Annotated in this window: 40 protein-coding genes and 1 pseudogene; 27 read left to right on the forward strand and 14 right to left on the reverse strand. The window is 68.4% G+C overall.

The window, feature by feature from the left end:
• Positions 1-182: 182 nt before the first annotated feature.
• From Q8O14_02645 to Q8O14_02660, 4 genes are all read left to right on the forward strand, one after another.
• A complete protein-coding gene (locus Q8O14_02645; protein ID MDP2359640.1) occupies positions 183-1,850 on the forward strand; it encodes a sigma-54-dependent Fis family transcriptional regulator in 1,668 nt (555 codons plus the stop codon).
• A 183-nt stretch (positions 1,851-2,033) separates the two neighbouring features.
• Positions 2,034-2,243 carry a hypothetical protein gene (locus Q8O14_02650; GenBank protein MDP2359641.1) on the forward strand — a complete coding sequence of 70 codons (210 nt, stop codon included), beginning with the start codon at positions 2,034-2,036 and terminating at the stop codon, positions 2,241-2,243.
• Entirely contained in the window at positions 2,230-2,886 is a 657-nt protein-coding gene (locus Q8O14_02655; protein ID MDP2359642.1) for a nucleotidyl transferase AbiEii/AbiGii toxin family protein, read from the forward strand. Before Q8O14_02650 ends, Q8O14_02655 begins: the two co-directional genes overlap by 14 nt.
• A gap of 91 nt (positions 2,887-2,977) precedes the next feature.
• Complete coding sequence (locus Q8O14_02660; protein MDP2359643.1) at positions 2,978-5,203, forward strand: NADP-dependent isocitrate dehydrogenase; 2,226 nt, start codon at positions 2,978-2,980, stop codon at positions 5,201-5,203.
• A 171-nt stretch (positions 5,204-5,374) separates the two neighbouring features.
• On the opposite strand, the gene Q8O14_02665 is transcribed toward Q8O14_02660, so the two are convergent.
• Complete coding sequence (locus tag Q8O14_02665; GenBank protein ID MDP2359644.1) at positions 5,375-5,827, reverse strand: hypothetical protein; 453 nt, start codon at positions 5,825-5,827, stop codon at positions 5,375-5,377.
• Positions 5,828-6,053: 226 nt separating this feature from the next.
• Here Q8O14_02665 and Q8O14_02670 point away from each other — a divergent pair, with 226 nt between their 5' ends.
• Together Q8O14_02670 and Q8O14_02675 are read left to right on the forward strand one after the other, a co-directional pair.
• A complete protein-coding gene (locus tag Q8O14_02670; protein ID MDP2359645.1) occupies positions 6,054-6,578 on the forward strand; it encodes a ferritin family protein in 525 nt (174 codons plus the stop codon).
• A gap of 309 nt (positions 6,579-6,887) precedes the next feature.
• On the forward strand, positions 6,888-8,306 hold the full coding sequence (locus Q8O14_02675) for a multiheme c-type cytochrome (protein ID MDP2359646.1): 1,419 nt from the start codon (positions 6,888-6,890) through the stop codon (positions 8,304-8,306).
• 204 nt (positions 8,307-8,510) lie between these two features.
• Here Q8O14_02675 and Q8O14_02680 read toward each other — a convergent pair whose 3' ends face one another.
• The gene (locus Q8O14_02680) at positions 8,511-9,959 is read right to left on the reverse strand and encodes a DEAD/DEAH box helicase (GenBank protein MDP2359647.1); all 1,449 of its coding nucleotides are present in this window, start codon (positions 9,957-9,959) and stop codon (positions 8,511-8,513) included.
• 118 nt (positions 9,960-10,077) lie between these two features.
• Positions 10,078-10,467, reverse strand: coding sequence for a nitrous oxide-stimulated promoter family protein (locus tag Q8O14_02685; protein ID MDP2359648.1), 390 nt, complete (start codon positions 10,465-10,467; stop codon positions 10,078-10,080).
• Between the two features lie 158 nt (positions 10,468-10,625).
• Between Q8O14_02685 and Q8O14_02690 the strand changes: the two genes are divergently transcribed.
• The 5 genes from Q8O14_02690 (at position 10,626) to Q8O14_02710 (ending at position 16,037) form a co-directional block, all read left to right on the forward strand.
• Positions 10,626-11,348, forward strand: coding sequence for a Crp/Fnr family transcriptional regulator (locus Q8O14_02690; protein ID MDP2359649.1), 723 nt, complete (start codon positions 10,626-10,628; stop codon positions 11,346-11,348).
• A 117-nt stretch (positions 11,349-11,465) separates the two neighbouring features.
• Positions 11,466-13,652: a hypothetical protein gene (locus Q8O14_02695; protein ID MDP2359650.1), complete on the forward strand. Its 2,187-nt coding sequence runs from the start codon at positions 11,466-11,468 to the stop codon at positions 13,650-13,652.
• A gap of 64 nt (positions 13,653-13,716) precedes the next feature.
• Complete coding sequence (gene ltrA / locus Q8O14_02700) at positions 13,717-14,904, forward strand: group II intron reverse transcriptase/maturase (GenBank protein ID MDP2359651.1); 1,188 nt, start codon at positions 13,717-13,719, stop codon at positions 14,902-14,904.
• Positions 14,905-15,014: 110 nt separating this feature from the next.
• Positions 15,015-15,569, forward strand: a complete 555-nt coding sequence (locus tag Q8O14_02705; GenBank protein MDP2359652.1) for a poly-gamma-glutamate hydrolase family protein — start codon at positions 15,015-15,017, stop codon at positions 15,567-15,569.
• Between the two features lie 132 nt (positions 15,570-15,701).
• Positions 15,702-16,037 carry a lipocalin family protein gene (locus Q8O14_02710; GenBank protein MDP2359653.1) on the forward strand — a complete coding sequence of 112 codons (336 nt, stop codon included), beginning with the start codon at positions 15,702-15,704 and terminating at the stop codon, positions 16,035-16,037.
• Between the two features lie 463 nt (positions 16,038-16,500).
• On the opposite strand, the gene Q8O14_02715 is transcribed toward Q8O14_02710, so the two are convergent.
• Both Q8O14_02715 and acs read right to left on the reverse strand, forming a co-directional pair.
• A complete protein-coding gene (locus Q8O14_02715; GenBank protein MDP2359654.1) occupies positions 16,501-19,587 on the reverse strand; it encodes a hypothetical protein in 3,087 nt (1,028 codons plus the stop codon).
• A gap of 161 nt (positions 19,588-19,748) precedes the next feature.
• A complete protein-coding gene (gene acs / locus Q8O14_02720; GenBank protein MDP2359655.1) occupies positions 19,749-21,713 on the reverse strand; it encodes an acetate--CoA ligase in 1,965 nt (654 codons plus the stop codon).
• Positions 21,714-21,852: 139 nt separating this feature from the next.
• Between acs and Q8O14_02725 the strand changes: the two genes are divergently transcribed.
• The 13 genes from Q8O14_02725 to Q8O14_02785 all read left to right on the forward strand — a co-directional run bounded on the left by Q8O14_02725 (position 21,853) and on the right by Q8O14_02785 (position 35,842).
• Positions 21,853-22,320, forward strand: coding sequence for a DinB family protein (locus tag Q8O14_02725; protein MDP2359656.1), 468 nt, complete (start codon positions 21,853-21,855; stop codon positions 22,318-22,320).
• A gap of 389 nt (positions 22,321-22,709) precedes the next feature.
• Complete coding sequence (locus Q8O14_02730; protein ID MDP2359657.1) at positions 22,710-24,152, forward strand: alpha-L-fucosidase; 1,443 nt, start codon at positions 22,710-22,712, stop codon at positions 24,150-24,152.
• Between the two features lie 12 nt (positions 24,153-24,164).
• Complete coding sequence (locus tag Q8O14_02735; protein MDP2359658.1) at positions 24,165-26,387, forward strand: DUF4838 domain-containing protein; 2,223 nt, start codon at positions 24,165-24,167, stop codon at positions 26,385-26,387.
• Entirely contained in the window at positions 26,368-29,013 is a 2,646-nt protein-coding gene (locus Q8O14_02740; protein ID MDP2359659.1) for a glycoside hydrolase family 3 N-terminal domain-containing protein, read from the forward strand. The genes Q8O14_02735 and Q8O14_02740 overlap by 20 nt, the downstream gene beginning before the upstream one ends.
• 151 nt (positions 29,014-29,164) lie before the next feature.
• On the forward strand, positions 29,165-29,851 hold the full coding sequence (locus Q8O14_02745) for a Crp/Fnr family transcriptional regulator (protein MDP2359660.1): 687 nt from the start codon (positions 29,165-29,167) through the stop codon (positions 29,849-29,851).
• Between the two features lie 236 nt (positions 29,852-30,087).
• A complete protein-coding gene (locus Q8O14_02750) occupies positions 30,088-30,534 on the forward strand; it encodes a hypothetical protein (GenBank protein MDP2359661.1) in 447 nt (148 codons plus the stop codon).
• A gap of 88 nt (positions 30,535-30,622) precedes the next feature.
• The gene (locus tag Q8O14_02755; GenBank protein MDP2359662.1) at positions 30,623-31,240 is read left to right on the forward strand and encodes a YceI family protein; all 618 of its coding nucleotides are present in this window, start codon (positions 30,623-30,625) and stop codon (positions 31,238-31,240) included.
• Positions 31,241-31,328: 88 nt separating this feature from the next.
• Positions 31,329-32,300 carry a cytochrome P460 family protein gene (locus Q8O14_02760; GenBank protein ID MDP2359663.1) on the forward strand — a complete coding sequence of 324 codons (972 nt, stop codon included), beginning with the start codon at positions 31,329-31,331 and terminating at the stop codon, positions 32,298-32,300.
• 96 nt (positions 32,301-32,396) lie between these two features.
• Positions 32,397-32,768 carry a hypothetical protein gene (locus Q8O14_02765; protein ID MDP2359664.1) on the forward strand — a complete coding sequence of 124 codons (372 nt, stop codon included), beginning with the start codon at positions 32,397-32,399 and terminating at the stop codon, positions 32,766-32,768.
• A 116-nt stretch (positions 32,769-32,884) separates the two neighbouring features.
• Positions 32,885-33,571, forward strand: a complete 687-nt coding sequence (locus tag Q8O14_02770; GenBank protein ID MDP2359665.1) for a peroxiredoxin-like family protein — start codon at positions 32,885-32,887, stop codon at positions 33,569-33,571.
• 87 nt (positions 33,572-33,658) lie between these two features.
• Positions 33,659-33,835, forward strand: coding sequence for a hypothetical protein (locus Q8O14_02775; GenBank protein MDP2359666.1), 177 nt, complete (start codon positions 33,659-33,661; stop codon positions 33,833-33,835).
• A gap of 274 nt (positions 33,836-34,109) precedes the next feature.
• Positions 34,110-34,874 carry a PRC-barrel domain-containing protein gene (locus Q8O14_02780; GenBank protein MDP2359667.1) on the forward strand — a complete coding sequence of 255 codons (765 nt, stop codon included), beginning with the start codon at positions 34,110-34,112 and terminating at the stop codon, positions 34,872-34,874.
• 104 nt (positions 34,875-34,978) lie between these two features.
• Positions 34,979-35,842 (forward strand): polyphosphate kinase 2 family protein, encoded by an 864-nt coding sequence (locus tag Q8O14_02785; protein ID MDP2359668.1) that lies wholly within the window; start codon positions 34,979-34,981, stop codon positions 35,840-35,842.
• 100 nt (positions 35,843-35,942) lie between these two features.
• On the opposite strand, the gene Q8O14_02790 is transcribed toward Q8O14_02785, so the two are convergent.
• The 3 genes and pseudogenes from Q8O14_02790 to Q8O14_02800 all read right to left on the reverse strand — a co-directional run bounded on the left by Q8O14_02790 (position 35,943) and on the right by Q8O14_02800 (position 38,458).
• On the reverse strand, positions 35,943-36,335 hold the full coding sequence (locus Q8O14_02790; protein MDP2359669.1) for a cupin domain-containing protein: 393 nt from the start codon (positions 36,333-36,335) through the stop codon (positions 35,943-35,945).
• A 2-nt stretch (positions 36,336-36,337) separates the two neighbouring features.
• Positions 36,338-37,216: an alpha/beta hydrolase gene (locus Q8O14_02795; protein MDP2359670.1), complete on the reverse strand. Its 879-nt coding sequence runs from the start codon at positions 37,214-37,216 to the stop codon at positions 36,338-36,340.
• Positions 37,217-37,232: 16 nt separating this feature from the next.
• Positions 37,233-38,458: pseudogene (locus tag Q8O14_02800) on the reverse strand (lyase family protein).
• A 694-nt stretch (positions 38,459-39,152) separates the two neighbouring features.
• Between Q8O14_02800 and Q8O14_02805 the strand changes: the two are divergent.
• The 3 genes from Q8O14_02805 (at position 39,153) to Q8O14_02815 (ending at position 49,827) form a co-directional block, all read left to right on the forward strand.
• Positions 39,153-47,753, forward strand: coding sequence for a glucoamylase family protein (locus tag Q8O14_02805; GenBank protein ID MDP2359671.1), 8,601 nt, complete (start codon positions 39,153-39,155; stop codon positions 47,751-47,753).
• A 112-nt stretch (positions 47,754-47,865) separates the two neighbouring features.
• A complete protein-coding gene (locus Q8O14_02810; GenBank protein ID MDP2359672.1) occupies positions 47,866-48,303 on the forward strand; it encodes a hypothetical protein in 438 nt (145 codons plus the stop codon).
• 165 nt (positions 48,304-48,468) lie between these two features.
• Positions 48,469-49,827, forward strand: a complete 1,359-nt coding sequence (locus Q8O14_02815) for a sodium:alanine symporter family protein (protein MDP2359673.1) — start codon at positions 48,469-48,471, stop codon at positions 49,825-49,827.
• Positions 49,828-49,946: 119 nt separating this feature from the next.
• Here Q8O14_02815 and Q8O14_02820 read toward each other — a convergent pair whose 3' ends face one another.
• The 6 genes from Q8O14_02820 to Q8O14_02845 form a co-directional block, all read right to left on the reverse strand.
• Positions 49,947-50,678 carry a pirin family protein gene (locus Q8O14_02820; GenBank protein MDP2359674.1) on the reverse strand — a complete coding sequence of 244 codons (732 nt, stop codon included), beginning with the start codon at positions 50,676-50,678 and terminating at the stop codon, positions 49,947-49,949.
• A gap of 85 nt (positions 50,679-50,763) precedes the next feature.
• The gene (locus tag Q8O14_02825) at positions 50,764-51,243 is read right to left on the reverse strand and encodes a hypothetical protein (GenBank protein ID MDP2359675.1); all 480 of its coding nucleotides are present in this window, start codon (positions 51,241-51,243) and stop codon (positions 50,764-50,766) included.
• Between the two features lie 50 nt (positions 51,244-51,293).
• Positions 51,294-51,443 (reverse strand): lmo0937 family membrane protein, encoded by a 150-nt coding sequence (locus tag Q8O14_02830; protein ID MDP2359676.1) that lies wholly within the window; start codon positions 51,441-51,443, stop codon positions 51,294-51,296.
• Positions 51,444-51,528: 85 nt separating this feature from the next.
• On the reverse strand, positions 51,529-51,723 hold the full coding sequence (locus tag Q8O14_02835; GenBank protein MDP2359677.1) for a CsbD family protein: 195 nt from the start codon (positions 51,721-51,723) through the stop codon (positions 51,529-51,531).
• A 58-nt stretch (positions 51,724-51,781) separates the two neighbouring features.
• Entirely contained in the window at positions 51,782-52,663 is an 882-nt protein-coding gene (locus Q8O14_02840; protein MDP2359678.1) for an OmpA family protein, read from the reverse strand.
• A 52-nt stretch (positions 52,664-52,715) separates the two neighbouring features.
• Complete coding sequence (locus tag Q8O14_02845; GenBank protein MDP2359679.1) at positions 52,716-53,081, reverse strand: DUF4398 domain-containing protein; 366 nt, start codon at positions 53,079-53,081, stop codon at positions 52,716-52,718.
• Positions 53,082-53,458: the final 377 nt, after the last annotated feature.

The raw sequence follows: 53,458 nt of genomic DNA on the forward strand, positions 1-53,458 counted from the left end.
TCTTTGCCTTGTTCCAATACCGGTTCAACCGCCGCATGAATCTGGTCTGCCTCATCACCGGCACTCTGCGCCTGGCAGCAAGATCGGCACAGCGACCCCTGAGGACCCTACGACTGGCTGATTCTCCTGCGTAATCGGGAAATGATTTAGCTTCTCCCTCGATTTGGAGAAAGGAAAACGCCATGAGAGTGGAGGACCTGGATCACAAGGAGCTGTTGGAACTGGATCCGGAAGGCGGCATCGTCCGCTTCGCCGGCCAGCGCGCCCTCCTGCTCGACGCCATTGCCATGGGATTGCTGCGCAAGTACTTGGTCGAGAACTTCGGCCTGACCGCGGCGCGCGCCGTGCTCACCCAGTTTGGCTTCGCCCACGGCTGGCGCATGGCGGAGGCGATGAAGACCGTTTTCACGTGGACCAGCGACGAGGATTGGCGGCGGGCCGGTCCGCGCATCCACACGCTGGAAGGTCTCTTCCTGATCGAGGCGGGGAGTGAGGATCCACTCAGCCAGAAGGGCGCCACCCTGCTGGCCTCCTACGAAGCCGAACAGCACCTCCTGCACTTCGGCCGCGCCGACACCGCCGTCTGCTGGACGATCTGCGGCCTGATGAGCGGGTATCTGAGCCGCATCGCCGGGGAGGACGTCTGCGTGCTCGAGGACCGCTGCCTGGGCGCGGGAAAGGCCGCCTGCCACCTGGTGGGCCGGACAAGAAAGGAATGGGGCGAGGAGCACTCCGCCGAGTTGGCCTTCTTTGATTCGGGACGCCTGCGCGAAAGCCTGGACATCTCCCTCCACCGGGTCACCGAGTCCTTGAAGGAAGCCGAGCAGAAGCTGAGTGCCCACCGCCGCGCCTTGAAGCGGGTGGCGCGTGAAGTGTTGGATCCGCCCGGCTTGATCGCCCGCAGCCGGCGCATGCAGGCGGTGGTGGACCTGGCGCGCCGCGTGGCCAAGGTGGACGCCACCGTGCTCATCACCGGCGAAAGCGGAACGGGCAAGGAGCGGATCGCCCGGCTCGTCCACGAGGAATCGGCGCGCGCCTCGGGACCCTTCATCGCCGTCAACTGCGGCGCCATCACAGAAACCCTGCTTGAAAGTGAGCTGTTCGGGCATGCGCGCGGCGCCTTCACGGGAGCCAACACGGAACGTCCCGGCCTCTTCGAGGCGGCCAACAACGGCACCCTGCTTCTGGACGAGGTGGGCGAAGTCTCGCCTGGCATGCAGGTCAAGCTGCTCCGCGTCCTCCAGGAACGGGAGATCCGCCGCGTGGGGGAGAACATCAGCCGCCGCATCGACGTGCGCATCCTGGCCGCCACCAACCGCGACCTCCTGCGCGGCGTGGCCGGCGGCGACTTCCGGCCGGATCTCTATTACCGGCTCAATGTCGTCGAGCTGCAGGTGCCGCCCCTGCGCGACCGCCGGGAGGACATCCTGCCGCTGGCCCGCGTCCTGCTGCTCAGCGCCGCCCGGCGCATGGGACGACACATCACCACCATGGCCCCCCGCGCCGCCGACCAGCTCCTGCGCCATGACTGGCCGGGCAACGTGCGGGAGCTGGAGAACGCCATGGAGCGGGCCGTCGCGCTGGCGCGCGGCCAGCGCATCGAGATGGACGACCTGCCCGAGGAGATCCGCCAGGGCCTGATCCTGCCGGCCGGGGCGGGTGGCGCCGTGCGCACCCTGGACGAGGTGGAGAAGGAGTACATCCTGGCGGCGCTGGAATTGAACGATGGCAACCAGACACGCACCGCCACCCAGCTGCGCATCGGTCCGGCCACGCTCCACCGCAAGCTCAAAAGCTACGGCGCCGTCAAGGGGCGTGGCGGGAAGCGGGAAGGGGCCGGCCCGGCCTGAGGGTGGATCCCGGGCGGCAGTCGCCTTCCCCATGGAGCCCGGCGACCGATCCCGCCAAAGACCGCCCGCCGGCCTGACCCGGCCGTCCATTCACGGCGGACCGGGCACATTCCATACCTTGGGTATCGTCAAGCGGGCGGGCCTGTGACCACCATCTCCCGACTTCCCAGGGATCTGTGGCCGTTGTTCTGGGATTGTGATCCGGAGCAACTGGAGCTGGTGCGGCATGCCACCTTCATCATCGAGCGTCTCATGGTCTACACCACCCCCGCGGCCTACCAGTGGCTGCTTGACACCTACCCGCGCCAGCGGCTGCAAGAGGTGGTCGCGGGCAGCCGGCGCCTGGGCGGACGGGACCGGAATTTCTGGAGGCTGATCCTTGCTGCATCCTGAGGCGCTGACGGTGGAGACGGCCCAGGTGGCCGCTCCCCTGTGTCAGGTCCTGGCCGGGTCCCTTTTCGTCCTGGCGGGGGGCACCGCCCTGGCGCTGCAGCTGGGTCATCGCCTGTCCGTGGACCTGGATTGGTTCTGTCCGCCGTCAGCCTGGCCGCCGGATCTGATGAAGCGCCTTTCCGCCCTGGACCTTCCCCTGGTTCCCATTGCGGAGACAGAGGGCACGGTCCATCTCCTGGTGCAGGGGGTGCGTTGCAGTTTTCTGGCCGTGCCCGTGGAATTCGGTGCGCCCCTGGCACGGCTGCACGGCATGCCATTGGCGACACCGTCCGACATCGGCGCCATGAAGCTTGTGGCGGTCAGCCAACGGGGCGCTCGCAAAGACTTCGTGGACCTGCATGCCTTGCTGGAAAGGGAGGATTTCCCCGCCCTGGCCACCCGACTTTATACTCTTTACACAAGCCCCCCGCCCAATCCCGTGCATGTGGCCAAGTCCCTCGTCTGGTTCGAGGACGCGGAGCGCGATCCCATGCCCAGGTTGCTGGGGGAGCGGCCCTGGCCCGTGATCAAGGCCTGGTTCGAAAAGCGGGCCAAGCTTCACACCGCCTGGTTGCAGCAGGCGGCGTCACAGGCGGAAAGCTGAGGAGCACACCAGACACGACGACGACTGAAGGAAAGGCAGGACGCGCCCGTGCGCCGACGGCAAGGATGGTCCAAGGAGGAAAGACGAAGCAATGGCCCAGGACAAGATCATCTATACCTACACCGACGAAGCCCCCATGCTGGCCACCCACTCGCTGCTGCCCGTCATCCGGGCCTTCACCCGGGCGGCCGGCGTCGAGGTGGAGCTACGCGACATCTCGCTGGCGGGGCGCATTCTCGCCGCCTTCCCCGATCGCTTGACGGAGGCGCAACGCCAAGCCGACCACCTGGCCGAGCTGGGGGAGCTGGCCCAGCGGCCAGAGGCCAACATCATCAAGCTGCCCAACGTGAGCGCCAGCGTGCCGCAGCTCAAGGAGGCCATCCGCGAGCTGTGTTCCCAGGGATACGATCTGCCCGACTACCCCGAGGAGCCGCGCACGGAGGAGGAGCGGGAGCTGAAGGCCCGCTACGCCAAGGTGCTGGGCAGCGCCGTCAACCCCGTCCTGCGCGAGGGCAACAGCGACCGCCGCGTGGCCCGGGTGGTCAAGGATTTCGCTCGCAAGCATCCCCACAAGCTGGGCGCCTGGAGTGCGGACTCCAGGACCCATGTGGCCCACATGACGGGCGGCGATTTCTACGGCAACGAGCAGAGCGTGGTGCTGGAGAAGGCCTGCGTCGTGCGCATCGAGCACGTGGCGGCAGACGGCGCCGTGACGGCGCTGAAGGAAAGGCTGCCCCTGCAGGCCGGGGAGGTGCTGGACGCCACCGTCATGAGCCGCCGCGCCCTGGCCGCCTTCTTCGCCGAGCAGATCGAGGACGCCAGGCGCCAGGGCGTGCTGCTCTCGCTGCACCTCAAAGCCACCATGATGAAGGTGAGCGACCCCATCATGTTCGGCATCTGCGTCGAGGAGTTCTACAAGCCGGTCTTCGCCCGGCACGGCGAAGTGCTCGCCCGTCTGGGCGTGGACCCCGGCAACGGGCTGGGCGACCTCCTTGCCAAACTCAGGCAGTTGCCCGACGAGCAGCGCGCCGCCGTGGAGGCGGACATCCAGGCCGTCTACCCCCAGCGCCCGCCCCTGGCCATGGTCGACAGCGATCGGGGCATCACCAACCTGCATGTGCCCAGCGACATCATCATCGACGCCTCGATGCCGCCCATGATCCGCGACTCGGGCCGGATGTGGGGGCCGGACGGCCAGCTGCACGACACCAAGGCGATGATCCCCGACCGCTGCTACGCCGGCATCTACCAGGCCATGATCGAGGATTGCAAGGCGCACGGGGCCTTCGATGTGGCGACCATGGGCAACGTCGCCAACGTGGGTCTCATGGCGCAGAAGGCGGAGGAGTACGGCTCCCATGACAAGACCTTCCGCCTGGGGGCGGCCGGCGTGGTGCGCGTGGTGGACGAGACCAGCCGGGTGCTGCTGGAGCATGCCGTCGAGGAGGGGGACATCTGGCGGGCCTGCCAGACCAAGGACGCGGCCATCCGCGACTGGGTGCGCCTCGCCGTGGCCCGCGCCCGCGCCACCGGCGCGCCGGCCGTCTTCTGGCTGGACGAGGGGCGCGCCCACGACGCCAACCTGATCCGCCTGGTGCGCGCCTATCTGCCCGGGCACGACACGGCGGGTCTCGAGCTGCCCATCCTCCCCCCCGTCGAGGCGATCAGGTTCTCCATGGCGCGGGCGCGGGCCGGCCAGGACACCATCAGCGTGACGGGCAACGTGCTGCGCGACTACCTGACGGACCTCTTTCCCATCATCGAACTGGGCACCAGCGCCAAGATGCTCTCCATCGTGCCCCTGCTGGCGGGCGGCGGGCTCTATGAGACGGGTGCGGGCGGAAGCGCGCCCAAGCACGTGCAGCAGTTCGTCAAGGAGGGCCATCTGCGCTGGGACAGCCTGGGCGAGTACTTGGCCCTGGCGGTCTCCCTTGAGGATCTGGCCGGCAAGAGCGGCAAGGGGCGGGCCAGGGTGCTGGCGGATGGATTGAACCAGGCGATCGGCCACGTGCTGGAGAACCGCAAGTCGCCCTCCCGCCGTGTCCACGAGCTGGACAACCGCGGCGGCCACTTCTACCTCTCCCATTACTGGGCCCAGGCCCTGGCGGCCCAGGAGCTGGACAAGGACTTGAAGGAACGCTTTGCGCCGGTGGCCGCCACGCTGGCGGAGCGGGAGCCCAGAATCCTGGCCGAGCTGGCCGCGGCGCAGGGCAAGCCCGTGGAGTTGGGCGGCTACTACCACCCGGATCCCGAGCGGACGGCGGCGGCCATGCGTCCCAGCCATCTTTGGAACGAGGTGATCGACGCCCTCGCCTGATCCCTACCCTGACTCATGTGAAGCCGGGTGCCCCTGTGGGTTCCCGGCTTCTTCATGGGTCAAGGAGCGGGTGGACCTGCGCGCCCCTGGCACGTGAAGCGCGGCCGGGCAAGAAGAAGGGGTGTCGGGCAGGACCCGACACCCCTGGCTGCGATCGATGGGAGACAGGGACTAGAGGCCGGCCTGCTTGATCTGCTCGCGGCTGTCGGCCTTGACCGTGTCCTTGGCCTTCTGGGTGGCGGTCGGCGCGGCACAGGCGCCCGGCTTCGTGGCGCAGCCGGAAGCGGCGGCGCCCTGGATGGTGCAGGAACCGTCGGCCTTCACATGGCAGGTGACGGTCTTGCCGTCCACCACGCAGGTCTTGGTTCCGGCGGCCGCGTTCACGGTGCCAGCGGGCATGCTGCAGGAGCCGTCGGCATTGACCGTGCAGGTGACGGTCTTGCCGTCCACGACGCAGGTCTTGGTGCCGGCCACGGCGTTCTCAGCCTGGACGCCGCTCAGGGAGGCCTTTTCGGCCTTGGCTCCCTTGGACGGGCAACAGCCGGCCCCGGCCATGGCAGGCGTGCTTTGCAGGACGGCGAAGACGACCAGACAGCCACCGAGGAGGGCGAAGAGCTTCTTCATGGCGGATTCCTTTCTATGCATGTGGGTTGATGACCGGGTTGAAATTAGGTAAACCGAAGAAACTTTCTCAAGCATTTCTTCGCCGACAACGGGCCGTATACTCGCAAATCCCAGGCATAGTTCCGCATTTGACCATGAAATGCTCGATCCAGCCTCGGCCGGCCGGCATTTATTGTTCTGGCCCGATTGCCTATCATAAGTGGCCATCTAGAAGGAGGAACGGATCATGAGCGGACGGGAGCTGGAATTCAAGACGGTGGAGGATGTCTTCAAATACGCCATCATGGTGGAGAGTCGCGGCCACGAGTTCTACCGGGCCACGGCAGAGAAGACAGCCAACGAGACGGCGCGCCGCTTCTTCGAGGAGTTTGCCAAGGAGGAGTTGGACCACAAGCGCATCTTGGCGGACCTGTACAAGACATGGCGGGACAAGGCCACCTGGGATGAGGAGATCCTGCACAGCGGACGTCCCCACGGCTTCGACATCCATGATCCCATCCTGAGCGAGGCTTTCAAGAAGAGCCTGAGCACCACCCATTTCGACACCACCGCCCTGGACATCGCCATCGTGCTGGAGCGGGAGGCGCGCGATTTCTACACCAAGGCGGCGCAGAAGGTGGAAGACCCCGAGCTGCGCAAGATCCTCACCTGGTTGGCCCAGTTCGAGGACGAGCACTACGACACCATGGTCAAGCTGCACGAGTCGCTGCGGGCCGAATACTGGCACGACAACAACTTTTGGCCGTTCTAGATCCGTCAGAAGCAGGATCATCAGCAGGATCGTCCAGGCCGCCCGTCAGGCGGCCTTCTACATGGAAGCCCGACACACCGGAACGCGGACCATTACCGTCTATTTGTAGAATTTTAACAGCTGAGTCATGGTTCAGATAGATAGTCAGGCCTAGTTCATTGACAATCAGAAGGATAGCCTTGTTAATAAACGAAAATCAAAAGCGATTGGTGTGATAAATTGTTGACATGACAGTTGACTTCCTTGTGACAATGGCGCGACATTTTAGCGTTCGCAGAAAGGCTACCCGATTCCATCAGGAGGTGTGTGATGAAGAAATGGTTGAAGCCGCTACCCGGCATCGTGCTGACCGCCGCATTGATGGTGGGCTGTGCCGGCGATGACGGCGCCGCAGGACCGCAAGGACCGCAGGGGCCCCAGGGTCCGCAAGGACCCCAGGGAGACGCGGGTCAGGATGGCCAGAACTACCAGGCCTGGGCCTGGGTGGGCTCCAACGGCAGCTCGTGTTATGGCTGCCATTCGGGCAAGGTGCAGGATTGGATGGGCACGGGTCATCCCAATGCATTCACCACCCTGGTGACGGCGGGCCAGAGCAACAATCCCTATTGCTTGCAGTGCCACACGGTGGGCTGGGACGCGCCGGTGGCCTTCGGCGACACCACGGTGACGGACCACGGCCTGGACCACAGCGGCTATGACGACTTCTGGCCCGCCCAGAACACTGACGACACCGCCCGTCTGCACGCCCTGGAGGGTGTCCAGTGCGAAAACTGCCACGGCTCCATGGGCCCGGGCATCTATCAGCACAACCCGCAGGTTTCGCTGGCCACTCGGTTTGAGAATGGCCAGTCGTTGTCCCCCTGCGCCTCCTGCCACGGCGAGCAAATGGCGCAGTGGCATGAAGGCGCCCACGGTTCGTATTACGAGCGGACAGGCCACACAGTGGAGGAGTACGCGGCCGAGTGGAACAGGACCGCGTGCTGGGAATGCCACGGCGCCGAGGGCTTCATCTCCAAGTTCGACCCTGACTATGCCGGCATGCTGCCGGGTGCGACCCTGGACTTGGTGGGCTGCGTGGCTTGCCATGACCCGCACAACGCCACCAACACGGCCCAGTTGCGCACTATGGCGGACTTCTCCGTGGTCTATGACGTGGTGCCCGCCACCTTCACCGGCCGCGGCGCCAGCCAGCTCTGCGCCCAGTGCCACCACGCCCGCCGCACGGTGGCCAACGTCAACTCGCAGATCTTCAACAACGGCACCCTCCGCGGTCCGCACGAGAGTCCGCAGATGGACATGATGCTGGGCGCCGGCAGCTATGAGATCCCGGGCTACACCTACACGCGGACGGCCACCCACAACGTGATCCAGAACCCCTGCGTGACCTGCCACATGGAAGTGACCAGCCCGCATGGCTACCCGCTGCATGACCACACCTTCCATGCCACCACCACGGCCTGCACGGGCTGCCATCCTGGCCTGACCAACTTCGATTTCAATGGCGGGCAGACGGCCATCAGCAACCTCATGGGGCAGATCGAGGCCCACTTCGGCGCCACCGGCGACCAGCTCTCCGACACGGTCTGGAATGCCCAGTTGACGGCCCGGGAGCGCGAAGCGGTCTATGCCTACCTCTACGTCAAGAACGACGGCAGCCGGGGCGTCCACAACCCCAACTACGCGCGCACCTTGCTTCAGAACGCCCTGCACTACCTGCAGAATCCCTGAGTCGGGAACTATGACTCCGAACGTCAATGGGGCCGGCTTTGCCGGCCCCATTCTTTGAATGTGTTGCCCTGGTGTTGCCCTGGTGTTGCCCTGGTGTTGCCCTGGTGTTGCCCTGGTGTTGCCCTGGTGACGCCCTGGTGTTGCCCTGGTGTTGCCCTGGTGTTGCCCTGGTGTTGCCCTGGTGTTGCCCTGGTGTTGCCCCGGTCAGCCTTGCGCCGGCCGCCTTCTCCGCCGCTTGGGCCGGGCGCGGGGCGCGTCGCTGGCGCTGGAACCCTGGCGCACGGCGGATTGGCCGGTGACAGGCCGGGACTGGGTGAGGACCGTGACCTTCATCCCCGGCTTGCGCGGGGCGGAGGCGTTGCGGGCGGCCTGGGCGGCCGCCTTCTGGCGCGCCCGTTCCTCCAGGGCGGCCTGGGCTTCCAGGCGCCGCGCCTCTTTCTCCCGTGAGCGCTCCCGCGCCGCCGCCTTCTCGGCCCGGATCTGGGCGATGCGTTCCGCCAGCGGCACTTCCAGCTTCTCGCCGGTCTTGGCCTGGTAGTCGAAGTCCGGCAGGAGGACGCGGGGCAGGCGCTTGCCCACCGCCCCCTCGATGCGGCGCAGGTCGCCCTCCTCCTCGGGGGCGACAAAGGTGAAGGCGTCCCCCGTCGCCTCGGCCCGCGCCGTGCGGCCCACCCGGTGGATGTAGTCCTCCGGCACGACGGGCACGTCGAAATTGACCACGTGGCCCAGTTCGCTGATGTCGATGCCCCGCGCCACGATGTCCGTTGCCACCAGCACCCGCGTCTCCCCTTTCTTGAAGGAGGCCAGGGTGGCCGTGCGCTGGGCCTGGGAGCGGTTGCCGTGGATGCGGTCGGCCACGATGCCGTTGCGGTCGAGGAACTTGGCCAGGCGGTCGGCCCGATGCTTGGTCCGCGTGAAGACAAGGGCTTCCCGCATCACGCCCCGCTTCAGCAGTTCCAGGAAGAGGGCGCCTTTCAACTCCTGGGGTACGGGATAGACGGCCTGGGTGATCCCCACGGCGGGAGCGGCCTGCCGCTGCAGGTTGATCATGGCGGGTCGCTGCAGCATCTCCTGCGCCAGCTTGGCGATGGGAGGCGGCATGGTGGCGGAGAAGAAAAGGGTCTGCCGCCGCGGCGGCAGGTGTTTGAGCACGCGCCGGATGTCGGGCAGGAAACCCATGTCGAGCATGCGGTCGGCCTCGTCCAGGACGAGGAACTCGATGCCGGGCAGGCGGGCGTAGGGTGACTTGAAGTGGTCGAGCAGACGACCCGGCGTGGCCACGATCAGATCGGTGCCACAGCGGAAGGCGTGCTCCTGCGGCCCCATCCCCACCCCGCCGAAGACGGCCGCGCCAGTCACTGGCGTGTGCACTGCCAGGGCGTTGAAATCCTCCAGGATCTGCGCCGCCAGCTCACGGGTCGGCGTGAGGATCAGCGCGCGGGTCGTGCGCCGCGGGCGGTCGATGAGCTGGTGGATGATGGGCAGCAGGAAGGCCGCCGTCTTGCCGCTGCCCGTCATGGCGCAAGCCAGCAGATCGCGTCCGGCCAGGCCGGGGGGAATCGCCTCCGCCTGGATGGGCGTGGGTCGCGTGAAGCCCAGCTCGCGCACGCTTTTGAGCAGGGACGGGTGCAGGGAAAGGGATGTGAAGGTCATGGTCATCCTGATTGATAAAGGCGGAGCCGTCCCTGGTGGCACGGCGCGGTCATCCGTCGAACCGACGGAAAGGTGATGAATGCCAGCCTCCCGCGCCCACGCAGGCGGGCACACGGCCTCAGGCCTCGTCGGCCTCCGCCAGCAGGCGTTGTTGGAAGGTGCCTTCCGGCACCGGACGGCGGGATTCCAGCAGGTGGATGAGGGCCAACATGGGATGTCGCCAGATCATGCGCGGCCCGGCGAAGCGCATCACCCGGCGGATCCGCTCCCGCATGGCCGGCTTGTAACAATGCACGGGACACTTGTTGCAGGCGGGCTTGGCCGCGCCGTAGCGGCAGACCGCCAGCCGCTGGTGGGCGTAGGCCCGCAGCGGATCGCACTCGGCGCAAGGCCCGCTCCGCCCGTCGTGGTGGGCACGGCAGTAGAGCTCGATCATGAGGGCCACCGTCCTCATCTCGCGCCGGATGCGGGGCGGCGGAAGCGGGCTGTCGTGCGTCGGATCATCCATACCACTAAGTGCCACTGTTGCCTGGCCGGGTTGTCATGACATCTTCAAGCATCCCTTGTCGCGTCCTTCCTTCCACATGTACCTTGAGGCCCGTTCTGTCCACAGGTCGCCTTTGCCGCGGAGAGATCGATGGGGAATCGTCCTTGGATCCTGCATACATGAGCGCCGGAACAAGGGAGGGGCAGGTGCTCGACCGGAACGCCGCCGACGGGTGCGCGGCCTGCGCCGGCCCCGGCTCCTTCTTCTCGCCGCTGTCCGACGAGGAACACACCCTAGTCCTGGCCCGCTCGTCCCAGCGGCGCTGCAGGCGGGGCCAGGTCCTCTATTTCCAGGGCGAGGAGCTGACCCATCTCTTCTGCGTGAAGAGCGGCCAGATCAAGCTGCTCAAGACCGATGCCCGGGGCCACGAGACGGTCATCCGCTTCCTCGGTCCCGGCGACGTGACGGGCTTCCGCCCGCTGCTGGCGGGGGAGGCCACGGCGGCGGCGGCGGAGTGCGTCACCGCCGTGGACCTCTGCCTGGTGCCGCGCGCCGTCTTTTTGAAGCTGGCCCTGGAAAGCCGTCCCTTCAGCCGCCATCTGTTGGCTTTGCTCGCCCGTGAGCTGCGGGACTCCGAGGAGCGCTGGGCGGCCCGAGCCGGGGAGACGGCCAGCCGCCGGGTGGCCCGCTTGCTGGGCCAGCTGATGGGTCACGACCGAGCGGCCGGGCCGGGCGGCGTGGTCATCGAGGTGCCCAAGCAGGAGATCGCCCGCGCCGTCGATGTCACGCCTTCCACCCTGTCGCGCATCCTGGGTCGCTTCGCCGAGCGGGGCATTCTGCAGATCGGGACCCGCCGTCTGATCATCCTCGCCCCCGACCGCCTGCCGGACCCCCCGGACTAATTGCTCCAGGGCAAGTCGGAGCTTGCCCGCGGGCATTCCCCCAAAGGCATCGTCTTTCCAAACTGTCAACGTCTTGACATGAAGACGGTTTCCGCAGCGCTGCCCGGAGGAATCCACATGAAGACCTTGCTGTTGCTCCTGCTCGCGGGCGCGCTCGCGGCCCCCGTCCGCGCCCTGCCCGTGCCCACCACCCTGGCTGATTTCGCGCTGCCCGGCTCCCAGCCCGGCCAGTCAGGCACCCTGGAGAATCCCTCCCATTGCGACAACTGCCACGCCAACTATGGGGAGCAGGCGGTGGAGCCTTTCCACAACTGGCGCGGCGGCATGATGGCCCAGGCCATGCGGGACCCGCTTTTCCTGGCCTGCCTCGCCGTCGCCAACCAGGACGCCCCCCAGAGCGGCGACCTCTGCCTGCGCTGCCACACCCCCAAAGGCTGGCTGGAGGGGCGCAGCATCCCCACCGACGGCAGCGCGCTCACCGCCAACGACCGCCAGGGCGTGCAGTGCGCCTTCTGCCACCAGCTGGTCACGCCCACCGCCCTGGGCGTCAATCCCTGGCCGGGGGAGGGCCACTACCTGAGCGGCACCTACCCGCGGGACCAGACCTACCTGGGAACCCTCGCCCAGATCCCGCCGGCCTCCGCCAACGGCATGTACATCGTGGACTCTGATCGGGGCAAGCGCGGCCCCTACTTCGATTCCGTGGCCCGCCACGCCGACTACTACTCGCCCCTGCACAAGGATTCGCGCCTCTGCGGCACCTGCCACGACGTGAGCAACCCCGTCTTTTCCCTCGATCCCGCCACGGGACGCTATCTGCCCAATGCCTTTGGCCAGGCGCCGCCCAGCGCCGACCCCCGTGCGCAGTTCCCCATCGAGCGCACCTTCAGCGAATGGCAGGTGAGCCAGTACAACACGGCGGAAGGCGTCTACGCGCCGCAGTTTGGCGGCAACCTGAGCGTGGTGCGCAGCTGTCAGGATTGCCACATGCGGGATGTCACCGGTCACGGCTGCAGCATGAACAACGCGCCGCTGCGCACGGACCTGCCCCATCACGACATGACGGGCGGCAACACGGTGGTGCCGCTCTGGGTGGCCCAGCACTTCCCCGGAGAAGTGAGCGTGGCGGCCCTGAACGATGGCATCCAGCGCGCGCGCTACATGCTGCAGAACGCCGCCGGGCTCAGCCTGGAGATGGATCTGGACGGTCCCCGGCCCGTGGCCCGCGTGCGCGTCACCAACGAGACCGGTCACAAACTGCCCTCGGGCTATCCTGAAGGCCGCCGCATCTGGCTGAACATCAAAGGCTTCGACAGCGGCAACCAGCTTGTTTACGAGTCGGCCGCCTACGACCCGGCCACCGCCATCCTCTCCCATGACGCGGAGGCCAAGGTCTATGAGATCAAGCCAGGCCTCTCGCCCTTCGTCGCCGGCCTTGTGCAGCAGCCGCCCGGCCCCAGTTTCCACTTCGTGCAGAACGACACCATCTACTTCGACAACCGCATCCCGCCCCGCGGCTTCACCAACAGCGCCTTCCAGGAGATCCAGTCGCCGCCGGTGGGCCACACCTACGCCGACGGCCAGTACTGGGACGACTCGTTCTACGAGCTGCCGCTTGGCGCCGTGCGGGTGGAGGCCGCCCTCTACTACCAGACGGTGAGCCGCGAGTACATCGACTTCCTGCGCGACGAGAACGTCACCAACACGGCCGGACAGCTCGCCTGGAACCTGTGGGACACCCATGGCCGCTCCGCGCCGGAGCTGATGAACAGCGCCGCCACCGCCTTCGTCCTGCCGTCGCCGGAGGCCGCCTCGGCGCCCACGCCGCCCGACGGGGCCACCGATCAGCCGCTGGACGCCCTGCTGGCCTGGGCCTCCGGGGCGCGCGCCACCCGCCACCTGATCCACCTGGGTTGGGAGGAGCCGCTTCCCCTGGTCGGCAGCAGCGAGGAGGCATGGTGGGATCCGGGACCGTTGGCGGCGGACAGGCTCTACCACTGGCGCATCGACGAGGAGGGACCGGGCGGACTCACGCCGGGACCCACGTGGAGCTTCCGCACGGTCGCTCCCCTGGCCGCGCCCGCACCCCTCCTGATCGAGCGCCTGGAGGATGGCCGACTGCGCCTGAGCTGGCCGGCCGTGCCCCAGGCCCAGAGCTATCGCATCTACCGCGCCGATGCGCTGGGACCCAGCCTGCCCCCGCCCCTGCTGGTGGCGGAGGTGACGGACACCCACTGGATCGACCAAGACGCCGTGGCTTTGATTCAACGGGGATTCTATCTGGTCAGGGCAGCCCGACCTTGACGGTCAGGCGGTCCAGGGTGTGGACGGGAGTGCGACGGGATAGGGCGGACGGCCTCACCGCCACATGGACAGTCTTACGAAAGGCGGGTCCGCCCGGGGGACCCGCTTTTTGCGGACGAACTGGGACGCGATCCGGGAGCGCTTGCTGTCGGGCACCTGCCAGCCGTCACCGGTGAAGGAGGCGCTCATCCCGAAAGGCAAGGGCGAGATGCGCCGCTTGGGCATCCCGACCGTGCTGGACCGTTTCATCCAGCAGGCCCTGCTTCAGGTCCTGCAGCCGCTGTTCGACCCGACCTTCTCGCGGCACAGTTACGGCTTTCGTCCAGGGAGAAGCTCGCGCGAGGCGATCCGCGCCGCGCAGCGGCACATCCAGGACGGCAAGCGCTGGGTGGTGGACACGGACCTGGAGACCTTCTTCGACCGGGTCAACCACGACGTGCTGATGGGACGGCTCGCGGCTCGGAATTCGGATCGCCGGGTGTTGGGACTGATTCGCCGCTACTTGAAGGCCGGGCTGCTGTCCGGCGGGGTGGTGGTGGAACGGCACGAAGGCACGCCGCAGGGCGGGCCCTTGTCACCGCTTCTGGCCAATGTGCTGCTGGACGAGGTGGACCGGGAGCTGGAAGGCCGGGGCCACGCCTTCATCCGCTACGCGGACGACTGCAACGTCCATGTGCGAAGCCGTCGGGCCGGGGATCGGGTGATGGGCTGGTTGCGGCGGCTGTTCACGGGACTCCATCTGAAGGTGAACGAGGCCAAGAGCGCGGTGGATCTGGCGACACGCCGCAAGGTGCTGGGTTACAGCTTCTGGCTGGGACCCGGCGGAGTGGTGAAGCGCCGGGTGGCCAAGAAAGCCCAGGACACAGCCCAGGACAAACTGAAGGAGCGGGTGCGTCACACGACGCGGCGCAGGGGAGGGCGGAGTCTGGTCCACGTGGTGCGGGAACTGAGGAGCTACCTGCCGGGATGGAAGGCGTACTACCGTCTGGCAGACACGCCCAAGGTCTTTGCTGCGCTGGATGAGTGGATCCGCCACCGGCTGCGGGCACTGCAACTCAAACACTGGAAGCGGGGCAGGACCACCTTTCGGCAGCTGCGTCAACTGGGACTGTCCCAGGATGAAGCAGCGAGAGTGGCGGCCTGCACACGCAGCTTGTGGAGGAATCCGGCCCTGCTTGCAGGCATGCTCCTGAACAAGGTCCTGCCGATCCGTTTCTTCGACGAGCTGGGGCTACCCCGGCTCGCCACGTGACATCAACCATTTGAACCGCCCGGTGCGGACCCGCATGCCGGGTGGTGTGGCAGGGGATGCCGGGGATTTCCCGGCGCCCCTATGCCGATTGACAGAAGAGGGGAAGGCCGATCGGTAGGCCACTCAACAGCTTCGCCGAACTGAGCGCCGCCTGGCGGGAGGGGACGGACTACCGTCGCTGCTGGCGGAGGCGGAACAGCTCCCTGCTGGTCGTCGCCCCCCACGGTGGGCGCCTGGAGGCGGGCACGGACCGCATCGCCGTCGCCATGGCCGGCGGCCGCCACAGCCTCTACCTCTTCCAGGCCTGTCGTCCCCACGGCAATCCCGACCTGCACCTGGCCAGCGATCGCTTCGACGACCCCCTTTGCCTGGAGCTGGCGGCCACCCACGATTGGGTGCTCACCGTGCATGGCTGCGGCGGCGGGGGCGAGGTGGTCTATCTGGGCGGTCGGGACCTGGTTCTGAAGGAGCGTCTGGCCGCGGCCTGCCGAGGGGTCGGTCTCGAGACGGTCACGGAGGGGCATCCCTGGCCGGGGCGTCGCCGGCTCAACATCTGCAACCGGGGAAGACGTGGCATGGGCGTGCAGGTGGAACTGACCCGGGCCCTGCGCCTGGGAGAGCGGCGGCGCATCCTGGTGCAGGCCTTGCAGGAGGCTTTGCCATGAAGCAAGGGGCGGGGGCATGGCGCGCCCCGGCCGGCCTGCCCAAGGGCGCGACAGCGGTGCGCGGCTTTCAGTTGGACCCCTACCTGGGGGCGGCATGAGATCGCCCGCCGGGACCATTCCTTCGAGCGGGGCCTGAGCCGCGTCAAGGCGGACTATTCCCACGAGGGAGGCCGCATCCGCGTGGTCAACCGCGGCCATGAGGCCGCCTCGGGCCGCTGGAAGGAGGCGGTGGGCAGAGCCAGGCCGGCGGGCGAAGCCGGCGAGGGGCGGCTCCAGATTTCGTTTTTCGGGCCCTTCTGGGGCGCCTGCAACACATCGCCCTTGAAGACGATCATTCAGCGGCACTGGCGTGCGGGCCATCCCGCAAGTGGCTGTGGATCCTGGCCCGTGGCGCCACCCTGGACGAAGGGGTGCGGGGGCGCAATCTGGAGCTGGCCCGCGGCCTGGGCTATCCCGTGGATGAGCTGATCTGGGTGGACCCCAGCCGCTGAGCACCTGGGATCATGAAAAGGCCCCCGCCGTCCGGAGACGACGGGGGCCAGGACATGTCGGGCGTGTCCCGCGAGGGGGCGCCTTGTCCGGGCAGCCGTCCTCGTCCATGTAGCCGTTGAAGGTCTCCGGCTGATCGAGACACTTGTCCAGGTGGTCGGGGATGCCGTCGCCATCGCTGTCGGGACAGCCATCCCACTGGAGGCGGCCCGGCACGGTGGGGCAGGCCTGCACGCAAAGACCCGTTGCAACCTTGTTCTTGGCTGCCGCCTGTTTGTTGACGGACAGATGGCACAGCGTTGCCCGCGGCAGGGTGTCCTGTTCGTGTGACGGCCAATGTGTGGAAACGGCCGACGGGGTCTGCGCGTGTCGGGGGTCACCCTCCCGGGGAGACCGGCCGGGTCCGAATCCGCTCCTGGACCCTCCGGCGGAAGGCGGCGGCTCAGCCGATGATGACGAAGGTCCCGGTCTGGATGGCGCCTTCCCCCTCCGGGGTTTTGTCCTCGACGCTGAAATAGTAGAGGCCGGGTGCCACCTGTTGATAGTTGCGGCTGTTGAGATCCCAGCTTTCCGAGTGGGGGCTGGCCCAGCGCCGGTTGGCGTCGCCCGCCACGTTGTGGGGCAGGATCTGCACCAGGTCGCCCGCCACCGTGTAGATGCGGATGAGGCACTGGCGGGGCAGGTTGATGAAATCCAGGCGCCGGTCCTGCTGCGGCCAGTAATCGGGTGTGTCGTCCCACTGGTTCTCCCAGGACAGTCCGCCGCCGCCGGCGAAACCCTCCATGTAGCGCTGCGTGTAGTCCAGGTCCATGCGGTAGGGGTTGGGCACGACACCGACCTTGCGCGTGGGCAGTCCGCTGGGCGCCAGGCGGACGGCGTTGGCCGTGCGCGCGCTCTCCAGCGGCTCGGTGCCGGTCATGAAGTCGCCGAAATCGTAGGCCGTCACCGCGTACCAGCGGGGGAAGTGGGAGCGCACGGGGGAGAGACGCAGCTCGTAGACCGTGTAATTCTCGGCCGTGGTGAACTCGCCGTCGGCGTTGAGGTCCTCGTAGGGTTCGCCCGCGTCCCAGCGGTGGTTGGCGTTCAGGTCCTGGAAAGGCTCGCCCGGATCCCACCTCTCATTGCCGTTCTGGTCGGCGTAGGGCTCGGGGGCGTTCCAGACCAGGTCCCCGTTCAGGTCGGTGAAGGGCTCGGTCCAGCCATGGGGCCGGCGGATGACCTGCAGGCCGTTGTTGGGACCCACCGCCCAGCGGTTCCACATCTCGTCCGTGCTGTCGGGCGGGGCCTCGTCGAAACCGCGCCGGTCCGGCATGGAGCGCAGGCGGCCGGCCGCGTCATAGTAGGCGTAATTGACCTCGTCCCACTCTCCCAGCAGACCGTAGCGGTTCTCCAGGTTGTCGTTGGCCACCCAGACGCGATAGCCTTCGAAGTCGCGCAGGTGGCTGAAGGGGTCCACATAGCGCTCGGCGTTGTCCTTCCAGCGCAGGATGATCTCGTCGTCCCCCGTCTCCGCCACGATGACGGGCGGCGGCGGCGGGGGCGGTCCCTGGAAGTCGGGGATGCCGTCGCCCCGGTCGAGCACGCCGTTGAGGTTGAGGTGGCCGATGAACCAGTCGCACTCGTCCCGCTCGCCCAGGCTGATGCGGCGACGGCCCCCGGCCCCGTCCTTCACCCAGGCATGGCCGCCGCGGCTGAGTTTGGGGCCGGCCCACACGAAGCCGGAATCCGCCACGAAGTTCTGCAGGCTCCAGAGCAGCTCGTCCTCGCCGGGATCGAGGCGGCCGTTGTTCTCGCTGCCGTCGGCGTCGGGTCCCGTGTACCAGCCCATGAAGTGGCCGAAGTACCAGACCGCCACGCTGTCCTGGTCGGCGGGCAGGATGGCGTATAGCCCGTCGCTGCCGGCGTCCTCCCCGAACCAGCCGTCCCCCGTGTCGAGCACTCCGTCGCCCTCGCCCAGGTCGTTGGTGTCGGGGATGCCGTCCTCGCCGAAATCGAAGACGGGCGTGTCCACCATCTCGTTGTCGTAGATGCGCTGGGCCCACAGGGCGCTGTTCTCCAGGCCGCGGAAGTTGTAGCGGGAGGGGTCGAGCGGGCCTTCGGGCTGCTGGGGTTGGTTGACGTCGTGAAGGTTGAGCCCCGCCACCAGGGCGACGGTGAAGCTGAACTTCTCCCCGGGATTGAGCCGGTAGATCCAGCGGCCGGTGTTGTCCACATGGTCGAAGACGCCCATCGGTCCCCAGCTGATCAGGTAGCGCGTGTCGTAGCCGTTGGCCACGTCGGCGGCGTTGACGCCGCTCTCGCTTGGATCCTGCCACTCCTCGCGGCGCAGCAGGTTGCCGGTGGCGCCGAGGAAGTCCTGGGGGTGGGCGGCGATCCAGGCGGGATCGTCCACGTGCCACTGGTTGTAGTCGAACTCCCCATTGGAGAGGATGAAGTACTTCTCGCGGTCGCCCAGGGGCGTGCCGCGCAGCAGGCTCCAGGCTCCGTCGGGATTGCCTGTCCAGCTGCGCCAGGCGGGACCGTAGTCCTGCTCGGGACTGAGCGAGGAGGTCCACCAGTTGAAGGAGGTGCGCAGCTTGGGATTGGGGCTGCGCAGGACGCGGAAGCCCGTGACATGGGGGGCCGTGAACTGGTTGCCCACGTCCACGTCCGCGTCGCGGCCGTCGTTGTCGGCGATCCAGGCCGTGTTGACGGCGATCCACTCGCCCCGGGCGCTGTCGTAGGCCTGCTCGATGAAGCCGGCGATGTCGTCCAGGTTCTTCTCGCTGTAACCGCGCCGCCCCACGTCGCCATCGACGTAGAGTCCGATGTAGAGGTTCTTCAGGTAGCGCTCGGCGATGTTCTCCACCTCGTAATCGATGATGATGGTGCGGCTGGCGTACTCGTAGCTCCACGAGTAGCTCTTCTGCGTGATGCGGATGCCCAGCGGCTTGTGCACCACGCCCCCCACCGGCGGCGTGAGCTGGCTGTCCACCAGCGTGTCGGAGTAAACGGCGATGAAGTCCTGCTCGCTGACCGCCAGCTCGCTGGTGACGTAGTCCCCCAGGCCGTTGTAGGCGCTGGAGCGGGTGGAGCGCTCCGCGATGGGCGTGCGGTCGTCCGGGTAGAACTCGTGGGCCTCCCCCGCCACGTAGCCGTCCGCCCCGGTGGAGACGCGGGGGTCCACCAGGCCGCTCTCCTCGACGATGAGGGCGCCCACCCAGAGGCCGGCGGCGAAGAGGTACTGCACGCGGCTGCCGCCCGGCACCTCGCACTGGGGGGCCCAGTCCAGCACCTCGGCGTCGGTGTAGGCGTCCGTGTCGTAGTCGTTGAAGTTGCCCAGCCAGCCCCAGTTGTTCACGGTCAGCCAGATGGTGCCGAAGCGGTGGGTGCGGTTGTCGAGCCAGGGGAGGGCGTCCACCTGGGCGCCCTTGTGGACCGTCCCATCCTTGATCAGGTAGTCCGCCCCGGCGTGGCGGGGCAGGGCCAGCAAGGCGGCCAGGAAGAGGACCAGGCCGGCGGCGGCGGCAAACGGGCGGGAACGGGACATGGAACCTCCCGGGTGTGACAGGCTGCTCCAAGGTAGGAAGGCCGGGGACGAGGGTGCGGCCACCCGGACGGACCCCGGCCAGGCATGAAGGGATGGATCGTCTTGCCGGAGCCGGCCAAGGTGGGCCGGCCGCCCTGCCGCCTCCCGTTCCGCGGCGGGACTCAGGCCCCCCGGCCGCGATGGGCCTCGATGATGCGCTCCACCACTCCCGGATCGGCCAGGGTGCTCAGGTTGCCCAGGTCCACGTACTCGCCCTCGCCGATCTTGCGCAGGATGCGCCGCATGATCTTGCCCGATCGTGTCTTGGGCAGGCCTTCCACATAAAGGAACCCGTCCGGCGCGGCGAAGGGGCCGATGTCGCGCCGCACCTCCTCGCGCAGGGCGCCGGCCAGCTCCTCCTCCGTCATTCCCTCCGCCTCGCGCTTGAGCACGACGTAGGCGAAGATGCCCGTCCCCTTGATCTCGTGGGGGACGCCCACCACCGCCGCCTCGGCCACCAGCGGGTTGGCGGCCAGGGCGCTCTCCACCTCGGCCGTGCCGATGCGGTGGCCGCTCACGTTGATCACGTCGTCCACCCGCCCGGTGATCCAGTAGTAGCCGTCCTCGTCGCGCCGGCAGCCGTCCCCCGTGAAGTAGTAGCCGGCGAAGGTCGTGTAGTAGGTGTCCTGGTAGCGCCGATGGTCGCCGAAGACGGTGCGGGCCATGCCCGGCCAAGGCTGGCGCAGGCAGAGGCGCCCGCTCACGCCGTTGCCCTTCTGTTCGACGCCCTGCTCGTCCACAATGACGGGATCCACCCCGGGCAGGGGCAGGGTGGCGGAGCCGGGCTTCATGTCCGTGATGCCGGCCAGCGGGCTGATCATGATGCCGCCCGTCTCCGTCTGCCACCAGGTGTCCACCACCGGGCAGCGGCCCTCGCCCACCACCTCGTGGTACCATTTCCAGGAGTCGGGATTGATCGGCTCGCCCACCGTGCCCAGCACGCGCAGGCTGCTGCGGTCGTGGCGGCGCACCCAGTCGGCTCCTTCCCGGGCGATGGCGCGGATGGCGGTGGGAGCCGTGTAGAAGACGTTGATCTTGAGGCGCTCCACCATCTCCCAATAGCGTCCGGGATCGGGGTAGAGCGGCGTCGATTCGAAGAGGACGGTGGTGGCCCCGTTGCAGAGCGGGCCGTAGACGACGTAGCTGTGACCGGTGATCCAGCCGATGTCCGCCACGCAGGCATAGACCTCCCCGGGCTGGTAGTCGAAGACAAGGCGGTGGGTGAGGCTGGCGTGGAGCAGGTAGCCGGCCTGGGTGTGGAGCAGGCCCTTGGGCTTGCCCGTGGAGCCCGAGGTGTAGAGGATGAAGAGAGGGTCCTCGGCCGCCATCCACTCGGTGGGACAAACGCGGCGTTCCCGTTCCATCGCCTCGTGCAGCCACTGGTCGCGGCCGGGGACCATGGGCGTCTCCGCCTCCGTCCGCCGCGCCACGAGGACGGTGTGGATCTGATTGAGGCCCTGGACGGCCTTGTCGGCGATGGCCTTGAGCGGGATGGCGCGCCCGCCCCGCATCCCCTCGTTGGCCGTGACCAGCACCCTGGCGCCGCTGTCCACGATGCGGTCGCGCAGCGCCTCCGCCGAGAAGCCGGCGAAGACCACGCTGTGCACGGCGCCGATGCGGGCACAGGCCAGCATGGTGTAGGCCAGCGCCGGGATCATGGGCAGGTAGAGCACGACGCGGTCGCCCTTCACCACGCCCGCGCTCTTCAGCACGTTGGCGATGCGGCAGACCTCGTGCTTCAGCTCGCGGTAGCTGATCACTTGGTGCCGGCCCGGCTCGTCCGGCTCCCAGATGATGGCCGGCTGATCGGCCCGCTCGGCCAGGTGGCGATCCACGCAGTTGAAGCTGACGTTGAGCCGTCCGCCCGAGAACCAGCCCACGTCGCCCTCAGGGAAGGAGCTGTCCAGCACGTTGACCCATTTGTGGAACCAGCTGAGGCTCTCGGCCTGCTCGGCCCAGAAGCTCTCCGGGTCGCGGATGCTGCGGGCGTAGAGCTCGCGGTAGTGCTCGAAGTCCTTCAGGTGGGAGTGGCGGCCGTGCGGCATCACGGCCGGCACGATCTCCCCCGTGCGGGGCGGGTGTTGCATGGTGGCTTCCTTGTGGCTGGACCCTTTGTGCGTGGCACCGCCGGGGCGGGCCGGACAGGCGCAAAATAGGAATCAGCACTGCCGGCGACAGGCGGCGGGCAGCCCCTTGTTATCTTGTCCTCAAACATGGGAGGACCATATGATCACCGAGAGCTTCGTCCCCGGACTGGAGAGCCAGCGCGCCTTCTTCCTCAAGTCCCTGTCCTGCCTGAGCGAGGGTGACTCCGCCTTCGCCCCCGTCCCCGGCATGCTGTCGGTGGCGCGCCAGGTGGCCCACGCCGCCCACACGGTGGACTGGTTCGTGAAGGGGGCCTTTTCCCCCACCGGCCTGAGCGAGGATTGGGAGGCCCAAGCTGCCCGCGAGGCAGCCGTGCCCGGGCTGGAGGAGGCGCTGGCCTGGTTCAACGCCGCCTACGACCGCGCCGTGGCGGCGGTGCGCGGGCACGACTGGGACGAGTGGCAGCAACCCATCGCCCCCGGCATCATGGGCGGGGCGCCGCGCACGGCCATCTTCAGCGGCATGGCCGACCACACGGCCCACCACCGCGGCAGCCTGGCGGTCTACGCCCGCCTGCTGGGCAAGACGCCCGAGATGCCCTACATGTAGAGCCAGACGGGCGGTAGCAATCGCCCAGCCGCGGTTGGCCGTTCCGGCTTGCCCCCGCTCCGGCGCTTTCCGTACTTGGTCCAGCAGCCTGTCGGACTTGGCCACTTGGCGGTCTTCATCGCCCCAATCGGTCCGGATTTTCCGCAAGTTTCTTGAACAGACCACCAGTATGCTCTGCGAAACGTCCGAAAAACCGGCCTCGATTTGAGCGCGAATCCCATCCAAGGCCCAAGCCCGACAGGCTGCCAGCGTCGACCGCATCGTCCCTGCCGGACTGAGGCGGCGGTCAATCCAAGGCGCCGCCCCTGGCCTGGCCGGGCCAGGGGCGGCAGCCGCCCGCCCTGGATCGACGGAGGCTTGATCTTGCACCCGGAACCAAGGAGCACGCCATGTCCCCTGCCCTGCCCTCCCCTGGCCGCATCCTCATGCTGACCCTGCTGCTGGCGCTGCCCGGCCTCGCCCGGTCCGGGGGGGAGCCCGCCGCGCGGCCCCATCCCGATCCCCTCGTCCAGCGGAAGCTGGATTGGTTCCAGGACCAGAAACTGGGCCTGCTGATGCACTGGGGCACCTACAGCCAGTGGGGCGTGGTGGAGAGCTGGAGCATCTGCCCGGAGGACGAGGACTGGACCCGGCGGCGCGGCCCCCATGCCCACAGCTACACGGAGTACGTGGCGGCCTACGAGGCCCTCAAGGCCACCTTCAATCCGCTCAAGTTCGACCCGGCGGCCTGGGCGGCGGCGGCGCGGGGGGCGGGCATGCGTTACGTGGTCTTCACCACCAAGCACCACGACGGCTTCTGCCTCTTCGACACCCGGGAGACGGACTACAAGGTGACGGACCCCGGCTGCCCCTTCAGCCGGGTCCCGCGGGCCAACGTGGCCCGGGAGGTCTTCACCGCCTTCCGCCGGGAGGGGCTGGGCACCGGCGCCTACTTCTCCAAGGCCGACTGGCATTGCCCCGACTACTGGTGGCCCTATTTCCCGCCCTTCGACCGCAACGTGAACTACGACATCACGCGCTACCCGGAGAAGTGGGAGGCCTTCAAGACCTTCACGCGGAACCAGATCCGGGAGCTGATGAGCGACTACGGCCCCATGGACATCCTCTGGCTGGACGGCGGCTGGGTGCAGCCCATGACCGCCACCTCGCCGCGCTGGGGCAAGGCGCCCAGCCACCAGGACATCGACATGGCGGGCATCGCGGCCATGGCCCGCGCCTTGCAGCCGGGCCTCATCATTGTGGACCGGGCGGTGGAAGGCGACCATCAGGATTACCACACCCCCGAGCAGGAGGTGCCGGAACAGCCGCTGGACGCCGTGTGGGAGAGCTGCATCACCCTGGGCACCTCCTGGAGCTGGGTGCCCGACGACGACTACAAGTCCGCCGAGCGTCTGGTCCACCTGCTGGTGGACATCGTGGCCAAGGGCGGCAACCTGCTGCTCAACGTGGGACCCAGCCCGCAGGGCGAATGGCCGGACGAGGCCCTCGCCCGCCTGGCCGAGCTGGGCGCCTGGCTGGAGGTGAACGGCGCGGCCATCCACGGCACGCGCGCCGTGGCGCCCTACAAGGAGGGCCGTGTCTGTTACACGCGCTCGCCGGATGGCGTGGTCAACGCCATCCTGCTGGCCTCGGCCGCGGAGCCGGAGCTGCCGGCCACCCTGCACCTCCCCGCTTTCGTGCCTGGGAGTGGCCAGGCTGTGCGCCTGCTGGGCGTGGAGGAGGAACTGCGCTGGGAGCCGGAGGGGGCGGGCTGCCGCATCCACGTGCCGGAGGCCGTGCGCCGGCACCCGCCCTGTCGGCACGCCTGGTCCTTCCAACTGGCCGTCGAATAGGGCGGGGGAAGGATGAAGCATGGACCTGCCGTGCTGGCGGGGCTGACAGCGGCCTTGAGCCTGGCGGCCCCAGCCCCCTGCGCCGTGGAGCTGGTCCGGGATGGGCAGGCCGTGGCCGTCATCCACCTGCCGGCGGCGGCCACGCCCGCGGCGGCGGCGGTGGCCGACACGCTGCGCGGCTTCCTGCGGCGCATCTCCGGCGCCGACCTGCCCGTCGTCCCCCACGACGCCCCGCCCGCGGGCGGCCTTGTGCTCGAAGAGGGGGGCGCCGCGGCGTCCGCCCTGGGGGAGGAGGGCTTCCGCCTCCACAGCGGCCCGGGCCGCGTCACCCTGACGGCCGGGACGGAGCGGGGCCTGGCGCACGCCGCCTACACCCTGCTGGAGACCTGGCTGGGCTGCCGCATGTACAGCCCGGAGGTGGTGGTCCTGCCTCGCCGTTCCACGGTCACGCTGCCGGAGATGGACGACACCCAGGTGCCGCCCCTCTCCTTCCGCCTGCAGGATTTCCAGGAACCGGCCTACGCCGCCTGGCACAAACTGAGTTCGCGCCGGGAGTGGGGCCTTTTCGTCCACACCTTCCAGGAGCTGGTGCCGCCAGCGCGCTGGTTCCCGGACCACCCCGAGTACTTCTCCGAGCACCAGGGTGGGCGCGTGGCCGACGGGCAGCTCTGCCTCAGCCAGCCCGCCGTGCTGGAGATCGTGGTGGCGGAGCTGGAGCGGCGCATGCGCGAACAGCCCGATGCCCGCTATTGGTCCGTCTCGCAGAACGACACTTGGATGCCCTGCACCTGCGCCGGCTGCCGGGCGGTGGACGAGGCGGAGGGCTCGCCCGCCGGCAGCCTGCTGCGTTTCGTCAACCAGGTGGCGGCGCGCTTCCCGGACCAGGTGATCTCCACCCTGGCCTACCAGTACTCGCGCCCCGCGCCCCGGCTGACGAGGCCCCGGCCCAACGTCAACATCATGCTGTGCAGCATCGAGTGCGACCGCAGCCGGCCCATCGCCCAGGATCCGCGCGACACCAGCTTCGTGCGGGACCTCCAGGACTGGAGCCGGCTCACGGACAACATCCTCGTCTGGGACTACGTCATCCAGTTCCGCAACCTGGTCAGCCCCTTTCCCAACCTGCGCGTCCTGCAGCCCAACCTGCGCTTCTTCGCCGGCCAGGGCGTCACCGCCGTGTTCGAGCAGGGCCTGCCCGTGCTCAAGGGCGAGTTCGCCGAGCTGCGCGCCTACCTGCTCGCCAAGCTGCTCTGGAACCCCGAGCTGGACTTCGACGCCGTGCTGGACGATTTCCTGGCCGGCTTCTACGGCGAGGCGGCGCCCCACCTGCGCCGCTACATCGACGCCATGCACGAGGCGCTGGCCGCCTCGGGCGAGGACCTCTCCTGCTTCGGCCATCCCCTGCCGACGGAGGACGGCTACCTGTCGGGAGCCCAGCTGGACCACTATGACAAGCTCTTCGACCTGGCCGAGGCGGCGGTGGCCCACCGGCCCGAGGTGGCGGCCCGCGTTCGCACGGCGCGCCTGCCGCTGATCTACGCGCAGATCGAGCAAGGCCTGATCCTGGCCGACGCCGGGCGCGGCTGCTTCCTGCGGGGGGCCGGCGGCCGCCGCTCGGTCCGGCCCGGCTTCCGCGAACAGCTGGCCGCTTTCCATGACGGTTGCGCGGCGGCGGGGATCCCGCGCCTCTGGGAGCACGGCCTGCCGCCGGACGAGTACCGGGAGCGGGCCCTGCGCTTCCTGGCGGAGGGCGAACGGCCCCATCTGGCCCTGGGATGCCCCGTGGCGCTGGAGCGGCCCGCCAGCGCGACCTACCGCGGGGGCGATCCCGGCGCCCTGACGGACGGCCTGCTGGGCTGGAGCGACTACCACTTCCATTGGCTGGGCTGCGAGGGCGAGGATCTGGCCGCGGTCATCGACCTGGGAGCGGAGCGGTCCGTCACGCGGGTGGAGGCGGCCTTCCTGCAGGACATCGCCTCCTGGGTCTTCCTGCCCCGCCAGGTTGAGATCCAGCTCTCGCGGGACGGGATCACCTACGAGACGGTCGGGCGGCAGGCGGCCCGGCTGGCGCCCATGCGGGAGGGCGCCGTCCAGGAGGCCTTCGCGGCCGCTTTCGCGGCGCGACCGGCGCGCTACGTCAGGCTGCGGGCGGAGAACATGAAATCCTGCCCGGCCTGGCACAAGGGATCGGGCGGCAAGGCATGGGTGTTCTGCGATGAAATCCGCGTGTTCTAGACCTTCGTCGGACGGGCGGCCGGCCTCCCTGGCGGCCCTTTTGCTCTGCCTCGCCCTGGCCGGCGCGGGGTGGGGCCAGGTCTACCGGGACGCCGCGCAGCCGGTGGAGGCGAGGGTCCAGGACCTGCTGGGCCGCATGACGCCCCGGGAGAAGTTCTGGCAGCTCTTCATGCTGGCGGGCGAGGACGGGGGCGACCCGGCCCGCTTCCAGGACGGCGTCTTCGGCCTGCAACTCTCCGAGCTGGACCCCGCCGCGGCGCGGCGGCGCGGCGCGGCCATCCAGCGGCACCTGAGGGAAGGCACGCGGCTGGGCATCCCCGCCATCCTTTTCGCCGAGGGCCTGCACGGGCTGGTGCAGCGCGAGGCCACCGTCTTTCCCCAGGCCATCGGGCTGGCCGCCAGCTTCGACACCAGCCTGATGCGCCAGGTGGCGGGCGTGATCGCCCGGGAGAGCCGCGCCGTGGGCGTGCGCCAGCTGCTCTCGCCGGTGGTGAACCTCGCCACGGACGGCCGCTGGGGCCGCAGCGAGGAGACCTACGGCGAGGATCCCTTCCTCAGCGCCGAGCTGGGCGCGGCCTTTGTCCGCGCCTGCGAGGACCAGGGCGTCATCGCCACGCCCAAGCACTTCGTCGCCAACGTGGGCGAGGGCGGCCGCGACAGTTATCCGGTCCACGACAGCGAGCGGCGCCTGCGCGAGTTGCAGCTGCCACCCTTCCAGGCCTGCCTGGAGCGCGGCGGCGCCCGCTCGCTGATGACCTCCTACAACTCGCTGGACGGCTCGCCCTGCTCGGCCAACGTGTGGCTGAACCAGCGCCTGCTCAAGGAGGAATGGGGCTTCCGGGGATTTGTCATCTCCGACGCCGGCGCCGTGGGCGGGGCCAACGTCCTGCACTTCACCGCCGCCGACTATGGGGAGGCCGCGGCCCGGGCGCTGAATGCCGGCCTGGACGTGATCTTCCAGACCTCCATCGACCACCAGGCCTTGTTCATGCCCCCCTTCCTCGACGGGCGCATCCCGCCCGCCGTGATCGACTCCGCCGTGGCCCGCGTGCTGCGCGCCAAGTTCGGGCTGGGGCTCTTCGAGGAGCCCATGCCGCCGGCGGAGGGCGGCGTCGGCCTGGGCGGGGAGGAGAGCCGCCAGTTGGCCCGCCGCGCCGCCGAGGCCTCCCTGGTCCTGCTCAAGAATGACGGACCGACCCTGCCCCTGCCGGCCAGCCTGCGCTCGCTGGCCGTGCTGGGTCCCGACGCGGCGGAGGCCCGCCTGGGCGGCTACAGCGCCGGCTCGGAGCGCGCCGTCTCGATCCTGGCCGGCCTGCGCGAAAGGGCGGGGGCGGACCTGGACCTACGCTACGCCCAGGGCTGCGGGCGGGTCGGCCCGGCGCTGCCCGCGGTGCCCGCCCCGGCCTTGAGCAGCGGCGCCCGGCCGGGGGAGAGGCCCGGCCTCCACGGCGAGTACTTCGCCAACCTGGAGCTGGCGGGCGCGCCGGCCTTCTCGCGCCAGGACCCCACGGTGGACGCCCAGTGGACGCTTTTCTCCCCCGACCCGGAGCGTCTGGGCACGGGCTTCTACTCGGTGCGCTGGACGGGCTGGCTGAGTGCGCCGGAGTCGGGCCGCCACCGCCTGGGGGTGGGGGGCAACGACGGCTGGCGCCTCTTCCTGGACGACTCGCTTGTGTTGGACAACTGGCGGCCGGTCTCCCACCGCACCTTGACGTCCGGGGTGGACCTGCGGGCGGGGGAGGCGCGCCGCCTGCGACTGGAATGCCAGGTCCCGGCCGGACCCGCCCGCCTGCGCCTGGTCTGGAGCGTGGGCGCCGCCGAGGACGAGGAGCCCGGGCTGCGCGCCGCGGTGGAGCTGGCCCGCCAGTGCGACGCGACTGTGGTGGTGGCCGGGATCGAGGAGGGCGAGTTCCGCGACCGCGCCTCCCTGGCCCTGCCCGGCCGGCAGGTGGACTTGATCCGCCGGGTGGCGGCGCTGGGCCGGCCCCTCGTCGTCGTGCTGGTGGGCGGCGGCCCCGTGACCATGGAGGGTTGGCTGGAGGAGGCGGGGGCCGTCCTCTGCGCCTGGTATCCCGGCGAGGAGGGCGGGCGGGCCGTGGCCGCCGCGCTCTTCGGCGACCTCAACCCGGCCGGCCGCCTGCCGCTCACCTTTCCCGTGGCCGCGGGCCAGCTGCCCCTCGTCTACCACCACAAGCCCACGGGCCGGGGCGACGATTACCTGGACCTGACGGGCCAGCCCCTCTTCCCCTTTGGCCACGGCCTCAGCTACAGCGGGTTCCGCTACTCCGACCTGGACCTGGACTCGGCGGTGCGGGCCGGCCAGCCGGTCCGAGCCGCTTGCACGGTGACCAACACCAGCGGGCGGGCAGGGGCCGAGGTCGTGCAGCTCTATCTGCAGGACGAGCTGGCCAGCGTGGCCCGTCCCGTCCTTGAACTGAAGGGCTTTCAGCGCATCGAGCTGGCGCCGGGGGAATCCCGCCGAGTGGACTTCCTCCTGCCCCCCCAGGCCCTGGCCCTGCTGGACCAGGACCTGCGCCCCGTGATCGAGCCGGGCCGCATCCGCCTGCTGCTGGGCTCCTCCAGCCAGGACCTGCGCCTGCGGGGCGTGGTGGAGATCCTGCCCTGAGCGGGCGACCCGGTGACTTGGACCGTATCCGGCCACGCTGCCCTGTTGAGGCGGAATGTGGACGACACCCCGCGGGCGGCATTGCGGGAAAGTCCTTAATCCCGATACTACAGGCCGAATCGCCTCGCCTTGCGCTGATCAGGAAGGATCCATGGCTCAGGACACCATCTGGCATCTGCAGAACTTCAACCTCTTCAAGGCCATGCCCGCCGCGGAGATGATGAAGCTGCAGGACATGGTCAATACGGACTGGATCAAGCACAAGGATCCGGTTTTCCTCTCCGGCGAGCCCAATCGCTGGGTCTATTTCCTCAAGCAGGGTCTGGTCAAGTTGTCCATGGGAACGGCTGACGGCAAGACGCTGACGGTGGCTCTGCTGAAACCTGGAGAGATCTTCGGGGAGCTGGCGCCGGCGGAGGATGCGGACGAATCCCTGGAAGCCATCGCCCTGGAGGACAGTTATCTGTGCCGCATGCGCAGCGAAGCTTTCCTCGCCTACGCCGAACAGAGCGCCGGCTTGATGCTCTCCATCAACAAGCTGCTGGGTCTGCGCATCAGGCGCATCCAGACGGCCGTCCGCGACATGGCCTTCCTGGACGTGCCAGGTCGGCTGGCCAAAGTGCTCCATCAGCTTGGCGAAACGGATTCCGTGCCGGTTGAGCGCGGGCGGCTCATCAAGTTCCGCCTGACCCATCAGGAGATCGCCAACCTGATCGGCGCCAGCCGGGAGCTGGTCAGCACCGTGCTTGGACGCTTTGTGGCGGAAGGCTTGGTGATCCAGGACAAGCGCCGTCTCATCCTGCCGGATTCCCGCCGCCTGACCAAGTACTTCCAGTAGTCCCGCCCCTGCCGGTCCCATTCGACGCTGATTTCTTGCGAGTGGACGCCATTCGGCGGGAATTCCCCGCCGAATGGCCCTCGACATGGGCGCGGATCCCATCGAAGGTCCAAGCCCGACAGGCTGCTGGCCCGACAGGTGCCACGCCGGACTGTAATGGACTTCACAGATCAGGGCAGCCATCCGTGCCTATGTTTGACCCATCGAGACAACGAGTCAAACAAAGGAGCGGAACAATGAGGCTGCGACACGTGAATCCCGGCCGGACCCTGGCGGCTGGCATCGGCGCCACCATCGCCATGACCCTGATGATGGAGGCCGCCCCCCTGATGGGCATGCCCAGGATGGACATCGCCGGCATGCTGGCCGGCTTCATGCATACACCCCTCTTCATGGGCTGGCTGGCCCATTTCATGATCGGCACCATCCTGGCTTTCGGCTACGTCCTCTTCTTCGCCCCCCGTGGCCACCAGCCGGCTTGGATAAAGGGGGCGCTTTACGGCCTTCTCCCCTGGCTCATGGCGCAGTTGATCGTCATGCCCATGATGGGCGCCCCCCTCTTCAGCGGATCGATGGTCCTGGCCTTGGGCAGCCTGGTCGGACACGTGGTGTACGGTGGCGTGTTGGGCATGCTCTACCGCCCTACCCGGCAAGGAGCGGCCTGTGCTGCCCCGGCCCGATGATCCTGGCCGCGGGGCAATCCGTCTGGATTGCCCCTCCTCCGGCCCGAAGCAGCCAGGCAGGCACACCTTGAGATGTCCGGGAGGACGCATGAGCACGCGGCTGTGGATCCTGCTGATGTGGGCCTTTCTGCTGCGATCGGTCCAGGCTGCGCCCCAGGGCTTCCAGATCACGATTGGCCACAGCGCCAACCTGGTCCGCTTTCATTCGGAGGCCACGATCGAGTCCTTCGACGGCACCACCCGCCAGGTCGGGGGGCGGATCATGGTGGATCCCCAGGCGCCCCAGGTGGCTCCCACCGCTTACTTCCAGGTGGATCTGGCCAGTCTCGACACGGGCATGTCCCTGCGCAACAAACATATGCGTGAGAATCACCTCCACACCGAGCTCCACCCCCAGGCCACCTTCGTCATGAGCAAACTGGCCGGGCCTGTCCCAGCCATGAAGGCGGGGGTGGCCACCCGCCTGATGGCGGTTGGAGACTTCACGGTGCACGGCGTCACCCTGCCTCGCACCCTGCCCGTGGATGTCACCTGGCACCCGGATGGCAGCCAGACCGCCGCCCGGAAAGCCGGACCCGTCTTGCATGTGGTCTGCCGCTTCGAGGTGGTCCTGGCTGACCACGGCATCCCGCGACCCCAGTTCCTCTTCATGAAGGTCGCGGAGTCCATGGAGGTGACGGTGGACCTGTGGGCGACGGCCGGCTGAAGCGCTGAGCAGCGCCCATCTCCAGACCCGCGGCAGGGCGACGACCCGGGCGCGTCGGAAGAATGATCTACAACACATGGTGAAAGGAATGACTGTGAAACTCCCCATCCTCAAACTTCTGCTGGTCCTGCCCCTGGCAAGCCTGCCCCTGCTGCAGGGTTGCAGCGACTCCAGCAACGACACGGACGAGGGCTTCGTGGCGGAGCTGGGCGACATGTCCGGCTACGCCTCCTGGCCGCGCGTGGACCTCACCATCTCCGACATTCCGGGACTGGCGGGCGCCCACATGGGCAACGACGAGGCCTTCACCCGGGCGGTCTACCTCAGTCCGGGCTCGACTCCGGTGGGCGGGGTCTACCCGGAGGGCAGCATCCTGGTCAAGGAGACCTATCGGTGGAATCCGACCACCGGGCTGCGCGAGTTCGCCCCCGAAGGCGGCCTGTTGGCCATGGTCAAACGAGGTGGCGACTTCAATCCGGATCATGCCGGTTGGGAGTGGTTCATGATCACGCCGGACGTGGGAAGCCTCATGGCCCGCGGCGACAATCTGATGGACGGCATGTGCAACGGCTGCCACAGCGTGAGCGATCTATCGGGCGGAACGGATTACGTCTTCGCCCACCCGGTCGAGCACGTCGCCTCCTCCGCAAGCTTCTCCAACTACTCCAGCTGGCATCTGCTGGAGGAGAGCAGCGCCGACCATCCATTCATCAATCCGGCGCACCAGAGCGATGACGGCAACGCCCTGCGTCGCGTGTACCGCAGGCAGTTGCTGGCCAATCCCGCGGGGGGAGCCTATCCCACGGGAACCTTGATCGTGAAGGAGGTGGAAGTGGGCGGTGCCATCGTGGAAATCACGGGCATGGCGAAGCGGGGAGCCGGTTTCAATCCCGCCGCCGGGGACTGGGAATGGTTCATGCTGGATCCGGCCATGGGAGGGATCATGGACCGCGGAGCCAACCTGATGGGCGGCATGTGCAACGGCTGCCATGCCAACGCCACGGGCAACCATGGAAAGGACCATGTCTTTGCCCACGCTGGCGACCCATTCAACAACTGACGCCGGTGGACCGGTCCGGAGCCGCGGTCTCGCGCTCCGGACGGCCGCGGGCCAGAGGCAGGATCGATCTCGGGAGATCGATCGGAAAGGACCCGGATGAAAGCAATCATGGTCGCCGCGGGGGCCGGCTTGTCGCTGGCGCTGTTGATGGGATGCGAGAAGGATGCCGGCACGCGTCGCATCGTGCTGCAGACGGACGGGACGGTCCAGACCGCCGCCATCGCCTGGCGGGACGGGCGCGGGGCCGTGCACACGGACCTGCGGGCCGAGCTTCCCTGGATCCTGGAATACGACGCGGAGGAAGGCATGCCGGTGTTTCTGTCGGTCAGCTCCGGCAACATCGAGGCCCGCATGTGGATCCGCGTGCTGGAGGACGGCGAGGAGGTGCTGGTGGTGCCGGGCTGTTTGTGTGATGGCAGCAGCGTCAGCGCCCAGGCCAGCGGCGTGGTGGGAGGCTGGCCCCGCTGAGGTCCGGCCTCGCTGGTCCCGCAGGATGACTTCAGGGGTCGTGCAACAAGGCTGATAAAAAGGGAGACACAATGATGTCATCTGGTCTGGTCGGTATCCTGCGGCTGGCTCTGGTCTTGATCCTGGGCCTGATCGCCGGTCGTCTACCCGCCGCTTCGGCTTCTTCCGCACAAGAGTCGTCCGACCCGGGAGGAGTCCGCATGAAGCAGCATGGGATCACACCCGAAGCGCAGTTGGGCGTCCTGCCCGAGGGCATCGGGCTCCCCCCGGGCCACCTGGCGCCGGCTGCCGTGCTGCAGGACGTCATGGGGAAGGAGGTGGAGATCGGCCGCTTCTGGCAGGAGGGACCCGTGTTGCTCGTCTTCTACCGTGGAGGGTGGTGCCCCTATTGCAACTTCCAGATCCATGAAATGTCCGAGGCTCTCCCGGAATTCCAGCGACGGGGAGTCGGACTGGTTGCCGTCAGCGTGGATCGCTTCGAGGAGGCGGCCCGGACACAGACTCTCCATGAGATTCCATTCCCCGTCCTGTCCGACCCGGATCTGATTCTGCACCAGGCCTTCCACGTGATTCACCAAGCGGACGAAGCCGAGGTCGCCATGTTGGCCCAGTTCGGTATCGACCTGGAAGCCTCATCCGGCCGGGGTCACAACGCCATCGCCGTCCCGTCAATCTTCCTGATTGCCAAGGGCGGGCGGATCCTCTGGGCGCACGCGGACGCGGACTATCAAACGCGGCCCACCATCGCGCAGCTGCTGGCGGTGACGGAAGCCCGGTTTGATTTTTCCATGCCGCGCGAGTAGGCCTGGGTACCTGGGGGGGCCTCCGCCTGCGGCGACGGCCCCCCACCTTCTGTCTTGGCCCACGAGTCACCGGGGGGATCCATCGCCATGCCCCTCGGCCCCGCCCTGGCTGCCAGTCTCGACCCCAGCCTGCTTGCCCCCCAGGCCCTGGCCCTGCTGGACCAGGAGCTGCGCCCCGTGATCGAGCCGGGCCGCATCCGCCTGCTGCTGGGCTCCTCCAGCCAGGACCTGCGCCTGCGGGGCGTGGTGGAGATCCTGCCCTGAGCGCCCGGCTGGAAGCCGGGCAAGCTGCTACCGAATCAAGCATCCCAGCGCCCGTCCAGGGAACAGGGATTCCCCTTCCTCCCCGGATGGGCGAAGCTCCCTCGTTTTGATCGACCCATTCCGCCATCTGTCGCGAAAAGGGGCCACCGGCCCCTTTTCCGCAGAGTCATGTTGTTGAACTCCAACAGCCACCACGTGTGGCGTGATTCATGCAGGGCAGAGCGACGATGGCGCCGCGAGCGGTAGGGGCGATGACCAACGAAAGGACAGGACCATGTTGCACAGGATCAAGACGATTGCCGGCCACGCTCTGCGTGGCCTTGATGGAGAATTGGGCAGCATCGAGGAATTCTACTTCGACGATCGCCATTGGACCATCCGCTATCTGGTCGCCGACACCGGGGGCTGGCTGGGGGGCAGGAAAGTGCTGATCTCGCCTTATGCCTTGTCGTCCATCGACAACAAGGGCAAGACCGTTTCCATCAGTCTGACGAAGAAGCAGATCGAGGACTCCCCGGCCATCGAGAGCGACAAGCCGGTGTCGCGACAGGATGAGAAGATCCAGCACGACTACTATGGCTGGCCCGTTTACTGGGTGGGCGACTACATGTGGGGCGCCTATTCGACCTATCCCTACCTGGTGCGCGACCGGGACAAATGGGCGAAGCCGGATCCGAACAAGGCCGGGTGGGACAGCAACCTGCGCAGCACCAAGCATGTGACGGGCTATCACATCCAGGCGACGGACGGTGAGATCGGCCATGTGGAGGATTTCATTCTCGACGACGAGACCTGGGCCATCCGCTACCTCATCATCGACACGAAGAACTGGTGGCCGGGCAAGAAGGTGCTGGTCTCGCCCCAATGGATCGAGCGGGTCAGTTGGAGCGAGGAAAGGGTCCACGTCCGGCTCAGCCGCGAGTCCATCAAGCGCTCGCCGGCCTACACGGAGGAGATGCTTGTGACCCGCGACTTCGAGTCCCAGCTGCACATCCATTACCAAAGCAAGGCCTACTGGACCGACGATCTGGGCATCTAAGTCCCGTCCCGCGAGTCCGGCCCGACCCTTCCGCCGACCCGCGGGGCCGGGAACAGGATCCGGATGCATCCACCGGCCGGGCTGCAGCCAGACAGGAGGCGCCCATGGACATCAGGGCCAAGGACTACCGCCTGCCTCCCGGCGGCAAGGTGGACAGCGCGAAATGGCCGACCCAGGTGAAGGCCTTCTACCGTTCCAGGAAGCAGTACCAGAAGCTCCTGGCCGGGCAGGTCGAAGGGCTGGGCGCGCAGCAGCGGCTGCTTCACGCCACCGGCCGCCACGCCGTGCTGTTGGTGTTGCAGGGCATGGACACGGCGGGCAAGGACGGCATCATCCGCCACGTCCTGTCGGGAGTCAATCCGCAGGGCCTGGTTGTCCATGGCTTCAAGCAGCCCAGCGCCGAGGAGCTGGCGCACGACTTCCTCTGGCGCACGGCCTGCCGCCTGCCGGAACGAGGGCGGATCGGAGTCTTCAACCGCTCCCACTACGAGGAGGTGCTCATCGTCCGCGTGCATCCCGAGTTGCTGAATGGCCAGGGCCTGCCCGCGGACCGGCTCGATCCGAAGACCATCTGGACGCAGCGCTTTCGCTCCATCGTGGAGTGGGAGGACCACCTGCATCGCAGCGGCACCCGCCTCGTCAAGATCTTCCTCCACGTCTCAAAAGAGGTGCAGCGCCAGCGCCTGCTTGAGCGCCTGGACGACCCGCACAAGCAGTGGAAGTTCAGTGTCGCGGACGTGGTCGAGCGAGGCTACTGGGACGCCTACCAGCTCGCCTACGAGCAGTGCCTGGGCACCACCAGCACCGAGCACGCCCCCTGGCATATCGTGCCCGCCGACGACAAGGCCAACGCCCGCCTGATCACGGCCCAGATTCTGCTGGACGCGCTGGTCGCCCTGAATCTGGCCCTGCCCGCGACCAGCGCCCGGCGCCGGCGAGAACTGAAGAGAATCCGCAAGCAGTTGTGATGGCCTGGAGGCTTGTCGGCCCGCCTTTGCTTCGGCCGCCGGCGGGGTCGACGGCGACCGCGCGGACGGCGCGGCACGGTGGGGGGTGGCGAGGCCCGGCCTACTCGGTCGTTCGGCTGTCGAAGGTCGCGCTCTCCGCCACCGCCGCGGCGCGGGTGGCATGGACCACCCCGTCCCGATGGCTGGGGGGCGCGTATAAAATGGTCAGTCTGAGGGGCAAAGCGCCTGTATTGACAATGTTATGCCTCGTCCCGGCGGGGACGAGCACGGCGTACCCCGCCCGGACCGCCGTCGGCACGCCGTCCAGCGACGCCACGCCCGACCCCTCCTCGACGCGGAAGAGCTGGTCCAGTTGATGGATTTCCTCGCCGGTCTCCCCGCCGGGCGGCAGCGCCATGAGGACAAGCTGACAGTGCGCCGCCGTGTAGAGCACCCGGCGGTAGTCCGTGTTGCGGACGGCCAGGTCCCCGATGTCCTGCACAAACCCCTTCATCTCTATGTCTCCGATATCGTGTGTTCCCGCGGATGCTTGGCGATTCCGCCGTCGGCGTGCGATGAGATGAAGTGGAGCAGGTCGGCATCCAGTCGCGCCCGGTGCGTGCCAGGCAGGCCGTGGGGCGCGCCCGGGTAGACAATCAAGGTCGCCTGCCGGACGATCGTGGCGGTACGCCGGGACGAGATGTCGATGGGCACGATCTGGTCGTCGTCACCGTGGATGACCAAGGTCGGCACGTCAATCCGCTGCAGATCCTCTCGGAAATCCGTCTCGGAGAAGGCCTTGATGCAGTCATGGGTGTTCTTGAGACCAGCCTGCATGCCCTGCTGCCAGAAGGAGTCGATCAGGCCCTGGGAGACCTGGGATCCGGGCCGGTTGGCGCCGAAGAAGGGCCCGTGGGCGATGTCCCGGTAGAGCTGCGCGCGGTCGGCCAGGGAGGCGCGGCGGTTCCCGTCGTACTTCTCCATCGGGACGCCGTCGGGATTGGCCGCCGATTGCACGAGCAGGGGCGTGACGGCGGAGATGAACACGACCTTGGCCACCCGCTTCGTGCCATGGCGGCCGATGTAGCGAGCCACCTCGCCGCCGCCCGCCGAGAAGCCGACCAGGACGATGTCGCGCAGATTCAGGGCCTCGATCAGTTCGGCAAGATCGTCGGTGTAGGTGTCCATGTCGTTTCCGCCCCAAGGCTGGCTTGAGCGGCCATGACCGCGGCGGTCGTGGGCCAGGCAGCGGAACCCGGCACCGGCCAGGCTCATCATGTGGGCCTCCCAGCTGTCCGAGTTCAGGGGCCAGCCATGGCAGAAAAGCACGGGGGCTCCACTGCCCCAATCCTTATAGAAGAGGTCCGTGCCGTCTTTCGTCCTGAGCCGACTCATGGGTGTTCTCCTTCCTTCATGGCGTGTCCGGAACAGCTTCATCCATCCAGGGAGCGCGGATCGTGGCCAGCGCCGCATCCACTTCATCACGGGTCACAGGACGCGAACTGTCGCCGCGCAGCAGCGTGCCGGCCGCCATCCGCGCCAGCGCCGCCTGGCGGATCGATCCTCCCGACGCGGCGGCCTCCCTCACCAGCGCCGCGCCTTGGTCGTATCCGATGAGCGGGTTGAGCGCGGCCGCCACGGACAGGTTGGGGGATGGGGCGAGCGCCGGAGGAGGCGCGGCGGCCAGCCCCCGCACGCACCGCTCCGTGAAGGCGTCGACGGAGTTGATCGTGATGTGCATCATCTCGAAGAGGCCGTAGGCGATGACCGGCATCATCACGTTCAGCTCGAGCTGGCCAGCCTGAGAGGCGAGAGCGATGGTCGTGTCAAGGCCGACGACGTGGAACATGGTCATGTCCAGCATCTCGGCCATCACCGGATTGACCTTCCCCGGCATGATGCTGGAGCCGGGCTGGACCGCGGGCAGGCGCAGCTCGGCCAGGCCCGCCGTGGGACCGGAGCCCAGCAGACGGAGGTCGTTGGCCACACGGATGAGGGTGAGGGCCAGGGTGCGCAGCGAGGCTGAGAAGGCGGTGGCGTCGGCCATGGACTGCATCGACTCGAAGAGGTTGTCCGACTCGTGGAGGACAAGTCCGCTGCGGGCGGACAACTCCTGGACCATCAGGTGGTGGAAGTCCCGGTGGGCGTTGAGGCCGGAGCCGACGGCCGTGCCGCCGATGCCCAGCCGCCTGAGTTCCTCGGCCGCCTGCCGGATCCGCCCGGCATCCCGCTCGACGGCCCGCTGGTAGGCGCCGAACTCCTGGCCCAGGCGGAGGGGGATGGCATCCTGCAGGTGTGTCCGCCCCGGCTTGACAATGCCCTCGAACTCGCCGGACTTCCCACCCAGCGTAAGCGTCAGGCGCGCCAAGGCGCCCAGCAGCTCGTCCAATCGCCAGAGGCATCCCAGCGTCCGCCCATCACCTCCGTCGCGGCCTGGATGATGGCATCGGCCCGCCTGGAGTCCAGCAGGCCCAGGCGATGGTTGACCTGAGCGGCGGCCGCCTTGATCAATCCCATCGACCAGATGTAGGCGCGGCGCGGCCGCAGGCCCGAGATGGGGAAATTCTCGACGGCACGCTGCGTCTGCGCGCCGTAGAGGGCGTCGGCCGGCACCAACACCTCGCCCAGGGCGTCCACCTCACGCCGGACGGTGCCGCCGCGCGTCGCGCCGTGACCCTGTTCAGGCCCGGCAAGCGGCGCGGGAAGACGCCCAGGCGTCTCCCGGAACTGGCCGCCGTCGTCCTCCCACCGCATGATGTGAGGAGGATCCACGACAGCCTGCCTGGTCGGACTGGATAATGGCTTCACGTCGACTCCTTCCATGACGGCCTCCCGTCGCGCGCCGGCCACAGAAAACGCCGGTTCCCGCCCCAGAAGCATCTCCTGTGGCCGGAGCCGGTTGAACACCACAGGGCCTTGGCCGCCTGCGGAAAGGGCTGTCCTGTCCGCCGACGCCATTGCAGGATGCGTGCCACTTCCAGGAAGCGTGGCCGCGAAGGCGGCCGCGGGCTGGGCGGACCCCGGCGCGCGGACGACTCCATCAAAATGGAGGGGGTCGCTCCATCACAATGGGTGTCGGCGACCACCGCCAGGGGCTGGCGCCGGGCTTTGCCCTTTGACCGGGCCGGGCGTGGCGCCGGCCCGGAATTTGCGCCGGATCCAGTGTGCAGGCCGAGCCGGCCATGGGATGCCTCGTCGCGCAACCGCCGCCTTGTCGCGCGGCTGGGAGACATGGGTGGGATCATCGGGAAGGACAGGCGGTGGCGGACTTCCACGGCTCTGGCGCCGCTGGGGGAGGGATGCGTCGGGTGTGGAGGCGGCCGGCGGGAGAGTGCCGGCGGTCTTCGGCGGCGAAGAACCGCCCCTGCGGGCGGAGCTGTTCAGCGTCGAGCAGATGGAGCGGCACGGAGCGCGGCTTGCCGCCACCCACCAGCTGAGGCGGGGACGCGTGCCGGATCAGCTGCTGTCCAGGCTGGCCGGGAATGAGCGGGTGCTCGGCGACACCTGTGACCTGCTGGCCGCGGCGGTTGCCGGGAAACACCGCATCACGCCCGCCGGCGAATGGCTGCTCGACAACGTCCATCTCATCCAGGAGCAGATCCTCACGGCGCGGCGCCACCTGCCCAAGGGTTACAGCCGCGAACTGCCCAGCCTGGCCGAAGGCGTCTCGGCCGGGCTTCCCCGCGTCTACGACATCGCGCTCGAGACGATCGCGCATGGCGATGGGCGGGTGGACCCTGAGACCCTGCGCCGCTTCATCGCGGCCTATCAAACAGTCGCCACGCTCCGGCTGGGCGAGTTGTGGGCCATTCCCATCATGCTGCGCCTGGCCCTGATTGAAAATCTGCGCCGCGTCGCCGTGCGGGTCGCCGCCGGCCGGGCGGACCGCGACCTGGCCGTCAGTTGGGCCCGCCGCCTGACGGAGATCCTCCGACAGGATCCGAAGAACCTGATCCTGGTGATGGCCGACATGGCCCGCTCCCTGCCACCCATGACCACGCCCTTCGTTTCGGAGCTGGCCCGCCGCCTGCAGGGTCGAGGCGCCGCCCTGGCCCTGCCCCTCACCTGGATCGAGCAGCATCTGGCCGAGTCGGGCCTGAGCATCGAACAGCTGGTGCGTTCCGGCAATCAGCGGCAGGCGGCCGATCAGGTCTCGATCAGCAACAGCATCGGCAGCCTGCGCCTCCTGTCGACCATGGACTGGCGCGAGTTCGTCGAGGGGATGAGTCTGGTCGAGGAGGTCCTGCGCGAGGATCCGGGCGGGGCCTACCCCCGCATGGAGTTCGCCAGTCGCGACAACTACCGGCATGTGGTCGAGCGGGTGGCCAAGACGGGCGGACTGCCGGAGGAGATGGTGGCCCGCCACGCCCTCGACCTGGCCCGGGATGGCGCCGAGCGACACGGAGCGGGGCACCGCACCGCCCACGTGGGCTATCACCTGATCGACCAAGGGCTGACCGGGCTGGAACAGGCCACCGGTGCGCGCCTGCGTCTCGCCGCCCGCCTCCGGCGCCAGGCGGCCCGCGCGCCCTTGGCGCTCTATCTTGCCGCCATCTCGCTCATCACCTTGTCGGCGACCACGGGTTTGGCCGCATTGGCGCGGGCGGACGGCCCCGCCGGTTGGATCCTGCCACCTGTCATCCTGCTGGCGCTCCTGGCGGCCAGCCAGCTGGCGGTGGCGGTGGTGAACTGGCTGGCCACCCTGCTTGCCTCGCCGCACATGCTGCCACGCATGGACTTTTCCGCCGGCATTCCACCCGCATCGCGCACTCTGGTGGTCGTCCCCACCCTGCTCACCCACCCGCAAGGCATCGACCACCTGGCCGAAGCCCTCGAGGTGCGCTTCCTGGGCAACCGCGACCCCAACGTGCTGTTCGGCCTGCTCACGGATTTCCCCGACGCGGAGGCCGAGGAACTGGCCGGCGACGGAGAGCTGCTCCAGCAGGCCCGGGAACGCATCGAGAGCTTGAATGCCCGTTACAAGAACGGGGATGAGGGCTCTTTCTTCCTCTTCCACCGTCCGCGCCGCTGGAATCCCCACGACCGGACATGGATGGGCCACGAGCGCAAGCGCGGCAAACTGGCGGATCTCAACCGCCTGCTGCGTGAAGGCGACGAGCGCGGCTTCTCCCTGGTGGCCGGGCCCCGGGCGATGCTGGCCGGCGTGGTCTACGTGATCACCCTGGATACCGACACGCTCCTGCCCCGCGACGCCGCCCGCCGCCTCGTTGGCTCGATGGCCCATCCGCTCAACCGGCCTGTCTACAGCGAGACCCTGGGACGGGTCATCCAAGGCTACGGCATCCTCCAGCAGAGGGTGAGCGCCAGCCTGCCCGGCGCCGGCATGTCGCTCTACGCGCGCCTGCACGGCGGCGAGCCGGGGATCGACCCCTACACGCGCACCGTCTCCGACGTGTATCAGGACGTGTTCGGGGAGGGATCCTTCATCGGGAAGGGGATCTATGAGGTCGAGACTTTCGAGCGGTCGTTGCGCGGCCGCCTGCCGGAGAACCGCATCCTCAGCCATGACCTGCTCGAGGGCTGCCATGCCCGCTCGGGCTTGCTCAGCGACGTCCAGGTTTTCGAGGAGTACCCGTCCCGCTATGGCGCCGACGTGGACCGCCGCACCCGTTGGATCCGCGGTGATTGGCAGATCGCCTCCTGGCTGCTGCCGCGCGTGCCCGGTCCTGACGGTCGATCCCGGCCCAACCCGCTCTCGGCTCTCTCGCACTGGAAGGTATTCGACAACCTGCGCCGCAGCCTGGTGCCCGCCGCCCTGACTCTGCTGCTGCTGTTGGGGTGGACAGTGTTCGCCGCCGCCGGCTTCTGGACGCTGGCCGTGCTGGGCGTGCTGGCGGCTCCGCCCGTGCTCGCCATCCTGCTTGATGCGATCCGCAAACCGGCCGAAGCCCAGGCCGGCCAACATCTGGCCCTTGTCGCGCACGCCGCCCGCCGGCGCATCTTCCAGACGGGACTCAACCTGTCCACGCTGCCCCACGAGGCGTGGTACAGCCTGGGGGCGATCCTGCGCACCGTGGGGCGACTGTGCTTCACGCACCGTCGACTGCTGGAGTGGAACTCGTCAGGCGAGCAGGAGAAGCAGAGTCGCGGCGATCTCGCCACCTCGCTGCGCAGCATGGCCGCCGGTCCCCTGCTCGCGGCCGGCACGGCCGCCTGGCTGGCCATCTCCGCTCCGGCCACGCTGGCGGTGGCTGGCCCCGTCCTCCTCCTGTGGCTGGGCTCCCCTTTCATCACCTGGATGATCAGCCGGCCCGTCCCTCAGCATGAAGCCCGGCTGAGCGAGGCGCAGCGCCGCTTCCTCGCTCGCACGGCCCGCAAGACCTGGGCCTTCTTCGAGACCTTCGTCGGCGCGGGGGACAACTGGCTGCCTCCGGACAACCACCAGGAATACCGTGAAGCCACCCTGGCGCACCGCACCTCGCCCACCAACATGGGGCTGTCCTTGTTGGCCACCCTGGCCGCCCACGACTTCGGCTACCTGACGGCCGGACAACTGCTCGAGCGCACCGCCCGGACCCTGGAGACGATGGCGGGCCTGGAGCGCCACCGGGGACACTTCTACAACTGGTACGACACCATCCTGCTGAAGCCCCTGCCGCCAGCCTACATCTCCACCGTGGACAGCGGCAATCTGGGCGGCCATCTGCTCACGCTGCGGGCGGGCCTCCTCTCGCTGCTCGACCGCCCGATCCTTGGGGATCGATGGCTGGACGGCGTGCTCGACACCCTGGAGATCCTGGAGGAGTCGGCGGGTGACGACGCGTCCGCCCTTGCGGGCGCGTTCCGGCAGGAGGTCGCCTCCGCGCTGCGCCAACGGCCGACCTCCGTGGCGGAGACGCGAGATCTGCTGGAGGAGCTCAGGCAACAGGCGGGGGCGATCGCCCAGGATCGGCGGGTCGAAGCGGCGGGCCGGGCGGGCTGGTGGTCCCGGACCCTGGCCGACCAGTGCGAGGCGGCGCATGACGAGCTGGCCCTCCTCTCCCCCTGGCCGGAGCCATCCGCCGGCGGGAGCGGGAATGGGAGGATCCCCACCCTGGAGGCGCTGTCCGGGCTGGTCGCGACCGCCGGGCCGCTTGCCCAGTGGCAGCAGCTGGACCTGGCCATCGGGCGCGCCCGGATCCGCATCGCCGAGATCCGGCGCCTGGCGCGTCTGGCCGGCGAACTGGCGGAGATGGACTACAGCTTCCTCTACGACAGGTCATCCCACCTGCTCAGCATCGGCTACCGCGTCGACGAGCGACGACTGGACGGGAGCTGCTACGACCTGCTCGCCTCCGAGGCGCGCCTCGCCGTCTTCGTGGCCATCGCCCAGGGACAGGTGCCCCAGGAGGGCTGGTTCGCGCTGGGACGCCTGCTCACGACCGCGGGCGGCGAGCCGACCCTCATGTCGTGGAGCGGCTCCATGTTCGAGTACCTGATGCCGCTGCTGGTGATGCCGACCTTCGAGCACACGCTGCTGCATCAGACGGCCCGGGCGGCGGTGGCGCGGCAGATCGAGCATGGTCGGCAACTGGACCTGCCCTGGGGCATGTCGGAATCGGGCTACAACACGGTGGACGCCCAGCTCAACTATCAGTACCGAGCCTTTGGCGTGCCGGGGCTGGGATTGAAGCGCGGCCTGGCCGAGGATGTCGTCGTGGCGCCCTATGCGACGGCGCTGGCGCTGATGGTGGCGCCGGAGGAGGCGTGTCGCAACCTGCAGCGCTTGTCCGCCGCGGGCGCGGAAGGATCCTTCGGATTCCACGAGGCGATCGACTACACGCCCGCTCGCCAGCGGCGAGGAGAATCCCAATCCCTGGTCCGCTCCTACATGGCCCACCACCAGGGCATGAGCCTCCTGGCCCTGGCCCATCTGCTGCTGGATCGGCCCCTGCAGCGGTACTTCACATCCGAGCCGATCTTCCAGGCCACTCTCCTTCTGCTGCAGGAGCGCATTCCCCGCAGTGCGACGATCCACGCCCTGCCGGCGGGACCCGAGGGCCAGCCACACGGGGCCGGCCCGCCGGAAATGTCCTATCGCGTGCTGAGCCAGGTGGATGCGCCTGTTCCGGAGGTGCAACTGTTGTCCAACGGCCGCTACCATGTGATGGTGACCCACGCCGGTGGCGGCAGCAGCCGCTGGATGGACCTGGCCGTCAGCCGCTGGCGCGAGGACGCCACGCGGGACGCCTGGGGCATCTTCTGCTATTTGCGCGACGTGGAGAGCGGCACCGTCTGGTCCACCACGCATCACCCGACCCGTCGACGCGCCGAGCACTACGAGGCGATCTTCTCCGAGGGACGCGCCGAGTTCCATCGCCGCGACCGCAAGGATGGTTTCGATTTCGAGGCCCACACGGACATCGTGGTGTCGCCGGAGGATGACATCGAGCTGCGCCGCGTCCGCATCACCAATCGCGCCGCCGGATCCCGCACGATCGAGATCACCACGTACGCGGAAGTGGTGCTGGCGCCCCAGGTCGCCGACGAACTCCATCCGGCCTTCAGCAATCTCTTCGTGCAAACGGAGATCATCCCCGGGAACCGCTTGATCCTCGCCACCAGGCGGCCGCGTTCCCGCGACGAGCGGGTGCCGTGGATGCTCCACCTCCTGGCCGTGCATGACGCGGTGGCCACCGACTATTCATGCGGAACAGACCGCGCCCACTTCCTGGGCCGGGGCCGGGACACCTCCGCGCCGCGGGCGCTGGACGCCGGCGGGGAGCTTGACGGCCGGCAGGGATCCGTGCTGGACCCAGTGGCGGCCATCCGCTGCCGCATCACCCTGGAGCCGGAGCAGACGGTCACGGTGGACCTGGTCTACGGTCTCGCCGTCGGTCGCGAGGAGGCCCTCGCCCTGGCCGGCAAGTATCAGGACCGCCGGCTGGCCGACCGCGTCTTCGAGCTGGCCTGGACCCATGCCCAGGTGGTGTTGCGCCAGATCAACGCCCGCGAGGCGGACGCCCAGCTGTACTGCCGCCTGGCCAACACGATCATGTACTCGCACGCCTCCCTGCGTGCCGACCATGGCGTGCTGGCCGCCAACCGCCGCGGGCAGTCCGGCCTGTGGAGCTACGCCATCTCCGGTGATTTGCCCATCGTCCTGGTGCGCATCGCCGACCTGGACAACATCGACCTGGTGCGCCAGCTGATCCAGGCCCATGCCTACTGGCGCCTCAAAGGCCTGGCGGTGGATCTTGTCATCTGGAACGAGGACCGCGCCGGCTACCGGCAGGTGCTGCAGGACCAGATCCTGGGGCTGGTGGCCGGGGGGCGGGAATCGACGGCCTGGGAGCGCCCGGGGGGAGTTTTCGTGCGCTCGGTGGAGCAGATCGCCGAGGAGGACCGCCTGCTCTTCCAGAGCGTCGCCCGGGTCATCCTCAGCGACAGCCGGGGAAGCCTGGTGGAACAGGTCGACCGCGGCCCGGCGGCCCTGCCGGACCCGCCGCGGTTGGCGCCAGCGCGCACCCATCGGCCCGGGCGGCCGACCTCAAGCAAGACGCACCGGCCGGATCTCATCCTTGGCAACGGGATCGGCGGTTTCACGCCGGATGGGCGCGAGTACGTCATCACCACCATGCCCGGGCAGTTGACGCCGGCGCCCTGGGTCAACGTCCTGGCCAATCCATTCTTCGGCACCGTCGTCTCGGAGAGCGGCCAGGCCTACACCTGGGGGACGAACGCCCATGAGTACCGGCTGACGCCCTGGCACAACGATCCGGTCTCCGACGCAGGCGGGGAGGCCACCTACCTGCGCGACGAGGAGAGTAGCCATGTCTGGTCGCCCACGCCGCTCCCCCGACGCGGATCGACGGCCTATGCCTGCCGCCACGGATTCGGCTACAGCGTGTTCGAGCACGTGGAGGAGAGCATCCGCTCCGAGCTGTGGGTGTTCGTCGACATGGCGGCGGCGGTCAAGTTCACCGTGCTCAAGGTGCGCAACGAGTCAGACCGTCCGCGCCGGCTGTCGGCGACGGGCTATGTGGAGTGGGTGCTGGGCGACCTGCGGACGAGGGCGGCCCGGCACGTGTGTTGCGAGCTTGATGCGGCCAGCGGCGCCATCCTGGCGCGCAGCCACTACAACACGGAGTTTCCGGGCCATGTCGCCTTCTTCGACGTGGACGAGGCCGAACGCACTTTCACCTGCGACCGCGCCGAGTTCATCGGGCGCAACGGCAGCCTGGCGAACCCGGCCGCCCTGGGCCGCACGCATCTGTCGGGCAGGAGGGGCTGTGGACTGGATCCCTGCGCCGCCATCCAGGTGGCCTTCGAGCTGGCCCCTGGTCAAGAGCGGGAGATCAGGTTCCGCCTTGGCCTGGCGGGCGGGCCGGGGGAGGGCGATGTCAGCCGCCTGCTGCTCCGCCACCGCGGCGCCGATGCCGCGCGACGGGCGCTCGAGGGTGTCTGGCAGTATTGGAACCACACCCTGGGGGCTGTCCAGGTCGAGACCCCCGACTCCCGGCTCAATGTCCTGGCCAACGGCTGGCTGCTCTATCAGACGCTGGCCTGCCGCATGTGGGGCCGCAGCGGAGCCTACCAGTCAGGCGGCGCCTTCGGCTTCCGCGACCAGCTGCAGGACGCCATGGCCCTGCTCCATGCCGAGCCGCGGCTGCTGCGCGCCCACATCATCCTGTGCGCAAGCCGGCAGTTTCTCGATGGGGATGTCCAGCACTGGTGGCACCCGCCCTCCGGGCGCGGTGTGCGCAGCCATTGCTCGGACGACTACCTCTGGCTGGTGCAGGCCACCTGCCACTATGTGGAGGGCACGGGCGACACGGGCGTGCTGGATGAAGCCTCATCCTACCTGGAAGGACGTCCGCTCAATCCGCACGATGAATCCTACTACGACCTGCCCGGGCACTCCGCCGTCGTGGAGAGCCTCTACCAGCATTGCGTGCGGGCCATCCAACGAGGACTGGCGGTGGGCGCGCATGGACTGCCCCTGATCGGCTCCGGCGATTGGAACGACGGCATGAACCGGGTGGGCATCGAAGGCAGGGGCGAGAGCGTCTGGCTGGGATTCTTCCTCTGCGACGTGCTGCGCAGATTCTCCCCGCTGGCGCGTCGGCGGGGTGACGCGGCCTTCGCCGACCGGTGCGACGAGTCGGCCGCGCAGCTGCGCGCCAACCTCGAGCGGCACGCCTGGGATGGCGCCTGGTACCGCCGCGCCTGGTTCGACGATGGCACCCCCCTGGGCTCGGGGCAGAACAGTGAATGCCGGATCGACTCGATCCCGCAGAGCTGGTCCGTCCTCTCCGGGGCCGGTTCCGCCGACCATGTCCGCCAGGCGATGGAGGCCGTGGACGAGCGGCTCGTGCGACGCGACCAGGGCATCGTGCAACTGCTGGATCCACCCTTCGACAAGACGGAACTCGATCCCGGCTACATCAAGGGATATGTGCCCGGAGTGCGCGAGAACGGCGGCCAGTACACCCATGCCGCCATTTGGGCGGCCATGGCCTTCGCCGCCCTGGGAGACCGGCGGCGCGCCTGGGAACTGGCGGCGATGATCAACCCGGTCAACCATGCGGCCTCGCCGGAGGCGATGGAGAGCTATCTGGTGGAGCCATATGTCATGGCGGCGGACATCTACGCCGTGGCGCCGCACACGGGCCGGGGCGGCTGGACCTGGTACACGGGTTCGGCCGGGCTGATGTATCGCCTCCTGGTGGAATCCCTGCTGGGCCTTCGCCTGGAAGGGGATCATCTGCATCTGGCGCCGCTCCTGCCGGCGCACTGGCCGGGAGTGACCATCCACTACCGCCACCGGGAAACGGTCTACCACATCGAGGTCGAGCAGGTCGCCGCCGACGACGCGCGGCACGGCGGGCCGCGGATATGGGTGGACGGCGTGGAGCAGGGGCAGGGCGGATTCCGCCTGGTCGATGATCAGCGGGAGCATGCGGTGACAGTGCGCGTCCCGGTGGTCTGAGGTCGCGGCGCCTCTCGGATGGGCGATTGGGGCCGGCCTGGAAAACGGTGGACGGCAGCGACCCCCGCACCATCCTACCTTGGCACGGTCATCACCGGGAGGACCCTGCGCCATGCCCCTCAGCCTGACTCTCAGCCCCGCCCAGGCCGCCATCCACGACGGGGACGACGAGGCGGCGCGCCACGACCAGCTGGAGGCGCTCCTCGCCCACGCCCGGCGCCTGAGCGCCCGCCACGGCCAGGCGGGCGTCTTCCTCGAGTACGAGGGGGTGGAGCTGCTTCACCCGGACGGGCGCGTCCTGGCCGTGGTCGAGGCCGATCCCTGGGCCCCCGAGCAGAAGGAACTGGCCCGGCGCATCTTCGCGGCGGCCGACGGCGAGGACTTGGTTGCCCGCCCGACGGTGGAGGCCATCCTAGACGTGGAGCGGGAGTCCGCCCCGGCCGATTGGCGCCGCGCCCAGCCCGGTCTGCTGCTTGCCGAGCGCCTGGGTTGCTGGCAGGCCTACGCCAGCCTGTGCGACCAGCATCGGCCGGCCGCGGACGACGAGTAGCGCCTGCGCCGATCCGCGAGCGACGGATCTGATCGACCCGCTTCACCCGCGTGGCCTCCGGTCTTGGCCCGGCGGTCCGGCTTCCTTTCCTTGGGGCGGGATCGCGCCACCCGGCACGGCCCCGGTCACACCATCCCATGCCCACGGTTCAATAAGGAGGCGCCCATGGAGCGGCTGGAAGCCCTGTTGTCCACCCTGAGCGGCCTCGTATGGGGTCCGCCCCTGCTCGTTCTCCTCCTGGGGACGCACCTCCTCCTCACCATCCGCCTGCGCTTCATCCAGCGCCACATCATGACCGGGATCCGCATCTCCCTGGAGCGCTCGGGGCAGGGCGCCGGGGAGATCAGCCAGTTCGGCGCGCTGACCACGGCCCTGGCCGCCACGGTGGGGACGGGCAACATCGTGGGCGTGGCCACGGCCGTGGCGGCGGGCGGTCCGGGGGCCGTGCTCTGGATGTGGCTGACCGGCGTCTTCGGCATCGCCACCAAGTACGCCGAGGCCCTCCTCGCCGTGAAGTACCGGACAAAGGCGGCGGACGGCAGCATCGTGGGCGGTCCCATGGTGGTGCTCGAGCGCGCCCTGGGCCTCAAATGGCTGGGCGTCGTCTTCGCCGCCCTCACCGCGGTGGCGGCTTTCGGCATCGGCAACATGGTGCAGGCCAATTCCATCGCCGGCTTGGCGCGGGACAGCCTGGGCGTCCCCGTCTGGCTGACCGGCGGCGTGCTCGCCCTGCTCACCGGCGCCGTCATCCTGGGCGGCATCCGCGGCATCGCCCGCGTCTGCCAGGTGGTGGTGCCCATCATGACCGTCCTGTACGTGCTGGGCTGCCTCGCGCTCCTGCTGCTCCACGCCGGCGGCCTGCCGGACACGGTGCGTCTCATCCTGCGTTCCGCCTTCAGCGGCCACGCCATGGCGGGCGGCTTCCTGGGCGCCGGAGTGCGCGAGGCGCTGCGCTTCGGCGTCGCCCGCGGCCTCTTCTCAAACGAGTCGGGCCTGGGCAGCGCGCCCATCGTCGCCGCCGCGGCGCAGACGCGCAATCCGGTGCGCCAGGCCCTCGTCTCCGCCTCGGGCACCTTCTGGGACACGGTGGTGGTCTGCGCCCTGACCGGCCTGGTCGTGGTCAACTCCGGCGCCTGGACCACCGGGGCGACCGGCGCCGGCCTGACGCGGGCCGCCTTCGCGGACCTTCCCGTCGTCGGTCCCTTCATCCTCAGCTTCGGCCTCCTCACCTTTGTCTTCACCACCATCCTGGGGTGGAGCTACTACGGGGAGCGGGCCGCCGAGTATCTCTGGGGGCCGCGCGCCGTGGCGCCCTACCGCTGGCTGTGGACCTTGGCCGTGCTGGGGGGCGCCAGCCTGTCCCTGCCCGCCGTCTGGAACCTGGCGGACATCGCCAACGGCCTGATGGCCATCCCCAATCTGGTCGCCCTCCTGCTGCTGCAGGGCGTGCTGGTGGCCGAGACGCGGCGCTGGCTGTGGAGCGGTTGTTTGGACGAGCACGCCGAGGATGAACAAGCCTCATGAAGCATGCGCGGGTCGGTGGCTGTGATCGCGGGGACAAGCGGGTGGAACAGGGACGCGGGGGACGCCGGTGGATGGGGGCAGAACGCGGTCGGGCAGCCTGTCCCCGGCCTGAACCACCATCAGTGCCGGCGGTTCCGGGCGGGAGGAGGTGGTGGACCCATGTCCAGCAGCAGGACCTCGCTGTCCCCACGCGCCGTGAAGGACAGGGTGGGTTCCTTCGACGCCCCGGCCCCGTCGCCCGTGGTCAGTAGGTGATCCCCCAGCGCCACCTCGCCCTGCACCACATGCAGCCAGGCCATCCGGCCCGCGGCCAGCTCATGCACCACATGCTGGCCGACCTCGAGCAGGGTCGAGTAGATGAGGGTGTCCTGGTGGATGCGCAACGATCCGCCGCGCCCATCGGGTGAGACAACGAGGCAAAGCCGGCCCCGGCGGTCGGCGATGGGGAAGCGCTTCTGATCGACCGATACCTGCAGCCCCACCTCGGTCGGCACCAGGTCCAGGCGCAGAACGTGTGCCCAATCGGTCTGCGAGGCGTTGCGGTCCTTGTGGCGGACCAGTGGGCCAAGGCTGGCCAGTTGGAATTCGCCGGCCAGCACGATGCCCGATTTCCCGGCCGAGTCCTCCTGCGCCAGGGATCCTTCGCGCACGTAGGTCATCACTTCGGCTTCCTGGCGCGGATAGGGCGCGATGGTGGCGCCGGGCGGCAAGCGGTTCTCATCCAGGGTGCGCAGGGTGCCGAAACCCAAGGCCAGCGGTTCGGCGCCGCTGGCGGGGTAGAAGGTCAGCCAGACCTCATGGTGGCGTCGCCGGTCCTGGCGGCGTTCACCCGCGCGACGCAGCGAAATCATGGTGCGCTCCTTCCCGGTCTGGTTGAAGCCTGATGCTGCATCGGCGTGGCGGGCGGCGGCGCCCGCCCACGCCGACCCGGGGGGATCAGGGCTCGATCTTGTCACTCAGCCACTGACGCGTGTTGTCGTAGGATTTCTTCAAATCGAGGTAGGCCGATTTGAAGCCGGCCCTCACCTTGTCCCAGCTGGACTCGTCCGCGCTCTCGGCCAGGTCCAACTGACGCTTGGCCTCCGTCCACTGCGCCCGCACGGCGGCCAGTTGTTTCCTTGCCTCGGCCCTGGTCGCTCCGGTGGTGCGATCGACCTTGCCGTTCAGGCGGTCCATCTCGGCCTGCATCTCCGCCAGCTCGGCCTTCATCCGCGTGACGAATTCGGCCTTTTGGGTGTAGGTGTATTCCAATTCGGCCTGGCGGGCAGCCTGCAAATCGGCCTCAGCCTGCTCGACCTTTGCTGCGGCGATCGCGGTCTCCCGCTCCAGGGCCGCTTGCTTCTCATCCTGCTTGGCGCAGCCCATCGCGACGATGAGGACGAGGCAACAGGCCAGCACATACTTGTAGGTCTTCATACCAGTATCTCCCCTTGAGTCGCCCTTGCGACCCCTGATTACGCACCGACTCACACGATGCGGCGGCCCTGGATCAGCCGAATGACCACCGCCACCACGGCGAGCACGAGGAGGAGGTGCACGAATCCACCCATCGTGGTGGACGACACCATTCCCAGCACCCACAACACGAGCAGCACCACTGCAACAGTCCACAACATGATGATCTCCTTCCCGGTTAGGATCGGGCGCGCAGCACGGCCATGGCTTGGCTACGCTGCCACGCCCTCTCCCCACACAGCATCCCTATTCCCGATTGGCCGCGTCCAGCTTGTTCTGGATTGCCTCGCGCGTGTCGCCGTATTTCTGCTGGATCAAGCCATAGAGCTTGTCCGCGGATCCCTCGGCCTTCATGAAGTCGTCATCCGTGAGGCCGCCCCAGGCGATTTTCGCCCTGCCCTTGAGCTGCTCCCACTTGCCCGCCACTTGATCCTGGTTCACGGGATCCCCCTTTGTCCATTGCTGGTCACATGGTGCACCATTGCGCCTCTGGTCGATGCTATTCCTGGGACGTGCGCTGCACCGGCTCGACAATGATCTCGACGCGGCGGTTGTTGGCCCGCCCCTCGGCATTGGTGTTGTCGGAGATGGGGCGACCTTCTCCCAGGCCCCGGGTCTGGATGCGACTCGCCGCGTAGCCCTTCTGCACCAGCACGTCGCGGATGCGGTCGGCACGAGCTTGGGAAAGGGCGAGGTTGTGGCTGTCGGAACCCTGCGAGTCGGTGTGTCCCTCAATGATGAGGTTGCGCTCACCCGTGGTCAACAGCACGTCCGCCACCTGGTTGATGCGCGTCCGGGCCGCGGGCAGCAGGGTGGACTGGTTGGACGCGAAGAGCACGCTCCCGGAGATGGTGATCACCCGGCCGCGGGCCTCTTCCGTCACGGCGGCCAGATCGGCCAGGGCCTGGGCTGTCTTGGCCTCGGCGGCAAGACGCGCCTCCTGCTCATTGGACAGGCGTTCGCGGGCCAGCTCGCTCTGACGTTGCGACTCGGCCAAGGCCTTCTGCGCCTTGTTCAGGTCCTCCTGGGTTTGCTTCGTGATGTCCGTCTGGGTCGTCTGCAGGTCGGTCTTGGCCTGGGCCGTGCGCTTCTGCTCGAGAGCGATGGAGACGGACGCCACGGCGATCTCCGCCCGGCGCTGGGCCACGTAGGCCAGGTCGCGTGTCACGAAGGACTTGGGGCTTTTTTCGAAGGACTTCTCGGCCAGCAGGAGCGCCTGCTGTGCGTTGTGCAGCTCCACCGGCGCCACCTCGGCCGCCTGTCCGGTGTTGGCGCGCCGGTAGGCTTCACGGGCGCCGGTCAGTTCGTGCGGCACGGTTGCCGCGCAGCCGGCCAGGATGGCGGCACCGGCGGCGAGCATGACCAGTTGACTCGTTCTCATGGATCCATTCCTTTCAGTTCAATTGGTGGCAGGTCCCTGGCCGGACCAACTGCTAGCGCCTGCTCTGCCGAAGCTTGCGCACCCGCTCGATGGCGGCGAGCGCTTCCGCCTTCTCGGCGTCCTCATGCGACAGCATCACGGCCAGCTCGGCGTCGGCCTCGGCCCGCAGCAGCATGGACGCGGCCTCTTCATGGTCATTCTTGGCCGCCAGCGACCTGGCGCGCTCCAGTCCCTCCTTGGCCAGCTGCAGGTAGAGCGCGGCCTGCGGCACATCCGCCGCGCCCACCGCCTCGGCGGCGCTGATGCCCGAGGTCGAGGCCTCGGTGCGCAGCGGCGTGGTGGAGCATCCCGTGGCGATGACCGCAACCACGACGGCCGCGGCAAGCGCCTTGATGCCGAATTTTGAGTTCCTGTTCATGGAGTCCCCCTTGTTGTGTTTCAGTTCTCCGGGCCTCGGCTGGGCCGGGGCATCGCACATGCCCGTGTTGCCGGCTGGCTGTCCGGTGCGGCGCGTCCACCGCCGGCTCCAGTCGCACCGGTCGCTACGGTGGACTGGAGCCGGGGTGATTCACACCAACTGGACCCACAGAGGCAGGGTTGCTGCCTTGCAAGCAAGCTTGTTGCAGTATTCGGGCCAGAATTTGGACGTGATGATGAGCATGTACATTCGACTTCTGTTTCATGTGATGCGATGAATATTCGATCAAAATGATTTAGCTTCTCCCTCGATTTGGAGAAAGGAAAACGCCATGAGAGTGGAGGACCTGGATCACAAGGAGCTGTTGGAACTGGATC

Source organism: bacterium, from assembly GCA_030685015.1.
Taxonomy (GTDB): domain Bacteria; phylum CAIWAD01; class CAIWAD01; order CAIWAD01; family CAIWAD01; genus CAIWAD01.

Coding starts and splice junctions, on each gene's coding strand:
- Q8O14_02645 (MDP2359640.1), top strand. CDS start 183: ATGAGAGTGGAGGACCTGGATCACAAGGAGCTGTTGGAACTGGATCCG.
- Q8O14_02660 (MDP2359643.1), top strand. CDS start 2,978: ATGGCCCAGGACAAGATCATCTATACCTACACCGACGAAGCCCCCATG.
- Q8O14_02665 (MDP2359644.1), bottom strand. CDS start 5,827: ATGAAGAAGCTCTTCGCCCTCCTCGGTGGCTGTCTGGTCGTCTTCGCC.
- Q8O14_02670 (MDP2359645.1), top strand. CDS start 6,054: ATGAGCGGACGGGAGCTGGAATTCAAGACGGTGGAGGATGTCTTCAAA.
- Q8O14_02675 (MDP2359646.1), top strand. CDS start 6,888: ATGAAGAAATGGTTGAAGCCGCTACCCGGCATCGTGCTGACCGCCGCA.
- Q8O14_02680 (MDP2359647.1), bottom strand. CDS start 9,959: ATGACCTTCACATCCCTTTCCCTGCACCCGTCCCTGCTCAAAAGCGTG.
- Q8O14_02685 (MDP2359648.1), bottom strand. CDS start 10,467: ATGGATGATCCGACGCACGACAGCCCGCTTCCGCCGCCCCGCATCCGG.
- Q8O14_02690 (MDP2359649.1), top strand. CDS start 10,626: ATGAGCGCCGGAACAAGGGAGGGGCAGGTGCTCGACCGGAACGCCGCC.
- Q8O14_02695 (MDP2359650.1), top strand. CDS start 11,466: ATGAAGACCTTGCTGTTGCTCCTGCTCGCGGGCGCGCTCGCGGCCCCC.
- ltrA (MDP2359651.1), top strand. CDS start 13,717: ATGGACAGTCTTACGAAAGGCGGGTCCGCCCGGGGGACCCGCTTTTTG.
- Q8O14_02715 (MDP2359654.1), bottom strand. CDS start 19,587: ATGTCCCGTTCCCGCCCGTTTGCCGCCGCCGCCGGCCTGGTCCTCTTC.
- acs (MDP2359655.1), bottom strand. CDS start 21,713: ATGCAACACCCGCCCCGCACGGGGGAGATCGTGCCGGCCGTGATGCCG.
- Q8O14_02725 (MDP2359656.1), top strand. CDS start 21,853: ATGATCACCGAGAGCTTCGTCCCCGGACTGGAGAGCCAGCGCGCCTTC.
- Q8O14_02730 (MDP2359657.1), top strand. CDS start 22,710: ATGTCCCCTGCCCTGCCCTCCCCTGGCCGCATCCTCATGCTGACCCTG.
- Q8O14_02735 (MDP2359658.1), top strand. CDS start 24,165: ATGAAGCATGGACCTGCCGTGCTGGCGGGGCTGACAGCGGCCTTGAGC.
- Q8O14_02740 (MDP2359659.1), top strand. CDS start 26,368: ATGAAATCCGCGTGTTCTAGACCTTCGTCGGACGGGCGGCCGGCCTCC.
- Q8O14_02745 (MDP2359660.1), top strand. CDS start 29,165: ATGGCTCAGGACACCATCTGGCATCTGCAGAACTTCAACCTCTTCAAG.
- Q8O14_02750 (MDP2359661.1), top strand. CDS start 30,088: ATGAGGCTGCGACACGTGAATCCCGGCCGGACCCTGGCGGCTGGCATC.
- Q8O14_02755 (MDP2359662.1), top strand. CDS start 30,623: ATGAGCACGCGGCTGTGGATCCTGCTGATGTGGGCCTTTCTGCTGCGA.
- Q8O14_02760 (MDP2359663.1), top strand. CDS start 31,329: ATGACTGTGAAACTCCCCATCCTCAAACTTCTGCTGGTCCTGCCCCTG.
- Q8O14_02765 (MDP2359664.1), top strand. CDS start 32,397: ATGAAAGCAATCATGGTCGCCGCGGGGGCCGGCTTGTCGCTGGCGCTG.
- Q8O14_02775 (MDP2359666.1), top strand. CDS start 33,659: ATGCCCCTCGGCCCCGCCCTGGCTGCCAGTCTCGACCCCAGCCTGCTT.
- Q8O14_02780 (MDP2359667.1), top strand. CDS start 34,110: ATGTTGCACAGGATCAAGACGATTGCCGGCCACGCTCTGCGTGGCCTT.
- Q8O14_02785 (MDP2359668.1), top strand. CDS start 34,979: ATGGACATCAGGGCCAAGGACTACCGCCTGCCTCCCGGCGGCAAGGTG.
- Q8O14_02790 (MDP2359669.1), bottom strand. CDS start 36,335: ATGAAGGGGTTTGTGCAGGACATCGGGGACCTGGCCGTCCGCAACACG.
- Q8O14_02795 (MDP2359670.1), bottom strand. CDS start 37,216: ATGAGTCGGCTCAGGACGAAAGACGGCACGGACCTCTTCTATAAGGAT.
- Q8O14_02810 (MDP2359672.1), top strand. CDS start 47,866: ATGCCCCTCAGCCTGACTCTCAGCCCCGCCCAGGCCGCCATCCACGAC.
- Q8O14_02815 (MDP2359673.1), top strand. CDS start 48,469: ATGGAGCGGCTGGAAGCCCTGTTGTCCACCCTGAGCGGCCTCGTATGG.
- Q8O14_02820 (MDP2359674.1), bottom strand. CDS start 50,678: ATGATTTCGCTGCGTCGCGCGGGTGAACGCCGCCAGGACCGGCGACGC.
- Q8O14_02825 (MDP2359675.1), bottom strand. CDS start 51,243: ATGAAGACCTACAAGTATGTGCTGGCCTGTTGCCTCGTCCTCATCGTC.
- Q8O14_02830 (MDP2359676.1), bottom strand. CDS start 51,443: ATGTTGTGGACTGTTGCAGTGGTGCTGCTCGTGTTGTGGGTGCTGGGA.
- Q8O14_02840 (MDP2359678.1), bottom strand. CDS start 52,663: ATGAGAACGAGTCAACTGGTCATGCTCGCCGCCGGTGCCGCCATCCTG.
- Q8O14_02845 (MDP2359679.1), bottom strand. CDS start 53,081: ATGAACAGGAACTCAAAATTCGGCATCAAGGCGCTTGCCGCGGCCGTC.